This is a genomic window from Mycobacterium sp. GA-1199 (assembly GCF_001500045.1).
In the GTDB taxonomy this organism is placed as follows: Bacteria; Actinomycetota; Actinomycetes; order Mycobacteriales; family Mycobacteriaceae; genus Mycobacterium.
The window spans coordinates 56,372-114,042 of the sequence record NZ_LQIX01000012.1; the positions used below are offsets into that span (position 1 = coordinate 56,372).

At 68.5% G+C, this 57,671-nt stretch carries 51 protein-coding genes, 1 tRNA gene and 1 pseudogene (2 of these 53 running past the window's edge); 31 read left to right on the forward strand and 22 right to left on the reverse strand.

Annotated elements, in window-relative coordinates; all coding sequences use genetic code 11:
* The 3 genes in view from sp36 to AU198_RS09275 are tightly spaced (each overlapping or abutting the next) and all read left to right on the forward strand, a layout consistent with a single transcriptional unit that may run on beyond the window.
* Positions 1 to 149: the 3' portion of a Sp36 family protein gene (sp36, locus tag AU198_RS26135; protein ID WP_109747120.1), read on the forward strand. The gene continues 13 nt to the left of window position 1, outside the view; only the last 149 of its 162 coding nucleotides appear in the window; its start codon lies beyond the left edge, outside the window; the stop codon is at positions 147 to 149.
* The gene (locus AU198_RS09270; RefSeq protein WP_064347810.1) at positions 146 to 601 is read left to right on the forward strand and encodes a RidA family protein; all 456 of its coding nucleotides are present in this window, start codon (positions 146 to 148) and stop codon (positions 599 to 601) included. The genes sp36 and AU198_RS09270 overlap by 4 nt, the downstream gene beginning before the upstream one ends.
* Positions 598 to 1,374 carry an MBL fold metallo-hydrolase gene (locus AU198_RS09275; protein WP_064347811.1) on the forward strand — a complete coding sequence of 259 codons (777 nt, stop codon included), beginning with the start codon at positions 598 to 600 and terminating at the stop codon, positions 1,372 to 1,374. Before AU198_RS09270 ends, AU198_RS09275 begins: the two co-directional genes overlap by 4 nt.
* 91 nt (positions 1,375 to 1,465) lie before the next feature.
* On the opposite strand, the gene crp is transcribed toward AU198_RS09275, so the two are convergent.
* A complete protein-coding gene (gene crp, locus AU198_RS09280; RefSeq protein ID WP_064347819.1) occupies positions 1,466 to 2,140 on the reverse strand; it encodes a cAMP-activated global transcriptional regulator CRP in 675 nt (224 codons plus the stop codon).
* Positions 2,141 to 2,228: 88 nt separating this feature from the next.
* Positions 2,229 to 2,521, reverse strand: a pseudogene (locus tag AU198_RS26995) (hypothetical protein).
* A 258-nt stretch (positions 2,522 to 2,779) separates the two neighbouring features.
* Here AU198_RS26995 and nth point away from each other — a divergent pair.
* Genes nth through marP form a run of 4 tightly spaced genes read left to right on the forward strand, consistent with a single transcriptional unit; the run spans position 2,780 to position 6,099 of the window.
* Entirely contained in the window at positions 2,780 to 3,460 is a 681-nt protein-coding gene (gene nth / locus AU198_RS09290; RefSeq protein ID WP_064347821.1) for an endonuclease III, read from the forward strand.
* Positions 3,461 to 3,482: 22 nt separating this feature from the next.
* On the forward strand, positions 3,483 to 4,142 hold the full coding sequence (locus AU198_RS09295) for a TlpA family protein disulfide reductase (RefSeq protein ID WP_064347822.1): 660 nt from the start codon (positions 3,483 to 3,485) through the stop codon (positions 4,140 to 4,142).
* Positions 4,139 to 4,915, forward strand: coding sequence for an NUDIX hydrolase (locus tag AU198_RS09300; RefSeq protein WP_064347824.1), 777 nt, complete (start codon positions 4,139 to 4,141; stop codon positions 4,913 to 4,915). The genes AU198_RS09295 and AU198_RS09300 overlap by 4 nt, the downstream gene beginning before the upstream one ends.
* Complete coding sequence (marP, locus tag AU198_RS09305) at positions 4,912 to 6,099, forward strand: acid resistance serine protease MarP (protein ID WP_064347825.1); 1,188 nt, start codon at positions 4,912 to 4,914, stop codon at positions 6,097 to 6,099. The genes AU198_RS09300 and marP overlap by 4 nt, the downstream gene beginning before the upstream one ends.
* Here marP and AU198_RS09310 read toward each other — a convergent pair.
* Together AU198_RS09310 and AU198_RS09315 are read right to left on the reverse strand one after the other, a co-directional pair.
* A complete protein-coding gene (locus AU198_RS09310) occupies positions 6,096 to 7,037 on the reverse strand; it encodes an alpha/beta fold hydrolase (protein ID WP_064347827.1) in 942 nt (313 codons plus the stop codon). The genes marP and AU198_RS09310 overlap by 4 nt on opposite strands.
* Positions 7,038 to 7,547 carry a phage holin family protein gene (locus tag AU198_RS09315; protein WP_064347828.1) on the reverse strand — a complete coding sequence of 170 codons (510 nt, stop codon included), beginning with the start codon at positions 7,545 to 7,547 and terminating at the stop codon, positions 7,038 to 7,040.
* Positions 7,548 to 7,779: 232 nt separating this feature from the next.
* Between AU198_RS09315 and AU198_RS09320 the strand changes: the two genes are divergently transcribed.
* Positions 7,780 to 8,445 carry a S1 family peptidase gene (locus AU198_RS09320; RefSeq protein ID WP_064348175.1) on the forward strand — a complete coding sequence of 222 codons (666 nt, stop codon included), beginning with the start codon at positions 7,780 to 7,782 and terminating at the stop codon, positions 8,443 to 8,445.
* A gap of 17 nt (positions 8,446 to 8,462) precedes the next feature.
* On the opposite strand, the gene acs is transcribed toward AU198_RS09320, so the two are convergent.
* Entirely contained in the window at positions 8,463 to 10,430 is a 1,968-nt protein-coding gene (gene acs / locus AU198_RS09325; RefSeq protein ID WP_064347830.1) for an acetate--CoA ligase, read from the reverse strand.
* Positions 10,431 to 10,556: 126 nt separating this feature from the next.
* On the opposite strand from acs, the gene AU198_RS09330 reads away from it, so the two are divergent.
* Positions 10,557 to 11,315 carry a Fic family protein gene (locus AU198_RS09330; protein ID WP_064347833.1) on the forward strand — a complete coding sequence of 253 codons (759 nt, stop codon included), beginning with the start codon at positions 10,557 to 10,559 and terminating at the stop codon, positions 11,313 to 11,315.
* A gap of 446 nt (positions 11,316 to 11,761) precedes the next feature.
* Here AU198_RS09330 and AU198_RS09335 read toward each other — a convergent pair whose 3' ends face one another.
* Positions 11,762 to 12,619: an HAD-IB family hydrolase gene (locus AU198_RS09335; protein WP_064347835.1), complete on the reverse strand. Its 858-nt coding sequence runs from the start codon at positions 12,617 to 12,619 to the stop codon at positions 11,762 to 11,764.
* Positions 12,620 to 13,036: 417 nt separating this feature from the next.
* Here AU198_RS09335 and ssd point away from each other — a divergent pair, with 417 nt between their 5' ends.
* The 7 genes from ssd to AU198_RS26605 are packed head-to-tail and all read left to right on the forward strand — an operon-like array spanning position 13,037 to position 17,496.
* Positions 13,037 to 14,098: a septum site-determining protein Ssd gene (ssd, locus tag AU198_RS09345; RefSeq protein WP_064347840.1), complete on the forward strand. Its 1,062-nt coding sequence runs from the start codon at positions 13,037 to 13,039 to the stop codon at positions 14,096 to 14,098.
* Positions 14,095 to 15,261 carry a TadA family conjugal transfer-associated ATPase gene (locus tag AU198_RS09350; protein WP_064347842.1) on the forward strand — a complete coding sequence of 389 codons (1,167 nt, stop codon included), beginning with the start codon at positions 14,095 to 14,097 and terminating at the stop codon, positions 15,259 to 15,261. Before ssd ends, AU198_RS09350 begins: the two co-directional genes overlap by 4 nt.
* Positions 15,258 to 16,034, forward strand: coding sequence for a type II secretion system F family protein (locus AU198_RS09355; RefSeq protein WP_064347845.1), 777 nt, complete (start codon positions 15,258 to 15,260; stop codon positions 16,032 to 16,034). Before AU198_RS09350 ends, AU198_RS09355 begins: the two co-directional genes overlap by 4 nt.
* Positions 16,031 to 16,600 (forward strand): type II secretion system F family protein, encoded by a 570-nt coding sequence (locus tag AU198_RS09360; RefSeq protein ID WP_064347846.1) that lies wholly within the window; start codon positions 16,031 to 16,033, stop codon positions 16,598 to 16,600. The genes AU198_RS09355 and AU198_RS09360 overlap by 4 nt, the downstream gene beginning before the upstream one ends.
* 23 nt (positions 16,601 to 16,623) lie before the next feature.
* Complete coding sequence (locus tag AU198_RS09365) at positions 16,624 to 16,830, forward strand: DUF4244 domain-containing protein (protein WP_064348176.1); 207 nt, start codon at positions 16,624 to 16,626, stop codon at positions 16,828 to 16,830.
* A 41-nt stretch (positions 16,831 to 16,871) separates the two neighbouring features.
* Positions 16,872 to 17,153, forward strand: a complete 282-nt coding sequence (locus AU198_RS26600; RefSeq protein WP_353612084.1) for a TadE family type IV pilus minor pilin — start codon at positions 16,872 to 16,874, stop codon at positions 17,151 to 17,153.
* A 31-nt stretch (positions 17,154 to 17,184) separates the two neighbouring features.
* A complete protein-coding gene (locus AU198_RS26605) occupies positions 17,185 to 17,496 on the forward strand; it encodes an Rv3654c family TadE-like protein (protein WP_064347847.1) in 312 nt (103 codons plus the stop codon).
* Here AU198_RS26605 and AU198_RS09380 read toward each other — a convergent pair.
* Together AU198_RS09380 and AU198_RS09385 are read right to left on the reverse strand one after the other, a co-directional pair.
* Complete coding sequence (locus AU198_RS09380) at positions 17,493 to 18,518, reverse strand: PAS domain-containing protein (RefSeq protein ID WP_064347848.1); 1,026 nt, start codon at positions 18,516 to 18,518, stop codon at positions 17,493 to 17,495. The two genes, AU198_RS26605 and AU198_RS09380, sit on opposite strands and share 4 nt — an antisense overlap.
* Positions 18,519 to 18,592: 74 nt before the next feature.
* Positions 18,593 to 20,920 (reverse strand): DEAD/DEAH box helicase, encoded by a 2,328-nt coding sequence (locus tag AU198_RS09385; protein WP_064347849.1) that lies wholly within the window; start codon positions 20,918 to 20,920, stop codon positions 18,593 to 18,595.
* A gap of 277 nt (positions 20,921 to 21,197) precedes the next feature.
* On the opposite strand from AU198_RS09385, the gene AU198_RS09390 reads away from it, so the two are divergent.
* From AU198_RS09390 to topA, 3 genes are all read left to right on the forward strand, one after another.
* Entirely contained in the window at positions 21,198 to 21,401 is a 204-nt protein-coding gene (locus AU198_RS09390) for a cold-shock protein (protein ID WP_006243848.1), read from the forward strand.
* A 130-nt stretch (positions 21,402 to 21,531) separates the two neighbouring features.
* Complete coding sequence (locus AU198_RS09395; RefSeq protein WP_064347850.1) at positions 21,532 to 22,122, forward strand: hypothetical protein; 591 nt, start codon at positions 21,532 to 21,534, stop codon at positions 22,120 to 22,122.
* Positions 22,123 to 22,257: 135 nt separating this feature from the next.
* The gene (gene topA, locus AU198_RS09400; RefSeq protein ID WP_064347851.1) at positions 22,258 to 25,065 is read left to right on the forward strand and encodes a type I DNA topoisomerase; all 2,808 of its coding nucleotides are present in this window, start codon (positions 22,258 to 22,260) and stop codon (positions 25,063 to 25,065) included.
* Positions 25,066 to 25,156: 91 nt separating this feature from the next.
* Here topA and AU198_RS09405 read toward each other — a convergent pair whose 3' ends face one another.
* Positions 25,157 to 26,761, reverse strand: a complete 1,605-nt coding sequence (locus tag AU198_RS09405) for an adenylate/guanylate cyclase domain-containing protein (RefSeq protein ID WP_064347852.1) — start codon at positions 26,759 to 26,761, stop codon at positions 25,157 to 25,159.
* Positions 26,762 to 26,849: 88 nt separating this feature from the next.
* Here AU198_RS09405 and AU198_RS09410 point away from each other — a divergent pair, with 88 nt between their 5' ends.
* Positions 26,850 to 28,058, forward strand: coding sequence for a DNA polymerase III subunit delta' (locus AU198_RS09410; protein ID WP_064347853.1), 1,209 nt, complete (start codon positions 26,850 to 26,852; stop codon positions 28,056 to 28,058).
* Positions 28,059 to 28,140: 82 nt separating this feature from the next.
* Positions 28,141 to 28,216 (forward strand) — tRNA-Thr (locus AU198_RS09415).
* Positions 28,217 to 28,235: 19 nt separating this feature from the next.
* On the opposite strand, the gene AU198_RS09420 is transcribed toward AU198_RS09415, so the two are convergent.
* The 6 genes from AU198_RS09420 to AU198_RS09445 form a co-directional block, all read right to left on the reverse strand.
* The gene (locus tag AU198_RS09420; protein ID WP_064347854.1) at positions 28,236 to 28,607 is read right to left on the reverse strand and encodes a carboxymuconolactone decarboxylase family protein; all 372 of its coding nucleotides are present in this window, start codon (positions 28,605 to 28,607) and stop codon (positions 28,236 to 28,238) included.
* Positions 28,608 to 28,631: 24 nt separating this feature from the next.
* Entirely contained in the window at positions 28,632 to 30,422 is a 1,791-nt protein-coding gene (locus AU198_RS09425) for a hypothetical protein (protein WP_197416072.1), read from the reverse strand.
* Positions 30,406 to 31,383, reverse strand: a complete 978-nt coding sequence (galE, locus tag AU198_RS09430) for a UDP-glucose 4-epimerase GalE (protein ID WP_064348179.1) — start codon at positions 31,381 to 31,383, stop codon at positions 30,406 to 30,408. Before galE ends, AU198_RS09425 begins: the two co-directional genes overlap by 17 nt.
* Before the next feature lie 64 nt (positions 31,384 to 31,447).
* Complete coding sequence (locus tag AU198_RS09435; RefSeq protein ID WP_064347855.1) at positions 31,448 to 32,743, reverse strand: MATE family efflux transporter; 1,296 nt, start codon at positions 32,741 to 32,743, stop codon at positions 31,448 to 31,450.
* Positions 32,740 to 34,071 carry a M1 family metallopeptidase gene (locus AU198_RS09440; RefSeq protein WP_064348180.1) on the reverse strand — a complete coding sequence of 444 codons (1,332 nt, stop codon included), beginning with the start codon at positions 34,069 to 34,071 and terminating at the stop codon, positions 32,740 to 32,742. Before AU198_RS09440 ends, AU198_RS09435 begins: the two co-directional genes overlap by 4 nt.
* Complete coding sequence (locus tag AU198_RS09445) at positions 34,068 to 37,973, reverse strand: Pls/PosA family non-ribosomal peptide synthetase (RefSeq protein ID WP_064347856.1); 3,906 nt, start codon at positions 37,971 to 37,973, stop codon at positions 34,068 to 34,070. Before AU198_RS09445 ends, AU198_RS09440 begins: the two co-directional genes overlap by 4 nt.
* Positions 37,974 to 38,263: 290 nt before the next feature.
* On the opposite strand from AU198_RS09445, the gene AU198_RS09450 reads away from it, so the two are divergent.
* Positions 38,264 to 39,271: a TerC family protein gene (locus tag AU198_RS09450; protein ID WP_064347857.1), complete on the forward strand. Its 1,008-nt coding sequence runs from the start codon at positions 38,264 to 38,266 to the stop codon at positions 39,269 to 39,271.
* Positions 39,272 to 39,316: 45 nt separating this feature from the next.
* Positions 39,317 to 39,709 (forward strand): hypothetical protein, encoded by a 393-nt coding sequence (locus AU198_RS09455; protein ID WP_064347858.1) that lies wholly within the window; start codon positions 39,317 to 39,319, stop codon positions 39,707 to 39,709.
* Here AU198_RS09455 and AU198_RS09460 read toward each other — a convergent pair.
* Positions 39,691 to 40,842 (reverse strand): serine hydrolase domain-containing protein, encoded by a 1,152-nt coding sequence (locus AU198_RS09460; protein WP_064347859.1) that lies wholly within the window; start codon positions 40,840 to 40,842, stop codon positions 39,691 to 39,693. The genes AU198_RS09455 and AU198_RS09460 overlap by 19 nt on opposite strands.
* 336 nt (positions 40,843 to 41,178) lie before the next feature.
* Between AU198_RS09460 and AU198_RS26610 the strand changes: the two genes are divergently transcribed.
* Together AU198_RS26610 and AU198_RS26615 are read left to right on the forward strand one after the other, a co-directional pair.
* Entirely contained in the window at positions 41,179 to 41,385 is a 207-nt protein-coding gene (locus AU198_RS26610; RefSeq protein WP_231744619.1) for a hypothetical protein, read from the forward strand.
* Positions 41,386 to 41,430: 45 nt separating this feature from the next.
* On the forward strand, positions 41,431 to 41,712 hold the full coding sequence (locus tag AU198_RS26615) for a hypothetical protein (RefSeq protein ID WP_231744620.1): 282 nt from the start codon (positions 41,431 to 41,433) through the stop codon (positions 41,710 to 41,712).
* Between the two features lie 70 nt (positions 41,713 to 41,782).
* On the opposite strand, the gene AU198_RS09475 is transcribed toward AU198_RS26615, so the two are convergent.
* The 3 genes from AU198_RS09475 to AU198_RS09485 all read right to left on the reverse strand — a co-directional run bounded on the left by AU198_RS09475 (position 41,783) and on the right by AU198_RS09485 (position 46,270).
* Entirely contained in the window at positions 41,783 to 45,067 is a 3,285-nt protein-coding gene (locus AU198_RS09475; RefSeq protein WP_231744621.1) for a LuxR family transcriptional regulator, read from the reverse strand.
* A 113-nt stretch (positions 45,068 to 45,180) separates the two neighbouring features.
* Positions 45,181 to 45,702: a 2-oxo-4-hydroxy-4-carboxy-5-ureidoimidazoline decarboxylase gene (locus AU198_RS09480; protein ID WP_231744622.1), complete on the reverse strand. Its 522-nt coding sequence runs from the start codon at positions 45,700 to 45,702 to the stop codon at positions 45,181 to 45,183.
* An 82-nt stretch (positions 45,703 to 45,784) separates the two neighbouring features.
* Positions 45,785 to 46,270 carry an inorganic diphosphatase gene (locus AU198_RS09485; protein WP_064347861.1) on the reverse strand — a complete coding sequence of 162 codons (486 nt, stop codon included), beginning with the start codon at positions 46,268 to 46,270 and terminating at the stop codon, positions 45,785 to 45,787.
* Positions 46,271 to 46,384: 114 nt separating this feature from the next.
* Here AU198_RS09485 and dacB point away from each other — a divergent pair, with 114 nt between their 5' ends.
* From dacB to AU198_RS09510, 5 genes are all read left to right on the forward strand, one after another.
* A complete protein-coding gene (dacB, locus tag AU198_RS09490) occupies positions 46,385 to 47,764 on the forward strand; it encodes a D-alanyl-D-alanine carboxypeptidase/D-alanyl-D-alanine endopeptidase (protein WP_064347862.1) in 1,380 nt (459 codons plus the stop codon).
* Positions 47,752 to 48,822, forward strand: a complete 1,071-nt coding sequence (locus tag AU198_RS09495; protein WP_064348183.1) for an Rv3626c family coenzyme F420 biosynthesis-associated protein — start codon at positions 47,752 to 47,754, stop codon at positions 48,820 to 48,822. Before dacB ends, AU198_RS09495 begins: the two co-directional genes overlap by 13 nt.
* Positions 48,801 to 49,787, forward strand: a complete 987-nt coding sequence (tilS, locus tag AU198_RS09500; RefSeq protein ID WP_064347863.1) for a tRNA lysidine(34) synthetase TilS — start codon at positions 48,801 to 48,803, stop codon at positions 49,785 to 49,787. Before AU198_RS09495 ends, tilS begins: the two co-directional genes overlap by 22 nt.
* Positions 49,774 to 50,364, forward strand: a complete 591-nt coding sequence (gene hpt, locus AU198_RS09505; RefSeq protein ID WP_064347864.1) for a hypoxanthine phosphoribosyltransferase — start codon at positions 49,774 to 49,776, stop codon at positions 50,362 to 50,364. Before tilS ends, hpt begins: the two co-directional genes overlap by 14 nt.
* Before the next feature lie 81 nt (positions 50,365 to 50,445).
* Positions 50,446 to 52,665 carry a molybdopterin-dependent oxidoreductase gene (locus tag AU198_RS09510; protein WP_064347865.1) on the forward strand — a complete coding sequence of 740 codons (2,220 nt, stop codon included), beginning with the start codon at positions 50,446 to 50,448 and terminating at the stop codon, positions 52,663 to 52,665.
* Here the strand turns inward: AU198_RS09510 and AU198_RS09515 are convergent.
* From AU198_RS09515 to AU198_RS09525, 3 genes are read right to left on the reverse strand one after another with little or no spacing between them, the layout of a single operon-like run.
* Positions 52,662 to 53,408, reverse strand: a complete 747-nt coding sequence (locus AU198_RS09515; protein WP_064347866.1) for an SIMPL domain-containing protein — start codon at positions 53,406 to 53,408, stop codon at positions 52,662 to 52,664. The genes AU198_RS09510 and AU198_RS09515 overlap by 4 nt on opposite strands.
* A gap of 10 nt (positions 53,409 to 53,418) precedes the next feature.
* Positions 53,419 to 54,444, reverse strand: a complete 1,026-nt coding sequence (locus AU198_RS09520) for a zinc-binding dehydrogenase (RefSeq protein ID WP_064347867.1) — start codon at positions 54,442 to 54,444, stop codon at positions 53,419 to 53,421.
* Positions 54,445 to 55,410: an alpha/beta fold hydrolase gene (locus tag AU198_RS09525; RefSeq protein ID WP_502689279.1), complete on the reverse strand. Its 966-nt coding sequence runs from the start codon at positions 55,408 to 55,410 to the stop codon at positions 54,445 to 54,447. It abuts the gene before it with no gap.
* Between the two features lie 197 nt (positions 55,411 to 55,607).
* Here AU198_RS09525 and ftsH point away from each other — a divergent pair, with 197 nt between their 5' ends.
* Positions 55,608 to 57,671, forward strand: the 5' portion of a protein-coding gene (gene ftsH / locus AU198_RS09530; protein ID WP_064347868.1) for an ATP-dependent zinc metalloprotease FtsH. 276 nt of this gene lie beyond the right edge of the window; only the first 2,064 of its 2,340 coding nucleotides appear in the window; the start codon lies at positions 55,608 to 55,610; its stop codon lies off the right edge, out of view.

Below are 57,671 nucleotides of genomic sequence, written 5' to 3' on the forward strand. Positions count from 1 at the left end.
CCCGGTGGGAATACTCCACCGTTCCGCTGCTGACCCACGCCACCAAGCAGATCCTCGATCAGTGGGGCGAGGACGGCTGGGAGTTGGTGTCTGTGCTGCCGGGACCTACGGGTGAGCAGCACGTCGCCTACCTCAAACGTCCCAAGTGACATGGTCCGCGCGGCTGGCGGAGCTGGGCATCGAACTGCCTCCGCTGGTCGCGCCGTTGGCGGCTTACGTGCCCGCGGTACGCACCGGCAACCTCGTCTACACCGCGGGCCAGCTGCCGATCCGTGACGGTGAGCTGGTGCTCACCGGGAAGGTCGGCGGCGGGGTGGCACCCGAGCAGGGCCATGAGCTGGCCCGGGTGTGCGCGCTCAACGCGCTGGCCGCGGTGCACTCGCTGGTCGGCATCGACGCGGTGACCCGGGTGGTCAAGGTGGTCGGGTTCGTCGCCTCCGCTCCTGGATTTCACGGTCAGCCGGGTGTGATCAACGGCGCGTCGGAACTGTTCGGTGAGGTGTTCGGGGAGGCCGGCGCGCATGCCCGGTCCGCGGTCGGGGTGTCCGAGCTGCCCAGGGACGCCCCGGTCGAGGTGGAAATGGTCGTGGAGGTCGCGTGACGGCGGAGCATCCGACGTACGGACGTCTGCGTCCGGTCACCGACACTGCCTCAGTGCTGCTGTGCGACAACCCCGGTTTGTTGACGCTGGAAGGCACCAACACGTGGGTGTTGCGCGGCCCCGGCAGCGACGAGATGGTCGTCGTCGACCCCGGACCCGATGACGACGAGCATATCGGGCGGCTCGCGGAACTCGGCACCATTGCGCTGGTGCTGATCAGCCACAAACACGAGGACCACACCGGCGCCATCGACAAGATCGTCGACCGCACGGGTGCGGTGGTGCGCTCCGTGGGCAGCGGATTCCTGCGAGGCCTCGGCGGCCCGCTCACCGACGGCGAGGTCATCGAGGCCGCCGGGCTGCGGATCACCGTGATGGCGACCCCGGGGCACACCGTGGACTCGGTGTCGTTCCTGCTCGACGATGCGGTGCTGACGGCCGACACCGTGCTGGGCCGCGGGACGACCGTCATCGACAAAGAGGACGGCAGTCTCGCCGACTACCTCGAGTCACTGCAGCGGCTGCGGGGCCTCGGGCCGCGCACCGTGCTGCCCGGACACGGGCCCGATCTCACGGACCTCGAAGCCGTCACCGACATGTACCTGGCACACCGCGAAGAGCGGCTCGACCAGGTGCGCGCGGCGTTGCGAGAGCTCGGCGACGACGCCACCGTGCGACAGGTCGTCGAGCACGTCTATACCGACGTCGACGAGAAGCTGTGGGACGTAGCCGAATGGAGCGTCCAAGCGCAGCTCGACTATCTGCGCGCCTGAGTTACCTCGCTCGGTGCCAGATGCTCGCTCGTTACCTCGCTCGGTGCCAGATGCTCGCTCGTTACCTCGCTCGGTGCCAGATGCTCGCTCGTTACCTCGCTCGGCGGGCCAGCCGTTCCGAGTCGGAGATCAGAACGCTCTTGCCCTCCAAGCGAATCCAGCCGCGATGGGCGAAATCGGCGAGCGCCTTGTTGACGGTCTCCCTCGACGCGCCGACGAGCTGGGCGATCTCCTCCTGGGTGAGGTCGTGGGTCACCCGCAGCGCGCCGCCCTCCTGGGTGCCGAACCGCTGCGCCAGTTGAAGCAGCTGCTTGGCCACCCGGCCGGGAACGTCGGTGAAGATCAGGTCGGCAAGGTTGTTGTTGGTGCGACGCAGCCGGCGGGCGAGTACCCGCAGGAGCTGCTCGGCGATCTCGGGCCGGTCGGCGATCCACGCCCGCAGCGCGTCGCGGTCCATCGACACCGCGCGAACCTCGGTGATGGTGGTCGCGCTCGACGTCCGCGGACCGGGGTCGAAGATCGAGAGTTCACCGAACATGTCCGACGGACCCATGATCGTGAGCAGGTTCTCGCGGCCGTCCGGCGAGCGGCGCCCGATCTTGACCTTGCCGGAAATGATGATGTAGAGCCGGTCGCCGGGCTCACCCTCGGCGAACACGGTGTGTCCACGGGGGAAGTCGACTGGCTGCAGTTGCTTGGTCAGCGCGGTGACGGCGCTGGGTTCGACCCCCTGGAAGATTCCGGCCCGCGCCAGGATCTCGTCCACGTTGCCCCTCTTAAGCTGTTAGGTGAAGCCGACCTCTATCGGTAAGCGAGATAAGTCTAGAGGTACCCGGTTTCGTGACCAGCCCACGCTACACACGATCGGCATGTCGGGTCTGCTGAAATTCGGGATTCATCCCGTGCTGGGGATGTGGCGTACCGGCAGATCCGCGTCCCGGAGAACTGGCATTGACCCGCTGGTGACCGCGTGCGCGACGTGGTGGCGATGGCGCAGACCGTTCAGTGCTCGGCTCATTCCGTCGCGCGCAAGGGTGTCGACGTCCAGCGGCTCTGCCTGCTCGAAGAACTGCGCCACATCGGTGGCCGAGACCGTGTCGCGGTGCAGGCCGGCCTCCAGGCGCTGCAGCCCGAGCGTCGCAGCCATCAGCAACCCCGGAATGAGGCCAACGAGCAACCACGACACAAGGCAGAAGTAAACACGCCGAAAGTCTCAGCGGGATCACGAATCGTCACCGGTCCGCAGTAGGCCGCAGCCCGATCCGCGGTGGCTTTGTCTGCGGGTCTCAGTACGCTGGCATTCGTGACCGTGAGCGAGTCCTCGGCAAAGAAGGCGGGTACGCGTAAGCGCGCCCGGAATCGGGACGGCGAGACGAGGATTGGTCTCGTCCGTCGTGCGCGGCGCATGAATCGCACGCTGGCGCAGGCGTTTCCACACGTGTACTGCGAGCTGGACTTCACCAATCCGCTCGAGCTCACCGTCGCAACGATCCTGTCGGCCCAGAGCACCGACAAGCGGGTCAACCTCACGACGCCGGCGCTGTTCAAGAAATACCGCACCGCCCTGGACTACGCGCAGGCCGACCGCACCGAACTGGAAGAGCTCATCCGGCCCACCGGGTTCTTTCGCAACAAGGCGAACTCGCTCATCAGGCTGGGCCAGGAACTCGTCGAACGGTTCGACGGCGAGGTGCCGGCGACCATGGAGGAGCTGGTCAGCCTGCCCGGGGTGGGGCGCAAGACCGCCAACGTCATCCTCGGCAACGCGTTCGGCGTCCCCGGCATCACGGTCGACACCCATTTCGGCAGGCTCGTCCGTCGCTGGGGGTGGACCACCGAAGAGGATCCGGTCAAGGTCGAGCACGCGGTCGGCGAGCTGATCGAGCGCAGTGAGTGGACCGATCTGAGTCACCGGGTGATCTTTCACGGCCGCCGCGTCTGCCACGCGCGCAAGCCGGCGTGCGGCGTCTGCGTGCTGGCCGACGACTGCCCCTCGTTCGGCACCGGGCCCACCGATCCCCTGATCGCCGCGCCGCTGGTCAAGGGACCCGAAACCGAGCATCTGCTGGCCATGGCCGGCCTGTAGCCGACAACCACCCCGATCGACTGTGCGTACCTCGACCCGTTGGACCGTCGTGGTGCTGGTTGTCCTCGTGACGCTCGGGTGGGCGCTGTGGTCGCAGCTGGACCGCGACACCGATTCCACCGGGGCGCCGACGCAGCACAGTGCGCGCGACCGCCGTGCCGCCGACACGGCCGAAGCGCTGGCGGGCCCGCGGGCCGAGGCCGACCTGCCGCCGTGCCCCGCGCCGGGAGCCGGACCGGGACCCGAGGCATTGCGCGGCATCACGCTGGAGTGCGCGGGCGACGGGGCGATGGTCGACGTGGCCAAGGCGCTGGCCGGCCGGGTCGTGGTGCTCAACCTGTGGGCGTACTGGTGTGCGCCGTGCGCCGCGGAACTCCCCGCGATGGCCGAATACCAGCGGCGCATGGGTTCGGCCGTGACCGTGCTGACGGTGCACCAGGACGAGAACGAGACCGCGGCGCTGCTGCGGCTGGCCGAACTCGGGGTGCGGCTGCCCACTTTGCAGGACGGCAGGCGGCTGATCGCCGCCGCGCTGCGGGTACCCAACGTCATGCCCGCAACCGTGGTGTTGCGCGCGGACGGTAGCGTTGCTGACGTCCTGCCGCGCTCTTTCACCAGCGCCGATGAGATCGCCGCAGCGGTGGGGCCGCAGGTCGGCGCGAGGACGGGAGAGCCGGGGTGAGCTGGGTCAGTGAGGGCAGCGGTCTGACGCCTGATGCCGCTCCGGCCTGGCTCAAACCGTTGCTGGACAACGCCGGCGACATCAAACGGGCATACCGCAGGCGGGTGCCGCCCGAGCTGCTCGCGATGGTCACCAGCGAAGGGAAACCTGCGCAGGCCGACGCCCGCGAGGCTGCGGTGCTGGTGTTGTTCTCCGGACCGCCCGACTCCCCGACCGGCGGTGTGCCCGACGACGCCGACCTGTTGGTCACGGTGCGCGCGGGCACTCTGCGACACCACGCAGGTCAGGCCGCGTTTCCCGGTGGTGCCGTCGAGCCCGGCGACCACAGCCCGGTGCAGACGGCGCTGCGCGAGGCCAACGAGGAAACCGGGATCGACGCCGAGCGGTTGCATCCGCTCACCACGATGGAACGGTTGTTCATACCCCCGTCGGGGTTTCACGTCGTGCCGGTGCTCGCCTACTCGCCGGACCCCGGACCGGTGGGCGTCGTCGACGAGGCCGAGACCGCGCACGTCGCCCGGGTCCCGGTGCGCGCGTTCATCAACCCCGAGAACCGAATCATGGTGTACCGCAAGGCCAACACCCGGCGGTACGCGGGTCCGGCGTTCCTGCTCAACGAGATGCTGGTGTGGGGTTTCACCGGTCAGGTGATCTCGGCGATGCTCGACGTCGCCGGATGGGCCCAGCCGTGGAATACCGGCGACGTGCGCGAACTGGAGGACGCAATGGCGCTCGTCGGCCGCGGGGCCGGTTACGGTGATGCACAACCATGACATCGTCAGACTGGGTGGACCTCGTCGTCCTCGGCATCGCCTTCGTGGCGGGTATTTCGGGCTGGCGCTCGGGCGCGCTGGGCTCGATGCTGTCGTTTCTCGGGGTGGTGCTCGGCGCCGTCGCCGGGGTGCTGTTGGCGCCCCATCTGGTCGCCAACATCGAGGGACCCCGCACCAAGCTGTTCGTGACGCTGTTCTTGATCCTGGCGCTGGTCGTCGTGGGCGAGATCGCCGGCGTCGTGCTCGGCCGGGCGGTGCGCAGCGCCATCCGCAACCGCTCGCTGCGGGCGGTCGACTCGCTGATCGGTGTGGCTATCCAGATCGTGGCCGTCCTGGTGGCCGCGTGGATGCTGACGTATCCGCTGCAGTCGTCGGACCAACCGAACCTCGCCGCGGCCGTGCGCGGTTCGCAGGTCCTCAAGGAGGTCAACGACCTGGCGCCGGGCTGGCTGCGCGAGGTGCCGAAGCGGCTCTCGGCGTTGTTGGACACCTCCGGCTTGCCCGACGTACTGCAACCTTTCGGTCGCACCCCGATCGTGGCCGTCGATGCGCCCGACGCCGCACTCGCCGCAGACCCGGTCGTGGCGTCGGCGCGGCCCAGCGTCGTCAAGATCCGCGGGGTCGCCCCGGGTTGCCAGAAGGTCCTCGAAGGAACCGGTTTCGTCGCAGCCAGCAATCGCGTGATCTCGAACGCGCACGTGGTCGCCGGATCGGAGAGCGTCACCGTCGAGGCCGACGGGCAGACCTACGACGCCTTCGTCGTGTCCTACGACCCGCAAGCCGATATCTCGATCCTCGACGTGCCGGATCTGCCGTCGGCCCCCCTGTCGTTCGCCGACACACCGGCCACCACAGGTACCGACGCAGTCGTGATGGGCTATCCCGGCGGCGGGAACTTCGTCGCCACACCGGCGCGTGTCCGCGAGATCATCGAGCTGAGCGGTCCCGACATCTATCGCACCACCACCGTCGAGCGCGAGGTCTATACCATCAGAGGAACTGTGCGCCAAGGTAATTCGGGTGGCCCGATGATCGACCGTGATGGGCGGGTACTGGGCGTGGTGTTCGGTGCCGCGGTCGACGACGCCGATACCGGTTTCGTGCTGACCGCCAACGAGGTGTCGGCGCAACTGGCCCAGTTGGGCAACAGCGAACGCGTGCCCACCGGCGCCTGCATCGCCTAGCCGTACACCTGCCCCACGAAGCGGGACAATTGGTCGTTGACCGTGTCCGGCGCCTCCTCATGACCGAAATGCCCTGCGCCGTCGATGGATACGTACCTACCGTGCGGTGCGTAACGCTGTGTCCGGTACACCGGATCGGCCAGTACGTAAGGGTCGGTAACCCCCCGCATGTGCAACACCGGCACGCTGATGGGCCGCTTCATGGTGCGCATGAAACGGCGGCCCTCGCCGCGGAGCTGGCTGCGCACCGCCCACCGCTGATACTCGAGCGCCGAGTGTGCGGCCCCGGGGATCTGAATGGCGCGGCGCATGTGCGCGATGGTCTCGGAGAAGTCCTCGGAGCCAAGCCATCTGTCACCCGCACGGCTGCGCACAAGGCGTTCGAGTTCGGCCCCGTCGTTGCGGGTCAACGCCCGCTCGGGCCACATCGGCACCTGGTAGCGCAGCATCCACGGCAGCAGCGCGCGACCCTGGTCGCGGCGGCGCAGCGCCGAGGCACGCAGTGCCGCCGGATGCGGTGAGCTGACCACCGCGATGGCCCGGACCGCACGCGGATGCAGCACCGCGGTGGCCCAGCACACCAGGCCGCCGTCGGCATGCCCGACCAGCGTTGCGCTCTTGTGTCCCAGCGCGCGCACCAGGCCCGCGGTGTCGCCGGCCAGCGTCCAGCCGTCATAGCCCCGCGGGGGTTTGTCACTGCCGCCGTAGCCGCGCAGGTCGACGGCGACCACACGGGCACCGGTCAACTCGCGCAGTTGATGGCGCCAGGACCACCAGAACGACCCGAACCCGTGCAGCAGGATCACCAGCGGCCGGTCGGCGCCCGCGGCCACCTCGGTCTGCGCTTCGACCACATGGAAGCGAATACCGTTGGCGTGCACCTTCAGATGGCGCCATGGCCCGTCGATGCGGACGACCGACGGAGCGGGTGGGGGCACTTACCAGCCCGACGGGTCGGCCGTCGATGCCGGCTTTCCGTCGCCCGAGGCGATCTCCTTGGTCCTGTCATGGCCCGGCGTCAGCGCCTCCGGGATTTCCTTGACCGATTCGATCGTCTTCTGCGGGCCGCGGATTCGTCGCACCTTGAGATAGCCGAGGAAGGCGAATATGGCGGTGACGACGACCATCAGGCCGAACACGATGAGGTACGCCGCCCACTTCACCAGCCACAGGTCGAGCAGCTCACCGAGGAAGAAGAAGAAAAAGAACGTCGAATAGAACAGCACGACCAGCGCGAGGATGAAGAAGACGCTGCCGGTCAGGCCCTTCTTGACGTCGCGGGTGATCTCGGCCTTGGCCAGCTCGACCTCGGCGCGCACCAGCGTGGACACCTGTGCGGTCGCGTCCTTGACGAGGTCACCGATCGACGGGTCGGCCTTGGGTGCATGCGGATCGACCAGCGGTATCGACGTGACGGTGGTCGGCGCGCCATTCCTGCGATCGCTCACGACGGTTCCTCCCGCATAGGCCGGATCGCCGGATCTCCCGGCGATGGTGCCACCGCCGGCGCCGCCGGCGATGGTGTCGGTCGCGACTCATGTTGCCATGTGGCGTGCGCTCAAACGATCCCGGCCGACGATAGACTGGCCGCATCAGTGGCAGGGCAGGTCGGGGCGCGTCGATAGGGGAAACGTTCACGTGAAGACCAGCGGCCTGCGGCTGTGCCGTCTCGCCACGACCATCGTCGTCGCAGCGGCAGCACTTCTCTCGATCTCCGCCGCCGTGCACGCCCAGGGGCTGGTCGCCCTCGGTGGCGGCTCGGGTCTGGTCGTCAACGGTGAGACGCTGTGCACGCTCACCGCGATCGGCACCGACAACCGGGGGCGACTGGTGGGCTTCACCTCCGCACACTGCGGCGGGCCCGGCGCCAACGTCAGCGCCGAAGGCGTCGATTCCGCCGGTGTGGTGGGCACGATGGTCGCGGGCAACGACGCCCTGGACTACGCCGTCATCGAGTTCGATCCGCAGAAGGTGCGCCCGGTCAACAACGTCGACGGGTTCCAGATCGACGGCCTGGGCCCCGACCCGGTCGCCGGTGACATCGCCTGCAAACTCGGGCGCACGACCGGTTACTCCTGCGGCGTGACGTGGGGCCCGGGTGAGGAGCCGGGCACCATCGTCAACCAGGTGTGCGGCCAGCCAGGGGATTCGGGCGCGCCGGTCACCGTCAACAACCGGCTGGTCGGCATGATCCACGGCGCCTTCTCCGAAGCCCTGCCGACGTGCGTCATCAAATACATTCCGCTGCACACTCCCGCGGTCACCATGTCGTTCAACACACAGTTGGCCGACATCACCGCCAAGAACCGGCCGGGAACGGGTTTCGTCCCCGTCGGCGCCGCCTGATCCCGCGGGACGCTGCGCTAGCCTTCAGCCTTGCTGGCGCGGATCGCCTCGAACACGTCCGGATCCACCAGCGTCGACGTGTCGCCGAGTTCGCGGCCTTCGGCCACGTCCCGCAGAAGCCGGCGCATGATCTTGCCGCTGCGCGTCTTGGGCAGTTCGGGCACGACGTGAATCTCCCTGGGCCGGGCGATCTTTCCGATCTCCTTGGCGACCTGTGCGGAAAGTTCCTGCACCATGTCGTCGCTGTCTTCGGCGTGCGACTCGAGGATGACGAAGGCGCAGATGCCCTGGCCCGTGGTCTCGTCGCTGGCGCCGACGACCGCGGCCTCGGCGACATGGGAGTGCCCGACCAACGCCGACTCGACCTCCGCGGTCGAAATGCGGTGTCCCGACACGTTCATCACGTCATCGATGCGGCCGAGCACCCAGATGTCGCCGTCGGCGTCGACCCTGGCCCCGTCGCCGGCGAAGTACCAACCCTGCTTCTCGAACCGCTTCCAGTAGGTCTCCTTGTACCGCTCCGGGTCCTTCCAGATACCGCGCAGCATCGCCGGCCACGGTTGATCGAGGACAAGGTAGCCGGTGACATGTTCGGCGCCTTCGGCCTCGGGCGCCAGATCCTTGCCCTCGTCGTCGACGATCTTGGCCGTGATGCCCGGCAGTGGTGTCATCGCCGCACCCGGCTTGGCCGCCGTCACACCGGGCAGCGGGGAGATCATGATCGCCCCGGTCTCGGTCTGCCACCAGGTGTCGACCACCGGAGTCCGGTCGCCGCCGATGACCTTGCGGTACCACCGCCAGGCCTCCGGGTTGATCGGCTCGCCGACCGACCCCAACAGGCGCAAGCTGGACAGGTCGTGGGCGTCGGGAATCTCACGGCCCCACTTCATGAACGTGCGGATCAGGGTGGGGGCGGTGTAATAGATTGTCACACCGTACTTTTCGATGATCTCGAAGTGGCGGTGCTGGCTCGGGGAGTTGGGGGTGCCCTCGTAGACCACTTGTGTGCACCCGTTCGACAGTGGGCCGAACACGATGTAGCTGTGCCCGGTGACCCAGCCGATGTCGGCGGTGCACCAGTACACGTCGGTTTCCGGCTTGGCGTCGAACACGTAGTAGTGGGTGTAGGACGACTGGGTGAGAAAGCCGCCGGAGGTGTGCACGATGCCCTTGGGTTTTCCTGTGGTGCCCGAGGTGTACAGCAAGAACAGCGGATGTTCGGAGTCGAACGCCTCGGGGGTGTGTTCGGTGGAGGCGGCGTCGACGATGTCGTGCCACCAGACATCGCGACCCTCAGTCCACGGCACGTCGATGCCGGTGCGCTCGACCACCAGCACGTGCTCGACGGATGCCTGCCCCTGCACCGCTTCGTCGGCGCCGGTTTTCAGCGGCACCGCCTGGCCGCGGCGGTACTGCCCGTCGGTGGTGATGACCAACTTGGCCTCGGCGTCCTCGATGCGGGCCGCCAGCGCCGAGGAGGAGAATCCGGCGAAGACCACGCTGTGCAGCACCCCCAGACGCGCGCACGCCAGCATCGCGATGATCGCCTCGGGGATCATCGGCATGTAGATGGCGGCCCGGTCCCCCGCGCGGAGTCCGAGTTGGGTCAGCGCGTTGGCGGCCTTGCAGACCTCGTCCTTGAGTTGGGCGTAGGTCAGCGCGTGCGAGTCACCGACCGGTTCGCCCTCCCAGTACAGGGCCACCCGGTCGCCGTGGCCGGCTTCGACGTGCCGGTCCACGCAGTTGTAGGCCACGTTGAGTTTTCCGCCGACGAACCATTTGGCGAACGGGGCCTCCGACCAATCGAGCACCTCGCCGAACGGTGTCTCCCAGTCGAGCCGATTGGCCTGCTCGGCCCAGAACGCCAACCGGTCCTTCTCGGCCTGACGGTAAAGGTCCTCGGTCGCATTCGCCTGCTCGGCGAATTCCGGAGACGGGGGGTAGACGGACGGACCGTGAGCGTGCTGCGCCGATGACTCTGCCATATCTGTGAGGGTAGTCACCTTGCCGCGCTCACACATTGGCATGCCACAGTCCGGTGCGCTGACGGTGAGTCCGGCGCGGACAGCGTCGTGGCTTGCGGGGGCAGCGGTCGGCTAGCGTGTGCTGCCGTGACCGGTGGCTTCGCGAAGGACCCGTTGGTGCCGCTGGCCGAACTGCCCGGCGTGGCCGAGGCCGCCGAGGAGGCCCGTGAAGCGCTCGGCCGCGCACACCGCCACCGAACGAACCTGCGGGGCTGGCCGAAGAGTGCCGCCGAAGCCGCGCTGCGGGCCGCCCGAGCGTCGTCGGTGCTCGACGGCGGTGCGCTTCAACTGTCCGACGACGGCACCCCGGATCCGGTGCTGGCCGGGGCGCTGCGGGTGTCCGAAGCGGTGGAAGGCGGGGCGACGACACTGGTCGGTGTGTGGCAGCGCGCCCCGCTGCAGGCCATCGCCAGGCTGCACGCGCTGGCGGCCGCCGACATCGCCGACGACGAACGGTTGGGCCGCCCGCGCCAGGACGCCGATGTCAGCACCCGGCTGACCCTGCTGGCCGACATCCTCACGGGCGGTACCCGGGTCCCGGCGCCCGTGCTCGCCGCCGTCGTGCACGGTGAGCTGCTCACGCTCGCCCCGTTCGGCGCCGCCGACGGTGTGGTGGCGCGGGCGGCGTCGCGGTTGGTGACGATCACCACCGGACTGGATCCACACGGGCTCGGCGTGCCGGAGGTTCACTGGATGCGTCGGTCCGGCGACTACGACGCCGCGGCCCGGGGCTTCTCATCCGGGACCCCCGACGGCCTGACCGCGTGGATCCTGTTGAGCTGTCACGCATTGCACGCGGGAGCCCGCGAGGCGCTGTCGATCGCGCAGGCGGCCTCGTCGTCCTAGGGGTTGGTGGACGGGCGGCCATCACGGGCCCTCACTCGGCCCGCCAACGCGAAGCGGGCGACGTTCCGAACGTGGTTCGGCTCGTCGCCCGCCAACACGGGAACCGGTTACCAAGCGTGCTCTTGTGGGCTGCGTGGGTGGCCTCGGCGTCTTGTCGATGCGCTTCGACTGCAACCCCACCCAAAGGGTCGATATAGCCGTCCGCTCTTCGCAAATACGCAGGCCCGCAACACTTTTGCCTATTCCGCGGCATGTGCTCCGCGTGGGTGCCGGGTTCCGTGCTGGGGAGCCTGAAGCGGGAGATTCGAGCCTTCTCTTCCGACTCGATCTTGGCCTCTCCAAGCTTCCGTGACTCCTTTGTACCCCGTGACCGCGATCACATCAAGGGCCAAATAGGCGCTAGTCCGGATCGTTACGTGGGAGCCTGCCGGCGGGCGAAGAGTTGGCTAGAACGCGAAGCGCCGCAACAGCGAATAGGTCAGCGCGCCGGCGGCCAGAGCGCTGATGCCCACCGCCGCAGTAGTGGCCACGGCCGCACCCGACGGGGCCGGGATCCGGTCCCGCAGCGACACCGGTTTGGAGAAGTCGAGCACGGGCCAGCCGCGAGCCGCGGCTTCTTTACGCAACGCGCGGTCGGGATTCACCACGTTCGGATGCCCGACGGTCTCGAGCATCGGTAGGTCGGTGATCGAGTCGGAATAGGCGTAACAATGCTCGAGCGCATAGCCCTCGCGCGCGGCCAGTTCCCGGATCGCGGCGACCTTCCCCTCGCCGTAGCAGTAGAACGCGATCTCCCCTGTGTATTTGCCGTCCTCGACGACCATACGAGTGGCCATCGCGTGTGTGGCGCCCAGCGCCCTGGCGATCGGCGCGACGATCTCCTCGCCGGAAGCCGACACCATGACCACGTCGCGGCCGCACAGTTTGTGGTCGGCGATCAGCTCGGCCGCCTCCGCGAAAACCAACGGGGTTACGACGTCATGCAGGGTTTCTCCCACGATCGACTTCACCTGCTCGACGTCCCACCCCGCGCACATGTTCGTGACGTAGGCGCGCATGCGGTCCATCTGGTCGTGGTCGGCGCCGGACATGAGAAAGACGAATTGCGCGTATGTGGACTTGAGTACCGCCCGCCGATTCATCAGTCCTTGCTCAAAGAAAGGTTTGCTGAAAGCCAGAGTGCTGCTTTTCGCGATGACCGTCTTATCGAGATCGAAGAAGGCGGCGGTACGGACCGGACCGCCCGTCGGGGCGGCCGCCGCCGAAGCGTTCGGCGCCTCGGCCGTCGGACCAGATGCGCTCACAGCGCCAGCATAGGGGTTCGCGCGTGACAATGGCCGCCAGAGTGTACAAAGTGGCAGGTTATGACAGGTGTCGGAGAACCGACACTTCCGTAAATTGGGTGGCTCTACAGAGCGCGCAGGACTTGCGCCCAAGCCGACTGGCGTGTGTATAGTGAGCGTTACCCGGCTTATGTCGGGTGTGCATCAGCCCGACCCCCCGGGGCTGATACACGACGACCTCCGCCTCCTCCCCCCCTGGCGGGGGTCGTCCCTTTTTCAGGACTTTTCGCATTCCGGATATGTGCTGCCATTCACTGTGGTTGCGGAACGCCGTTTTCGTTTGCGGACTTTCACCTGGTCCATTCACAAGATCGAGTTGATCCACAGATCAGGCGTCCTCGGTAGCGTTACTGCGAGGCCCGGCCACAGGGTGTAGGGGTGGCTTCGTCTAGCGGATATCTCGCGCTGATCGCCGACGCTTCGCTTCGGGAGGATGTGGACCGCGTGTGTGCGGCCGCCGGTGTACCGGTCGTCCACGCGTCGGAGCCCTCCAGTCGCAAGGTCTGGACCGAGGCGGCCGCCGTCGTGCTCGACGTCACAGGCGCCCGCCGATGCGTGGCCCGCGCGTTGCCGCGACGTACCCGTGTCGTCCTGGTGGGTCGCGCCGAACCCTGCGGAGCCGACTGGCAGGCGGCCATCGCGGTCGGGGCCCAGCGAGTTCTCACACTGCCCGAACAGGACGACGAGCTGATGGCGGAGCTGACCGAGGCCGGTGAGGGGCTGCACGAGCAGGGAAGTCGCGGTGCGGTGGCGGCCGTCATCGCGGGAAGGGGCGGCGCAGGCGCATCGGTCTTCGCGACCGCGCTGGCGCTGAGTGCACCCGAGGCATTGTTGATCGATGTCGACCCTTGGAGCGGCGGGATAGATCTGCTGGTCGGCGGGGAAGCCGAATCCGGGCTGCGCTGGCCGGATCTGCGGCTGCAGGGCGGACGGTTGAGCTACGGGGCATTGCGCGATGCGTTGCCACGCGTACGGGGCGTCACCGTCCTGTCCGGCAGCCGCACCGGTTGCGACGTCGACCCCGTACCGCTCGGCGCCGTGATCGACGCCGGCAGTCGCGGTGGTGCGACCGTCGTATGTGACGTCCCGAGGCGGTCGACCGCGGCGGCCGAGACCGCCCTGGCCTCTGCCGATCTCGCCGTCGTCCTGACACCCGCCGACCTGCGGTCCTGCGCGGCGGCCGACCCGGTCGCCCGGTGGGTGTCGACGCTCAACCCGAATTCGGGTGTGGTGGTGCGCGGTCCCGCACCGGGCGGGCTGCGGTCGGCGGAGGTGGCCGAGATCGTCGGCCTGCCGCTGCTTGCGGGGATGCGTCCGCAACCCGGTGTGGCGGTCACCCTCGAGCGGGGCGGATTGCGGATCGGCCGTCGGTCACCGCTCGGCCGCGCGGCGCGCAAGGTGTTGACGATTCTGCAGCAGCATCCGGCGGTCGCCGCATGAGCGACTCGTTGATCGACCGGGTCCGCGAGCGGCTCGCCGCCGAATCGGCACCGCTGCGGCCGACGGTGGTGGCCGCGGCCATCCGCGCCGAGTCCGGCGGTGTGCTCGGCGACAGCGAAGTGCTCAGCGGTCTGCGCCTGTTGGAGACCGAGTTGACCGGCGCGGGTGTCCTCGAACCGCTGCTGTCCGCCGACGACACCACCGATGTCCTGGTCACGGCGCCCGACGCGGTCTGGGTGGATGACGGGAACGGGTTGCGCCGCACCGAGATCCACTTCCCCGACGAGGGCTCCGTACGCAGGCTCGCACAGCGGTTGGCACTCGCCGCCGGACGTCGCCTCGATGAGGCGCAACCATGGGTCGATGGCCAGTTGACCGGGCTCGGCACCGGCCAGTTCACTGTGCGCCTGCATGCGGTGCTGCCACCGATCGCTTCCGCGGGAACATGTCTGTCGCTGCGCGTACTGCGCCCCGCATCTCAGGACCTGGCGTCGCTGGCCGCCGCCGGGGCGATCGATCCGTCCGCCCTCACCCTCCTCGACGGCATCGTTCGCGCGCGGCTGGCTTTTCTGGTCTCGGGAGGCACCGGAGCGGGCAAGACAACACTGTTGGCCGCCCTGCTCGGCGCGGTTCCGGCAACCGAACGCATCGTTTGCGTCGAGGACGCCTCGGAACTCGCTCCGCCCCATCCGCATCTGGTGAAGCTGGTGGCGCGGTGCGCCAACGTCGAAGGCGCCGGCGAAGTGACGGTGCGCGACCTGGTCAGGCAGGCGCTACGGATGAGGCCCGACCGCATCGTCGTCGGTGAGGTTCGCGGCGCCGAGGTGGTCGATCTGCTCGGCGCGCTCAACACCGGTCACGATGGCGGCGCCGGAACCGTGCACGCCAACAGCCCGGGAGAGGTGCCCGCGCGCTTCGAGGCGCTGGCCGCGCTCGGCGGACTCGACCGGGCCGCCTTGCACAGCCAACTCGCGGCCGCCGTGAAAGTGGTGATTCACGTCGACCGCGACCGGGCGGGCATGCGCCGACTCAGTGAGATCGCGGTGTTGACGGCCGGGTCCGACGGCCGGGTCCGGGCCTCCACAGCCTGGCGTCTGGGGCGCGGTTTCGACTGCGGCGCACAGCGGCTCAACGATCTGGTCGGTGAGCGGGGGAGCGCGTGAGCCTCGCCGCGCTCGCTCTGGCACTGGCGCTTCTGATCGCACCCGGCCCGCGGCGGCGGTGCAGGCCGGCGCGACGCGGACGCCGCCTCGCCTTTCGGATCCCGCTGGCGTTATGGCTGGCCGTCATCCTCGTCGCCCTCCTGGTCGTCGCGCCCGTCGGGGTCGTGGTGGCGGCGGTGATCGCTGCTGCCACCGTCCAAGCCCGCAGCAGGCGTCGGCGCGCAGATCGGCAGCGGGCGAAGGAAGCCGCAGCCCTGGAGGGTGCGCTCGACGTCCTCGTCGGAGAACTGCGCATCGGCGCCCATCCGGTAACCGCGTTCGACACGGCGGCCGACGAGGCCGGCGGTGCGGTCTCGGCAGCACTGCGCACGGTGTCGGCCAGGGCACGGATGGGGGGCGACGTGGCGGCCGGGATGGCCAGCGTGGCAAGACGGTCGGCGCTGCCGGCGTATTGGCAACGGATCGCGGTCTGCTGGGATCTGGCCCAGTCACACGGCCTCGCCATCGCAACGTTGATGCACACCGCGCACCGGGACGTCGTTGCGCGGGAGCGCTTCTCGACTCAGGTCAGCGCGGGGATGGCCGGTGCGCGGACCACCGCCACCGTCCTTGCCGCACTGCCGTTGCTGGGCGTCGCGCTCGGCGAGTTGATCGGTGCCCAACCGCTGCGCTTTCTGTTCTCGACCGGCCAATGGCTACTGGCCATCGGTGCGGCGCTGACGTGTCTGGGATTGGCCTGGTCGGACCGGATCACCGGCAGGGTGGCCGGATGATCCTCGCCGCCCTGCTTCTCGCGATCGCTGCGCTGATCGGAGGCGCCGACGGGCGCGCCCGTGTCCGGGGTACTCACAACCCGAATCCGAAGGAGCACCACAAAGTCCGGGCCGATGATCCGTTGGCGTTGGCCTCGGCGCTCGACGTGCTGGCCGCCTGCCTTCATTCGGGTATGGCGGTAGCCGCGGCTGCCGCAGCCGCTGCGCCCTGCGCACCGCCGACGGTGGCTCGGGTACTGGTCCGCGCGGCGGATCTGCTTGCGCTGGGCGCCGACCCCGCGACCGCATGGGCCGATGCACCCGACGGCGACCGCAGCGTCGACGCATTGTTGCGCCTGGCGCGACGGTCGGCCGCCTCGGGAACCGCGCTCGCGCAAGGGGTCAGCACGCTGGCAACCCGGTCGCGCGACGACGCGGCCGACACCGCGCGCGCCGCCGCCGAACGTGCCTCCGTCTTGATCGCGGCCCCGCTGGGGGTGTGCTACCTGCCGGCGTTCTTCTGCCTGGGCATCGTCCCGGTCGTCGCGGGGTTGGCCGGAGACGTGCTGCAGTCGGGGATTCCGTGAAGGACAACCAGTGGGGAGAAAAGGTGAAGGTGGGCAACAGGATTCGAGCGCTCCATACGCGGCTGACGATACTGGTCGTCGCCGACGACGGAATGTCGACGGTCGAATATGCGATCGGCACGATCGCGGCCGCGGCGTTCGGCGCGATCCTCTACACGGTCGTCACCGGCGACTCGATCGTCAGCGCGTTGACCAACATCATCAGTCGCGCGCTCAACACGAACGTCTGACCGATGAGCGCGGCGGCGCCACGGTCGAAGCGGCGTTCGCGGTGGCAGCGCTGGTCGCGGTCCTCGTTCTGTGTCTGGGCGGGCTCACGGCGGTGTCGATGCACATCCGGTGCGTCGACGCCGCGCGCGAGGCTGCGCGCCTTGCCGCTCGCGGCCACGACGGTGGTGCGACGGCACGCGACCTGGCGCCCGAGGGAGCCACCGTCGTCACCCGTCGCGACGGACAGTTCGTCACCTCCACCGTCAGCGCGCGGTCGCCGTTCCTGCCGGGGTTCACCGTCGAGGCGCGGGCGGTGGCGGCGGTGGAACCGGGTTCGGGCTGAACACGGTTCGGCCACCCTGATCGGCGCCGCGATGATCGCGATCGTGGTGGCGATCGCCGTCGGCGCCGCTCACCTGGGTGTGGTGGTGACCGCGCGACATCGCGCACAGGCCGCCGCAGATCTGGGCGCGTTGGCCGCCGCCCATCGGGTCGCCGCCGGCGGTGACCAAGCATGCACGTGGGCGGCCGCGGTCGCCGAGGCCATGCGGACCGAGATGGCGGGGTGCGAAGTCGACGATCTGGATATCGTTGTCGCCGTTGAGGTTCCGGTCACGCTGGGCCGCTTCGGTGTGGGCGCTGCGCGTGCGGTGGCCCGCGCGGGCCCGGCAGATGTCAGCACCTAGGGAGTGGGTCGGCCGGCCTCGGCGATCTCGGTGGCGTTGGGGCGGCGCAGTGTTGCGAGCGCGGCATACACGTCGTCGTCGAGTTCGACCCGGTTGACCGTCACATGCACCGGCTCCCACTCCTGGCCGCCGACGCCGGTCATGCGCAGCACACCGGACGCGATGCCGGTGCTGAAATCGACGGCCATCCGCTCCATCTCGGCCCGGTCGTCGGGATGCACCGCGTGTTCGCCGGCCAGGCTCACGCGCCAGTCGAAGAACGGGGCGGGATCATCGAGCCACTTCAACAAGGTCCAGTTCGTCGGGTCCACCAGGGCGCGGTGCACACCAGGTTGGGCCAGCCCGTTGAGGATTCGCTGGGCGAGGCGATCCTGTTGCTGCACCTCTTGCTCCCGTTCGCTGCGCCAGTTCATCGCTCGACACAGCAGGCGATCCGGGCCGTCGTCGTCGGACTCCAGTATCGTCCGCGTCACGAATCCGACGCTGATCGCTTCGCCGCGGTGGTCGGTGACGTCCCAGGTGCTGCAGAAGGCCGTGCCCGGCTCGCGCTTGATCGCCATGGTCAACACCCTGGCTTCGCTGGGGTTGAGCTCGCGCATCGGCAGATCGTCGGCGAACGTGCGGTTCTGGGTCGGTTCCTGAGGCGATTCCCACCCGCTGTTGGCCAGCGATTCCGGGGTCGCCGTGGCGATGCCGGTGTCGAGGTCCCATACCAGCGGTCCGGGCACCGGCCGCTCCGGCGGTTCCATGTCGGGCGGTCCAATCCAGACGTGTACGCCGTGGATCCGGCCGTCGGTCATCTGCACGACCTCCGTGCGGATGACACGATCGTTCTTCGGGGTGATGCTGCTCAAGCCCTGACGCGCGCGCACCGTCTCGCCGATCGCGGTCTGGACCGCCATCAGATGCGGATTGCGCCGCAGGAATGCGCCGATCGGGATCAAATTCTGTGTTTGACGGCCCTGCGCGACCACCGCGGGCTCGCTGCCCAGCGTCTCCACGAGCAGCCAGTCGTGGGTCATGGGGCCACCCTACCGGCGCGCGTAGGCGCGCTTGCGCGTGCTGCGCCACGGTTGCGTCGGCCTCACCACCACCCTCACGCGGAGCGTTCGGAGATCTCGCGCAGCACCAGCCGCAGCACCCGCACCGCCCCCTCCTTGTCCAGCGGGTCGTTCCCGTTGCCGCACTTGGGCGACTGTACGCACGACGGGCAGCCCGCGGGACATTCACACGCCTCGATCGCGTCTGCCGTGGCGTCCCACCATGTGGCCAGACGGTGAAAGCCGCGATCGGCGAAACCCGCCCCGCCCGGGTAACCGTCGTAGACGAAGATCGTCGGCAGCCCCTTTACGGGTCCGACCGCCGTCGACACACCGCCGATGTCGCCACGATCGCAGCTGGCGACCAACGGCAGCAGACCGATTGCCGCGTGTTCTGCGGCGTGGAGCGCACCGGGCACGCGCAGCAAATCGATGCCGTTGTGCTGTAACGCCTCTGGCGTGATCGTGCACATCACAGCCATCGTCTCCAGTGTGCGGGTGGGCATCTCGAGTTCGACGAAGTCGATCACCTCGCCGGTCAGGCGCCTGCGCAGATAACCGGTCACCGTATTGCTCACCGATACCGGGACGAGACCAACGGTGACCGGGCCGAACGTCTTCCGCTCACCGTGCCCGGTGACCGCGATGTCGGTGACCTCCCGCGCGGTGGTGGTGTAACCAGGATCGTCGGCGTGCACGAAAGCCACACCGTCTTCGAAGTCGAGTGAGTCGACGACATAGGTTTCGCCCTGGTGCAGATACACCGCGCCTGGATGGACCGAAGCCGGCGCCTGGCCCGCCCCGGTGCTGCCGAGCATACGTCCCGTGCCGGCCTCCAGGATCGCGATCTGACCGCCGGACGATCCCCGGATGTCCACAGCCGGATGAGGATCCATGCCAGGAGTGGGGAAGTACCCGTTGGCCCGTCGCCGCAGCAGCCCGTCGTCGACGAGCGCACCGGCGACGTCCTCGGCGTTCCACATCCGCACCTCGGCATCGGTGAGCGGAAGCTCGGTGGCCGCGCAAAGCAGTTGTGGACCAAGGACATACGGGTTGGTCGGATCGATGACGACGCGCTCGATCGGTTTGTCCAGCAGCGCCGACGGATGGTGCACCAGGTAGGTGTCGAGCGGATCGTCGCGGGCGATCAGCACGATCAACGCGCCCTGTCCTCGCCGTCCCGACCGGCCCGCCTGTTGCCAGAATGAGGTCACGGTGCCCGGAAACCCGGCGAGGACAACGGCGTCCAGGCCGGCGATGTCGACTCCCAATTCCAACGCGTTCGTCGTCGCCAGCCCCCGCAGGTCGCCGTCGGCCAGCGCGCGTTCGAGCGCGCGGCGGTCTTCGGACAGATAACCGGCGCGGTACGAAGCCACCCGATCGGCGAGATCGGGCGCCTTTTCGGCCAATCGGGCACGCGCCCCCAATGCGGTCAACTCGGCACCGCGCCGTGACCGCACGAACGTCAGCATGCGAGCGCCCTCGGCGACCAGATCGGCCATCACGCTGGCCGCTTCGGCTCCCGCCGAACGCCTTACCGGAGCCCCGTTTTCACCCACCAGGTCGTCGAGCAGCGGAGGTTCCCACAGCGCCACGGTGCGGGCGCCCTGCGGAGACCCGTCCTCGGTGACCTCGGCGACCGTTTGGCCGATCAACTCCGAGGCGGTCTGCGCCGGCGAGGCCGTCGTGGCGCTGGCGAAGATCACGGTGGGCACGCCCCCGCCGGGCGAGTATCGGGCGCACAGCCGCAACAAGCGGCGCAACACCAGGGCCACGTTCGAGCCAAAAATGCCGCGATAGTAATGGCATTCGTCGACGACGATGTAGCGCAGGTTGCGCAGGAAGACCGCCCAGCGGGCGTGGTTGCGCAGCAGTGACAGGTGGATCATGTCGGGGTTGGAGAAGATCCAGCGCGACCGTTCCCGCGCGAACCGTCGCACGTCGCTGTGACTGTCGCCGTCGTAGGCGCACGGTGCGACGTCGGAAAGCCCCACCGCCTCGGTCAACGCCACCGCGGATCGCAATTGGTCATGGCCGAGTGCCTTGGTCGGTGACAGATACAGCGCCCGCGACCGCGGATTCGCTTTCAGGTCTGTCAATATCGGCAACTGGTAGGCAAGCGACTTGCCTGACGCCGTGCCGGTGCACAGCACGACATGGCGTCCACCGTGGGCGAGGTCGGCGGCGGCGAGTTGATGTGACCACGGGGCCTCGATGCCCCGATCAACGAACGCTCGCACCACATCTGGATCGGCCCAGCACGGCCATCTCATCGGGCGACCCCGCCGCGGTGGAATATCGGCCACGTGGCGCAGCGGATTCGGGCCACCGGCGACCGTGCCTTCGACCGCGCACGCGAGCAGCTCGCGGCCGAAATCAGCCATCGATCATCCTTCCCGATACACCCCTTCAGGCGAATTGTTCCCCATTTGAAACGCCGAGACTGTCGCCGCAGCCATGAACGTGATTGACTTATCGCGGTCGCAGCTTCTGTGTTCGTGTATCAGCACTCGCAGGAACGACGTTGCGATCGCGGTTCCTGCGAGGGTTGTAGGTCGGGTTGAGTTCCGAGCTTCCACGAAGGAGAGCGGTCGGAACGGGCCCGGTGTACCGAAACACGGTGGACCGCACCCGGTGAATAAGAGAAGGAAACAACAGGAAATGCCACAGGGAACTGTGAAGTGGTTCAACGCGGAGAAGGGCTTCGGCTTCATCGCCCCGGAGGACGGCTCCGCTGACGTTTTTGTCCACTACACGGAGATTCAGGGCAGCGGCTTCCGCACCCTGGAGGAGAACCAGAAGGTCGAGTTCGAGGTTGGCCAGAGCCCCAAGGGGCCGCAGGCCACCGGTGTTCGGGCCGTCTAGCGCGACCAGCACTATCGACAGGCAACACCCCGCGAGCGTCGAGAACCGGCCGCCGCGGGGTGTTCGCTATTCCGGCGCGCTACGGCACGGCCGCCACGGCTGAGGCCGATATCTGGCCTACTGTCGATTTGTGAGCCAGCTGTCGTTCTTCTCGGCGGAGTCGGTGCCCCCCGCGGTGGCCGACCTCACCGGGCTGCTCGCCGGACCTGGCCAGGTGGTTCTGGTGGGTTCGGGCGCCGAGCAGGGTGCGCGGCTGTCGGTCGTCGTCGACCGCCCGTGGCGGGCCGAGGCGCTCGCCGACATGATCGTCGAAGCCGGTCTGGAACCCGAGATCGCCCGCACCGAGGAGAACACCCCGCTGGTACGCACGGCGGTCGACGCCCGACTGGTCGAGATCGCTGCGGGTTGGACCCGGGGCGCTGTGAAGACCGTCCCGCCGAACTGGCTGCCCGGTCCGCGCGAGCTTCGGGCCTGGACGCTGGCCGCGGGCACACCCGAAGCCGACCGCTATCTGCTCGGGCTGGACCCGCACGCGCCGGACACGCATTCGCCGCTGGCGTCGGCGATGATGCGGGTGGGAATCGCCCCGACGTTGATCGGCACCCGCGGGTCGCGCCCGGCTCTGCGGATCAGCGGCCGACGCCGGCTATCGCGCCTGGTAGAGAACGTGGGGGAACCTCCGGGCAATGTGGAGGCGTTCCAGGAATGGCCACGGGTCTGAGGGCCGCTGCGAGGGGGGTCAGTTTGCGTCGGTTCGCGTGGGGTGCGAAATTGTCAGTTGCCGACAGGGTTGATTCGCCGCCGGATGCGGAATTCTGCGCTGTGGGCGACCGAAGAAGTGGAGCGTAAGTAAAAGGTGGCAGATGGGGACCGCGGCAGCGGCCGTAACGGAAGCGTCCGGCGGCTCGTCATAGTCGAGTCGCCTACCAAGGCGCGCAAGATAGCGGGTTACCTCGGCTCCAATTACATCGTCGAGTCCTCCCGTGGGCACATCCGCGACCTGCCCCGTAACGCCGCAGACGTGCCCGCGAAGTACAAATCCGAGCCGTGGGCCCGCCTCGGGGTGGACGTCGACCACAACTTCGAGCCGCTCTACATCATCAGCCCGGAGAAGAAGAGCACGGTTGCCGAACTGAAAGACCTGCTCAAGAACGTCGACGAGCTGTACCTGGCCACGGACGGCGACCGCGAGGGCGAGGCGATCGCCTGGCATCTGCTCGAGACGCTCAAGCCGCGCATCCCCGTCAAGCGGATGGTGTTCCACGAGATCACCGAACCGGCGATCCGCGCCGCCGCCGAGGACCCTCGCGACCTGGACATCGACCTGGTCGACGCCCAGGAGACCCGCCGCATCCTGGACCGGCTGTACGGCTATGAGGTCAGCCCGGTGCTGTGGAAGAAGGTCGCGCCGAAGCTGTCGGCCGGCCGGGTGCAGTCGGTCGCGACGCGCATCATCGTCCAGCGCGAACGCGAACGGATGGCGTTCCGCAGCGCGGGGTACTGGGACGTCACCGCCGAACTCGACGCCAGTGTCTCCGACCCGCAGGCGTCGCCCCCGACGTTCACCGCCAAGCTGAACACGGTCGACGGGCGCCGCGTGGCCACCGGCCGCGACTTCGACTCGCTGGGCCAGGTCAAAAAGCCCGACGAGGTGCTGGTTCTCGACCAGGCCGCCGCGACCGCGCTGGCGGGCGGTCTGCGCGGAGCGCAGCTGGCGGTCAGCTCGGTCGAGCAGAAGCCCTACACCCGCAGGCCGTACGCGCCGTTCATGACCTCGACGTTGCAGCAGGAAGCGGGCCGCAAACTGCGGTTCTCCTCGGAGCGCACGATGAGCATCGCGCAGCGGCTCTACGAGAACGGCTACATCACCTATATGCGCACGGACTCGACGACGTTGTCGGCGAGCGCCGTGGAAGCCGCCCGCAACCAGGCCCGCCAGCTCTACGGCGAGGAGTATCTACATCCCTCGCCGCGCCAGTACACCCGCAAGGTGAAGAACGCCCAGGAGGCGCACGAGGCGATCCGGCCCGCGGGCGACGTGTTCTCCACGCCGGGCCAGCTGCACGGCCAGCTCGACGCCGACGAGTTCCGGCTCTACGAGCTGATCTGGCAGCGCACCGTGGCCTCCCAGATGGCCGATGCGCGCGGCACGACCCTGAGCCTGCGAATTTCCGGAACCGCGAGCTCGGGTGAGCAGGTCGTGTTCAACGCCAGCGGCCGCACGATCACCTTCGCGGGCTTCTTGAAGGCCTACGTCGAGAGCATCGACGAACAGGCCGGGGGCGAAGCCGACGACGCCGAGAGCCGGCTGCCGAATCTGCAGCAGGGCCAGCGCGTCGACGCCAAGGAGCTCACCGCCGACGGGCACAACACGGCGCCGCCGGCCCGCTACACCGAGGCTTCGCTGATCAAGGCTCTCGAGGACCTCGGCATCGGTAGGCCGTCGACGTATTCGTCGATCATCAAGACCATCCAGGACCGCGGTTACGTCGTGAAGCGGGGCAGCGCGCTGGTCCCGTCATGGGTGGCGTTCGCCGTGATCGGGCTGCTCGAACAACACTTCGGCCGCCTGGTCGACTACGGGTTCACCGCGGCGATGGAAGACGAACTCGACGAGATCGCCGCAGGCAACGAGCGACGGACCAACTGGCTCAACAACTTCTACTTCGGCGGCGATCACGGGGTCGAGGACTCGATCGCCCGGTCGGGTGGGCTGAAGAAGCTCGTCGGGGTGAACCTCGAGGAGATCGACGCCCGACAGATCAACTCCATCAAGCTTTTCGACGACGATCAGGGCCGCCCGATCTATGTGCGGGTGGGCAAGAACGGCGCGTACCTCGAGCGGATGGTTCCCGCAGAAGACGGTGAGCCCGGCGAGCTCAAACCGCAGCGGGCCAACCTGAAGGACGAGCTCACGCCCGACGAGTTGACCCTTGAGCTCGCCGAAAAGCTCTTCGCCACACCGCAAGAGGGCCGGTCGCTCGGCGTCGACCCCGAAACCGGGCACGAGATCGTCGCCAAGGACGGTCGTTACGGTCCCTACGTCACCGAGGTCCTGCCCGAACCGCCCGACGACGGCGAGGCCGGGTCGACGGCGAAGAAGGGCAAGAAGCCGACCGGCCCGAAGCCGCGCACCGGTTCACTGTTGCGGTCGATGGATCTCGAGACGGTGACGCTGGAGGATGCGCTGCGGCTGTTGTCGCTGCCGCGCGTCGTCGGCGTCGACCCGAACACCGGTGAGGAGATCACCGCGCAGAACGGCCGCTACGGCCCATACCTCAAGCGCGGCACGGACTCTCGTTCGTTGGCCACCGAGGAGCAGATGTTCGACATCACGCTCGAGGAGGCCTTGAAGATCTACGCCGAGCCCAAGCGCCGCGGCGGTCAGCGGGCCGCGGCCCCGCCCTTGCGTGAACTCGGCGAGGATCCGGCGACCGGCAAGCCGATGGTGATCAAGGACGGCCGATTCGGCCCGTATGTCACCGACGGGGAGACCAACGCCAGCCTGCGCAAGGGTGACGACGTCCTGTCGATCACCGACGAACGCGCCGCCGAACTGCTCGCCGACCGCCGAGCGCGTGGCCCGGTGAAGCGGACGAAGAAGGCGGGCGCGAAGAAGACCGCGAAGAAGGCCGGCGCCAAGAAAGCCGCCAAGAAGAGCTGAGGCGTGACGGTTGGTGTTCGCCGAAGTTGCATTCCAGCAGGCCGCTACTCGATTTTTCGCTGCTCGATTGCAGTCTCGCGGACGGACCCGCTCAGCGTGATTCTTCGGACATCACCTGAGACTGGCCGTCGGCCCGCTCGGGTGAGGCCAGCAGGTTCAGCGGCCGCGCCAACTGAGTCGGGGCGACGCGGCCACGCAGTTCGACGATCTCGCCGACGTCCCAGCACAGCGCTTCGGCGTCCAGAGCCCCGCTGACCGCGATCGCTGAGGCCAGGACGTGGCCCTCCTCCAGCTTGGCCAGCTCGGTCAGCCGTGCTGCTTCGTTGACCGGGTCGCCGATCACGGTGTACTCGAATCGGGCCTGGGCGCCGATGTGCCCGGCGATCGCGCGACCTGCCGACACCCCGATACCGAACTCCGTCTGGCCCAGCACCTCGATCAGCTCGTCGTGCAGTTCGCGGGAGGCCGCGAGCGCGCCGCCGCACGCGTCGGGGTGCTCGATCGGTGCGCCGAAGATGGCCAGCGCCGCATCGCCCTGGAACTTGTTGACGAAGCCGCCGTGCCGGTTGACCGTGTCGACCACCACGCGGAAGAAGTCGTTGAGCAGGTTGACGACCTCGGCCGCCGGGATGGTCGCGGCCAGTTGTGTCGAACCCACCAGGTCGACGAACAGCACCGCGACGTCGCGTTCCTGGCCGCCGAGTTCGGTGCCCCGCTCCAGCGCGCGCCGGGCCACGTCCTCGCCGACGTAGCGGCCGAACAGGTCGCGCAACCGCTGCCGTTCGGCCAGGTCGCGCACCATGTCGTTGAAGCCGGCCTGCAGCAGGCCCAGCTCGCTGGCGTCGTAGATCTGCATGTGGGCGTTGTAGTTGCCGCGCTGCACCTCGCCGAGCGCCCAGCGCAGCTGGCGCAGGGGGTCGGCGATCGACATCGCCACCAGCACGGTGCCCGCCAGGCCCACCACCAGCGCGGAGATCGACAGGATCAGGATCGGGGTGGTCAGCCGGTCGGCGGGAGCGGTGAGGATCTCGAACTTGCTGGCGACCACGGCCAGCACGATCGCGATGATCGGGACCGCGGTGGACAGCACCCACGTCATCACCTGACGCGCGATGACCCCCGGCGCGCGGAAGTTCTCCGGCACGCCGCCGCGCAGGGCCGCGACCGCGACGGGCCGCAGCACCCGTTCGGACTGCAGGTAGCCGATGATCGCGGTCGCGGTGGCGCCCAGCCCCGTGGCGACGGCCACCACCGGCGCCGACTTGCTGGCCACCGGCCAGCTCGCGACGATGAACACCACCGAGCCCAGGATCCAGTTCGCGACGTTGATCACCGACCGGTAGAACGGCATCTTCAGCGCGCGGGTGCGTGCCACCTCGGTGTCAGCCGGGTTCCGGTCGCCCAGAAGCATGTCGCGGCGCTGCCAGCGCATGACCGGGATCAGCAGCCGCAGGCTCCAGTACGCCGCTACGGTGAACGACACGAACAAGAAGCCGAGGAAGACCGCCAGGTTGAAGGCGGGCAGGTCCTGCAGCTGGATGCGGTCCTCGGGCGGCAGGCCGAATCTCAAAAAGCTCAGGACCAGCAGCGCGCCGATGATGTCGGCCTGCACCATACCCAGCGTGAACACCGGCCACGGAGTGCGCGCGGCCCATCGGACGAATGCGCTGATCCGCCCGATCGGTCGTTCTGCCATGGCCACGCGTCAACCGTATCGGGCATCGGCGACGGGTACGGGTGCTGTGAGACGGACGTGTCGGTTCGCAGCACTACTGTTATCTCCGATGGGCGGTGTTTTCTCGCGTCTGGTGGGCCAGCACGCTGTTGAGGCCGAGTTGGTGGCTGCGGCGCGCGCCGCACGCGGTGAGGCGGCTCACAACGGCGCGGTCATCGGATCCATGACACACGCGTGGCTGATCACGGGCCCTCCCGGCTCCGGCCGGTCGGTGGCGGCGCTGTGCTTCGCCGCGGCGCTGCAGTGCACCTCCGACGGTGTGCCCGGGTGCGGCGAATGCCGGGCCTGCACGACGACGATGGCCGGCACCCACGCCGACGTGCGTCGGATCATCCCCGAGGGGCTGTCGATCGGCGTCGACGATATGCGCGCGATCGTCCAGATCGCGTCGCGGCGGCCGGGTACCGGGCGCTGGCAGGTGGTGTTGATCGAGGATGCCGACCGGCTGACGGAGGGAGCCGCGAACGCCCTGCTCAAGGTGGTCGAGGAGCCGCCGCCATCGACGGTGTTCCTGCTGTGCGCGCCGTCGGTGGATCCCGAGGACATCGCGATCACGCTGCGCTCGCGCTGCCGGCACGTGGCGCTGGTGACCCCGACCGTGGAAGCGATCGCGGGGGTGCTGATCGAGGGCGACGGGCTTGCGGAGGCCGATGCGCGGTGGGCGGCTTCGGTGAGCGGCGGCCATGTCGGGCGGGCCCGGCGGCTGGCCACCGACGAGTCGGCACGGGAGCGTCGCAAGCGGGCGTTGGGTCTGGCCCGGGACGCTGCGACGCCGTCACGCGCCTACGCCGCGGCCGAAGAGTTGGTGAAGACGGCCGAAGACGAAGCCCTGGCGCTGACGGTGGACCGCAACGAGGCCGAGACCGAGGAACTGCGCACCGCGCTCGGCGCGGGTGGCACCGGAAAAGGGACGGCCGGTTCACTGCGTGGAGCGGCGGGGGCGTTGAGTGCCCTTGAGCGACGGCAGAAGTCGCGCAAGACCCGCGCCTCGCGTGATTCCTTGGACCGCGCGTTGATCGATCTGGCGACATACTTCCGCGACGCGCTCTTGGTGGCGTCAGACGCGGGCGACGTCGCGCACAACCACCCCGATATGGCCGAGGAGATCGCCAGGCTGGCCGCGCATGCGCCGCCGGACAAGCTGTTGCGCTGCATCGAAGCCGTGCTGGAGTGTCGAGAGGCGCTGGCCGTCAACGTCAAGCCGAAGTTCGCGGTCGACGCGATGGTGGCGACGGTCGGACAGGCGCTGCGCGACTGAGTTGGGTCGTCGGCGGGCCCTGCCGTAGACTCGTCCCGCCTGTCGCTGTCGTCTGCTCTTCGCGCAAGCGCATCGCGGGCACGCCACCTTAGCTCAGTCGGCAGAGCGGCTCACTCGTAATGAGCAGGTCAGGAGTTCGATTCTCCTAGGTGGCTCCAGCACAGTCCTCGCCGACGCTCACGTCGGCTGCAACACCTCCTTGGCGACCTTCATTGCCGAGTTGGCGGCGGGGAAGCCGGTGTAACCGGTGCAGTGGTAGATGACCTCGGCGATCTCGTCGTCGGTGAGGCCGTTGGTGCGCGCGATCTGGACGTGAATGCGCAACTCGTCTTCGGCGCGCAGCGCGATCAGGATGCCGAGGGTCAGCAGGCTGCGGTCGCGCCGGCTCAGGCCGTCCCGGGTCCACAGACGCCCGAACACGTTGTCCATGGCCAAGCCGAGCATCTCGCCGCCGAAGGAGTCGGTGGGCAGCTCGACGTCCCCGTCGGGAAGGACGCCGGGAAGCAGTTCGCGGAAGACCTGGAGGCCCTGTTCACGGATGTCTGTCATCCCGACAGCCTGGCACGCCGACCGCTACTTCGGTGCCAGGAATCCGACGGGACCCGAGGCGATGCACACCGACAACGCGGCCGTGTTCGCGCGGACGTCGATCGCGTCGCCCGCACCGGGTAGCCGGACGAACACCTGGTTCAGGCCCGGTCGCACCGGCACCTTGACCTCGTGTCCCTCCGACAGCGACATCGTCATCGAGCCGTCGCTGTTGGCCAGGTAGTTGATCTCTGCCGTCCAGTCCGCGGGCAGAAGCGGACCGTCCAACGGCATACGGGCCGGAGCATCCGGCTGCACCAGGTATCCGCAGTCCGGGTGCGGTCCGGGCACGATCGCGCGAACCCAGGTGACCTTCGCGTCGACCACGCGACCGGCGTGGTCGAGCATCCGTAATTCGGTTGTGGTGACGGAGAATTCGGGACGCTCGCGCACCAGCGCGAACATGTGGCTGGCCCGGTTCTCGGGTCCGACCACCCGCTGCAGAACCATCGGGTCGACCTCCTGGTCGAGCATCGGCGCATCCGATTTCCGGCTCGCGTCGGCCAAGCCCGACAACGCGTTCTGCAGATAGGCCCGTGCCGGGTTGTCGCGCCACACCGTCAGGAACGTGGCCGTCGAGTACACGCTGCTCGCCACGAATGCCGCTGTGAGAGAACTGATCACCGCTGTTCGGGGCCACGACGCATCAAGCCACTGCGCTCCCTCGCGCTTCGGGGCGCACAGCCCAACGGCCGCCAACAGCGCCAGCACGATGACGAGGTCGGGCAGGTAACGCAGCGTCTGCGCCAACTCCAGCGCCGTGAACTGTGATGAGCGCATGAGGTAGATCGGGATTTGGCAGGCCATCGCGTATCCCGCGGCCACCAACCAGACCGCGGCGATCCGCCGCTTGCGCAGCACCGTCACCGCGACCACCGCGGTCAGGGTCACCCAGCCCAGCACCATCACCGTGGCGGGCGGGGTGGCCCACGGCGATGCCGGAGCCCACCGTTGCCAGTCCCACGGGCCGCCGACCAACCCCGGCACGATCCCGTGCGTCACCGACCTCGCGAGCAGGTCCCACGTCATCGCCAGGTCGAAGCTCCACCGCTTCTGGTCGACGACGATGAGGTACACACCGACCCAGCCGACCGTGACCACCAGTGACGGCACCCAGAACCGAATGCCACGACCCCACACCGCTTTCAACGATCCCGCGCCGGTCACGTAGAACAGCAGAGCCGTCACTGTGAATGCGACGAACGGAATGACGGCCGCCTTCTCGAAGAACAGCAGACCACCGATGTAGACCAGCAGAGCCGTCGTCGCGTAGCGCCTGTCACCGGTGCGCACCAGATGGATCGCGTCTCCGCAGACCCACGCCAGTGCCGCCAGCATCGGCAACGAGTTCAGCGCCGCCGCCCACCAGGCGAAGCCCGGCACGGCCAGCGGTGTGAACAACGCGAATATCAACGGCAGCAACAGGACTGGCCGCCACCCGAGGATGATGTGTAGCGTCCGCAGCAGCGCAAGCGACACCAGCAGCTGCAATACGACCAGGCTGATCGCCGGCCCGATCCAGTTCAGCGGCGCCAACAACGTGATGCCGCCGGCGACGAGGAACGCGGCCGGCATGACGTGGCCGTCGTGGTCGTCGAACAGGTATGCCGGCGAGAGCAGCGGTTGGGTGCCCGCGCGGCCGATCAGGATCAGGTCGTCCCAGTAGAAGTAGCCGCCGAATGCCAGCACCGCCCGGATCGCCAACTGCACGACGATCAGGACGGCGGCGGTGCGCGAGACCCAGTTGCCCAGCGCGAAGTTACCGCGGATAGGCATCCCCTGCTTGCCGGCGAGCGATCCACGCCGAACGCACCATCTCCTCCAGCGAATGTCGCATTCGCCAGTCGAGGTCGCGCGCGGCCAATTCACCCGATGCGACGATGCGGGCGGGGTCACCGGGCCGGCGGGGACCGACAGCCGGCTCGAAGTCGAAACCGGTCACATCGCGGATTGTCGTCATGATCTCTCGCACCGAGGTGCCGCTACCGCTGCCGAGGTTGTAGACGGGCTCGATCGGTTCATCGGCTTGAAGCCGTCGCGCGGCAGCGACATGCGCCAGCGCGAGGTCCCATACGTGGACGTAGTCGCGCACGCAGGTGCCGTCGGGAGTGGGGTAGTCGGCGCCGTTGATCCGCGGCGTCTCGTTGCGGCACAGCGTGTCGAAGACCAGCGGGAAGAGGTTGTGCGGGCTGACGTCGAACAGATCCGCTGAACCCGATCCGACGACATTGAAGTAGCGCAGGCTCGTATGCCGCAACCCGGATGCGCGTGCGGCATCGCGAATCATCCACTCGCCCACCAATTTACTGACACCGTATGGGGATTCCGGTGAAGTGGGCGTCTGCTCCGTGACGGTGTCGACGTCCGGGGTGCCGTATGTGGCTGCGCTGGAGGAGAACACCATCTTGTCGGCGCCTGCGGCCTCCATCGCCTTGAGCAGCGTGACCATCGCCGAGACGTTCTGCTCGTAGGTGTGAAGCGGCCGTTGCACCGAGACACCGGCGTACTTGAACCCTGCGATGTGGATGACGCCACCGACTCGATGATCCTCGAGCGTGCGGGAGACGAGTTCACCGTCGAGTAGGGTGCCGCGCACCAACGGAACCGTCGACGGGACGAACCGCTCGAGACCGGTCGAGAGGTCGTCGATCACCACCACACGCATGTCGGCGTCCGACAGTGCGCGCACGACATGGGATCCGATGTATCCCGCGCCGCCGGTCACCAGCCAAGTCATTCGCTCTTCCTCACCGTAGGACGGGGTCAGCATACGGATCGGCGGGCCGGGCTCCGAACCGGTGTCATGTCGCATGCACACGCGACAGCGCCAACAGGTGCACGGCAATACCCACCACCGGACCGCACACCAACGCGACCACGGTGCGCGTCTCCAGATCGAGCGGTAACAGCAGCAACAACGTCGACGCGACGGTCGCCGAAACCCAGCCCAGCGAATACGCGCGGTGCAGAGCCGCCGCCACCGCCGCGGCACCGGTGAGCGTGAGCAGTGACACCGCGATCGCACCGGCCGTCAACCAGGCCAGCAGTGCGCCGTCGGCACGGTATTCGCCGCCGAATGCGCTGCGCAGCAGCCACGGTCCGGCCGTCCACGCCGCGAGCACACCGAGCAGGCCCACACCGGTGACGATCACCGCGGGGCCGACGAGGGCACGCAACCGATGCGTGCGCTGGTCGACGAAATGGGCCACCAGGTTGCCCTGCATCGCCGTCAGCGGAACCAGCAGTGGGGCCCGCGTCAGCGTGACGGCCAGGATCACGATGCCGCCCACCGCGCCGAGATCGTCGGAGGTCGCCTGCAGCAGTACCGGAAACCCCATGACCAGGACGGCGGACGCACCCGCCGCGGTGATCGAATGCGATGCGCCCCGCAGGAACTCCGCGGTGCTCACGGGGGTGGACAGCCCCGCGGCCCGCCGGGTGGCGGGCGAGACGATCAGCATGATCAGCCACGCCACCGCACCGGCCACCGTGGCCCACAGATAGCCGGCCAGGCCCCAGCCGACCAGGAATGTCATGGTGGCCACCAGCAGCCGCAGGCCTGCGTCGGTCACCATCTGCGATCCGTACGCCGTCCATCTGTCCAGTCCGGCCGAGATACCGAGCAGCGTTGAGTGCAAGCAGAATCCCGCGAGCCCGGCGGCCAACAGCGTCACCGAAAGCCATCGGTACTCCACGAAGACGTGCTCGGACCACAGCGGAGAACTGAGCGCGATCGCGGCGGCCGATACCACCCCCACGAGAGCGCCCACTAACATCGGACGGCTACGCGGGCCCTCCCGTACTTCGAGGTGCAGCGTCACCTCGAGGTGCGCGGCGGACCGCACCTCCCTGGTGGCCTCCTGCAACAGCCCGCCGGTCGCCCCCGACACGAGGCCGAACGCTCCCCAGAACACCGCGAACAATGAGAACCCGGCGGGTTCGAGATCGCGGGCGGCCAGGTAGAGCACCGCGTAGCCGCACACCGCGATCGCGGCGGTGGCCACACCGACCCGGCCGACGCTGCCGCGCGCGGCAGGACCGGCCGGTGCTGCGGCGCTCGCGGTGACCGGATCGAAGGGTGCGCCCGCATCGGTCACGGTGCGTCCAACTCGGGTAACTGGGGGGAGTACAGCCAGGCGTCCCACAGCGGGCGCAGCGACTCGTCGGCGTAATGCGATGCCAGGCCGGTGAAATCGTCGGTCACGACCGTGCTGTGCCGGTAGCGCGTCGTCCAGTCCCGTAGCAGCGCGAAGAAGTTGTCGTCCCCCAGGCGCCGCCGCAGCACGTGCAACGTCGTCGCCCCGCGCTTGTACACCCGGTCGTCGAACATGTCGCGTGGGCCGGGGTCGGCCAGTACGAGGTCTTGTGGCGAGTTCGCGAGCCGCTGGTAGTAGTGCCGCGCCCACTGTTCGGCGCTGCGGCCGCCGGAGTTCTCCGACCACAGCCACTCGGCGTAGCAGGCGAACCCCTCGTGCAGCCAGATGTGGCGCCACCGCTTGGCGGTCACCGAGTTACCGAACCATTGGTGTGCGAGTTCGTGCGCGACCAACCGCTCGGACCCGCCCTTGCCGTCGCAGTGGTTGGCGCCGAAAATCGAAATGCCCTGTGCCTCAAGCGGTATCTCGAGATCGTCGTCTGTGACCACGACGGTGTACCCCTCGCTGAGCGGATAGTCACCGAACAACCTGACGAACAGCTTCATCATCTGCGGTTGATGAGCGAAGTCGTGTTCGAAGTTCTCCCGCAACCGGTCCGGAAGCACCGCGTGGATCGCCACCCCGTTCTTGGCCAGCCGGTGTCGTTCGTACATTCCGACCTGTAGCGTGACCAGATAGGTCGAGGTCGGCTCGGGCAATTCGTAGGTCCATGTCGTCATCCCGGCCCGTGCTCGCCGGGAGACCAACTCGCCGTTTGCGATCACCCGGTACGGGCTCTCGGCGGCGATCTGCAGACGGAAGCTCGCCTTCGCGCTCGGGTGATCGTCGCAGGGAAACCAGGACTGTGCACCGTTGGGCTGGCCCGCGACCAGAGCGCCGTCACTGAGCTCCTCGAAACCGACATCGCCCCACATCGAGCGGTTGGGCTTGGGGGCGCCGCCGTAGCGTACGACGATCGTCATCGCCGCTCCGGGGGCCAGCGCATCGCGCAACGCGATGTGGAGCTTGCCTCCAGTTGTGCGGAACTGTTGCGGCCGTGCGCCGTTGACGGACACCTTCGTCACCGACAGCGTGTCGGCGAGGTCGAGGGTGAAGGTGCGTAGCGCCGCCAGTGTCACCGCGGTGATGGTCGCCGTACCCGTGAGCCGATTGATCGCGACCTTGTACTCGATGTCGAGTTCGTAGCGCGACACCCGGTAACCGAAGTTGCCGCTCGACGGTAGGTACGGGTCGATGACCGGTGTCGACTTCTTCTTGCTTCTCGTCACGCGGCGGTTTCTCTGGTCGAGGGTGCCGACGTGCCTGCGCGCTTCTTGCGCGGCGTGTGCCACGGCGCGATGGGGTTGCCCTGCCACCGGGTCGATGCGGGCACCTCGTCGCCGCGCATGACCAGCGAGGCCGGGCCGACGGTCGCTCCCGCGCCGATGCGGGCCGCGGGCAGCGCGACGCCGTGCGCGCCCAACGTCGAACCGCGCTCCAGCACAACGGTGTCCATCCGCATGATCCTGTCGTGGAACAGGTGCGTCTGCACCACGCACCCACGGTTGACGGTGGCACCTTCTTCGAGTGTCACCAGGTCGGCCTCGGGCAACCAGTACGTCTCGCACCAGACGCCGCGCCCGATCTCGGCGCCCAACGCCCGCAACCACAGGTTCATCACCGGCGTGCCGCCGGCCGCACGGGCGAACCACGGGGCGGCGACGGTCTCGACGAAGGTGTCGTAGACCTCGTTGCGCCAGACGAACGGTGACCAGAGCGGATGTTCGCCGGGAACGATGCGGCCGACCACAAGCCATTTCGCGATCACGGCGGCTGCACCGGCAACGACTCCGGCAACCAACAGCACTGCTCCGGCGCTCAGCGCGGTCCACCCCCAACCGGCTGCCACGGCCAACCATTGCAGGGTCAGCAGCACCGCCACCCCGATCCCGAAGGTCACGATCAGCGGCACGATCCGGCACGTCTCGACCAGAGCGCGCAGCAGCTTCAACCGCGCAGACGGGTGGAAGGTGCGCAGAGCGTCCGCGGCGGTCGGCTTGCGGCGCAACCGGACCGGTGGGCTGCCCAGCCACGACGAACCGGCCTTGGCCTTGTGCGGCGCCGCCGACAGCACCGCCACCAGGCCGTCGTCGGGAACCTTGCGGCCCGGCTGGGTGATACCGGAGTTGCCGAGGAACGCCCTCTTACCGATCGTCGCCTTCGCGACATGGATCCAGCCGCCGCCCAATTCGTAGGACGCCACCATCGTGTCGTCGGCGAGGAAGGCGCCGTCCTCGACGATGGTGAACTTGGGTGTGAACAGCGCTGTCGAGATCTCGGTTCCGCGACCGACTTTGGCGCCGAGCGCTCGCAGCCACACCGGTGTGAGCAGGCTCGCATACACCGGGAACAGATAGGTGCGCGCGGCGTCCATCAGCCGTTCGGTGGCCCAGATCTGCCATCCCGTACGGCTGCGCACCGGGTGATACCCCTCCCGTAACCCCAGCGAGAGCAGACGCACCCCGACCACCGTCAGCGCCGCGTACATCAGCGCGGCGACCAATGTCGCCGCTGGAGTCCACAACGCCGCGGGCGCGATCGCGGCCGTCACCGAATCCGTATGGCGCACGCCGTAACCGATCACGGCGAGTCCGGCCGCGATCGCGAGCAACGGCAACCCTGCCAGAACGATCGAGGTGACGCCGTAGACCGCGACCCACACCGGAGCCCGGGGCGGGCGGTGCTCGGGCCAGGGGTGACGGGCCTTGCCGGACTTCACCGCGGGCGAGCCCTTCCAGAACTGACCGTTCTTCACCTTGCCGACGACACCGGAACCGGGCGCCACATCGGCGTTCTTGCCGACGACGGCGCCGGGCAGCAGGGTCGTCCGTGCGCCGATCGTGGCGTCGTTGCCGACGGTGATCGGCCCGACGTGGAAGAGGTCGCCGTCGACCCAGTGGCCGGACAGATCGACCTCCGGTTCGACCGAGCTGCGGTGGCCGAGCTTGAGCATGCCGGTCACCGGTGGGGTCGAGTGGAGGTCCACGCCCTTACCGACCTTGTTGCCCAGTGCGCGCGCGTAGTACACCAACCACGGTGCACCCGCGAGGTTTTCAGCGCCGCCAGCCTCGGCGAGACGCTCTGCGAGCCACACCCTCAGGTGCTCCGGCCCACCTCGCCGGTAGGTGCCCGGCGCCAACCCGTCGAGGAGAAGCCGGGCGCACAGCGCCGCGATACCCATCCGGCCCAGCGGGGTGACGAACAGGACGAAGCCCACGCCGACCCACCACCAGTTCAGCGGTGCGGTCCACGGGACGAACCCGGCCACGACATTGTTGGCCAACGCCAGCCAGACCACCCACTGCAGTCCGGTCAGTGTGGCCAGCGGCAGCGACAACGCCACCTGCGCGGCCTGCGCCAGGCGCGACGTCGGCCTCACCGTGCGCGGACGCACCTGCGGCGGCGGATCGAGCTCGTCGAGGAAACCCGCGAGCGACCCGAGCCGTGGGTGGTCGTACAGGTCGGCGACGGTCACCTGCGGGTGGCGCCGCCGCAGGGCGGCGACCAGTTGCGCCGCCGACAACGAGCCGCCGCCGAGTGCGAAGAAGTCGGCTTCGGGTCCGTCCACCGGGGCGGCCAGCACATCGCGCCACAGACCGGCGAGCCAGCCCATCGTCCCGGTAAGCCCGGCTCCGTCGTCGTCACCGACGTCCACTGGCCACGGCAACGCGTCGCGGTCGACCTTGCCGGAGGTGCGGGTCGGGAGTTCGTCGACCAGGACCAGCCGTGGCACCAGCGCCGCGGGCAACGTCTCGGCCAGCGACACCCGCGCCTTGGCAAGATCGAACGTCGGGTCAGCACTCGCGATGTAGCCGACCAGAAGGGGCGTGCCCCCTGCGGTGCGGCGGACCGCGGCCGCGCCGCCGCTCACCCCGGGAAGACTGACCAGCGCGGTGTCGACCTCGCCGAGTTCGATGCGCCGCCCGCCGACCTTGACCTGATCGTCGGCGCGGCCCACGAAGTAGAGTCCGTCGGGCTCCAGCCGCACCAGGTCCCCGCTGCGGTAGGCGCGCTTCCAGCCGAGCGTCGGCATCGCCGCGTACTTCTCGGAATCCTTGTCGGGGTCGAGGTAGCGGGCCAGTCCCACGCCGCCGATCACCAGCTCGCCCACCGCGCCGTACGGCACGGGTTCGCCTTCGGTGTCGACGACGGCCAGGTCCCACCCGGCCAGCGGCAGCCCGATGGTCACCGGGTCACCGCCGGACAACCGGGCTGCGCACGCCACCACTGTCGCCTCGGTGGGCCCGTAGGTGTTCCACACCTCCCGGCCGTCGACGGCGAGCCGGTCGACCAACTCGGGTGGGCACGCTTCGCCGCCGAAGATCAGCAGCCGCACCGCCTCGAGCGCCTCGGCGGGCCACAACGCGGCCAACGTCGGCACGGTCGACACCACCGTGATGTCGCGCGCCACCAGCCACGGCCCCAGGTCCATACCGCTGCGCACCATCGAACGAGGAGCAGGTACCAGGCAGGCGCCGTGGCGCCAGGCCAGCCACATCTCCTCGCACGACGCGTCGAACGCCACCGACAACCCTGCCAGCACCCGGTCACCGGGCCCGATCGGGTTGTCCTGCAGGAACAACCGCGCCTCCGCATCGACGAACGCGGCCGCGCTGCGGTGGGTGACCGCGACGCCCTTGGGCGTGCCGGTGGAGCCGGACGTGAAGATGATCCACGCGTCGTCGCGGCCCAGTGGCGCCGCGGCCCGCCATCCCCGGGAGGACCCCGGCCCGCGCGACAGTCCGGCCCCGGTGATGACCGCTACGACGTTGGCTTCGGTGAACACCAGCTCGGCCCGCTCCTCGGGATCGTCGGCGTCCACGGGCACGTAGGCAGCGCCGGTGGCCAGCACGGCGAGGATCGCGACGTAGAGCGCGTAGCTCCCCGACGGCATCCGGATGCCGATCCGGTCGCCGCGGCCGATGCCCCGGGCGGCCAGCCACTGCACGCTGTCCTCGATATCGGTGATCAGTTCGGCATACGTGAGCTGGACGTCGCCGTCATCGATCGCGGGCGCCTCCGGGTAGCGCCCGGCGGTCTCGTAGAGGATGTCGATGAGCGTGCGCGGCTCCGGCGCGAGCTGGGACAACAGATATTCAGGTGGGACCTCCTGCCGCAACTCCCCAGTCACGGCTACAAAGCTACTCAGCCGGACCCCGGTGCCGCCCAAGCCGCACGCGTCGTCGCGATCACGATTCGGAACACCGGGCGCCCAGCTTCGAAAAGGCCGCAGCGGGAGGTTTGATTTCCCCCGCTTCCGGTCATTCGCCAGTACCTGGCAGAATCGCCTGCGGAGGGGAGTATTCCTTCGCCGCGGTGTCGTCATCACGTCGGCCGTCATCGGACGACCGGTGCTGCGGGCCGACACGAACGATCGTGGCGGTGGAAGAGACCTCCGGCGTTTTGACGACCGGAGGTTCAGTGAACGTTTCCACCCTCGAATGGGTCATCACGCTCAGCGTGACGATCGCCATCCTGCTGTTCGACGTCGTCGTGATCGGCCGGCGGCCGCACGAACCGTCGAAGCGGGAGACCGGGACTGCGCTGACCATCTACGTGAGCCTGGCCATCGCCTTCGGGATCTGGACCTGGTTCTTCCACGGCAGCCAGTACGGCGTCGAGTTCTTCGCAGGCTGGCTGACCGAATACAGCCTGTCGGTGGACAACCTGTTCGTCTTCCTGATCATCATGGCCAGCTTCAACGTGCCCAGGAAGTACCAGCAGCAGGCGCTTCTCGTCGGCATCATCCTGGCGCTGATCTTCCGCGGCATCTTCATCGCGCTCGGCGCCGTGGCCATCAACCAGTTCTCGTGGGTGTTCTACATCTTCGCCGCGTTCCTCATCTATACGGCGATCAACCTCGCCCGCGATACCGACCACGAGGACGATGGCGACAACATCGTGGTCAGATTCGCCCGCAACCACCTGAGCATGACCGACACGTGGGACGGCCTGAAGCTGTGGGTGAAGGAGAACGGCAAGCGGTTGATGACGCCGATGTTCCTCGTCATCGTTGCGCTCGGCACCACGGACCTGATCTTCGCGCTCGACTCCATTCCCGCCATCTACGGGCTCACCCAGGAGCCGTATCTGGTCTTCACCGCGAATGTGTTCGCGTTGATGGGCTTGCGTCAGCTCTACTTCCTGCTGGGCGATCTGCTCAAACGGCTGGTGTACCTGTCGCAGGGCCTAGCGTTCATCCTGGGCTTCATCGGCGTCAAGCTGCTGCTGCACGCGTTGCACGAGAACGAGTTGCCGTTCATCAACGGCGGTGAGCACGTGCCGGTGCCCGAGATCCCGACCCTGTTGTCGTTGGGCGTGATCATCGTGACGCTGCTCATCACCACCGCGGCGAGCCTGTACAAGACTCGCGTGCACGACGTGAAGAACGCGGCCGGCGAGACCTCGAAATCGTTGGATTCGCGCTGAGCGCAACGCTCGATCACCCCGCGAGCCATCTCCTAGCCTTGCCGGGTGCGCCTCTTCGTGACCGATGCCCCCGGCGGTGGCTGGGATGAACTGACCGACGGCGGCCCACCGCCCGTGCGCGTCGCGGCCAAGGACCTGCAGCATGCGCGGCGGGTTCGCGCGCGGGTGCGGGCCGACGGTGAGGTCGCGGTCATCCTGGACGTCGCGGTGGCTGTCGCGGCCGACTTCCGGTCCGTGCGCGACGCGCTGGAACCGGGCGACGGCGTGCGCTACGCAGGCACCGTCGACGGTCTCGCCGGCCTGATCGCCGACATCTCATCGGCCGAGGTGGCGGACGGCGTCACGCTCGTGCCGGTGTCGCCGCGCGACGACGTGCACGCGCTGGGGCGCGCGGTGCTGCATCGCCTGGAGTCACGTGCTCACGACAGGGCCTCGTAGATCAGCCGGGCGTATCGGTTGGTGCGTTCGGTCCCCGTGGTTCCCGGACCCATCCGGTTCATCACGTAGGCGAACGTCGCGCGGCGGTCCAGATCCATCGCGATCGCCGAGCCACCCCAGCCGCCCCACCAGCAGATCCTCCCCTGCGGAATGGCCGGAACGCTTTCCGGACACGGCAGCCCGAATCCGACGCCGAAGCGCAGCGGGACCATGAGCACCTGGTCGACGCCGTAAGACTGTTCGTCGAAGATCAGATCGATGGTCGCCGGACTGAGGAGCTGCACGCCGTTGGCCTTGCCGCCCAGCGCAATCGGCGACAGGGCACGGGCCAGCCCGCGGGCGTTGCCGTGGCCGTTCGCGCCACCGATGTCGGCGCGCCGCCACGCGGTCGTCTCGGCGATCGAGGCGACATCCTGGTCGGGCCGGATGGTGCCGAACGTCTTGATCATCGGATGGTCCTGTGGCAGTAGGTCGAACGGCAGCGCGAGAGGCGGGGGTGCGATGAGCTCGGCGATGCGGTCGTCGTCTTCGGGTCGCGCACCGATCTGGACGTCGGCGCCGAGGGGAGCGGCGATCTCGTCACGGACGAACTCCTTGAGCGACTTGCCGGTGACGCGGCGGATCACCTCGCCGATGAGGTGGCCGTAGTTGAGCGCGTGGTACCCCGACGCCGTGCCGGGGGGCCACCACGGCGCCTGACCCGCCAGGTGGCCGGTCGAACGCTCCCAGTCGAACATGACCTCGAGATCGAACGGCGCCTCCCAGCCGGAGACCCCGGACGTGTGGGCCAGCAGATGCCGAATCTCGATGTGCTGCTTGCCATTCGCTGCGAACTCCGGCCAATAGTCGGCGACCGCAGCGGAGGGGTCGAGCATTCCGCGGTCGATGAGCATCAAGGCCGCCAGCGCGGTGAGGGTCTTGGTGCACGACCAGAAGTTCACGATGGTGTCCTCGCGCCACGGCGTCGTCTTGGCGCGGTCCGCATGGCCGCCCCAGATGTCGACGACGCATTCGCCGTCGACGTCGACGGCGATGGAGGCACCCAGCTCTTCGCCCTTTGCGATCTCGTCGGCCAACGCGTCGGCGAGTTCGTCGAATCGACTGTCCCAACGTCCGTGAACGGTCTCCTGCATGGGCTCATCATGCCGCTGCCCAGCGGTTTTATGGACAAAACAGGCCTGATCGGCGCGCTTGTCCCGGTAGCTTGATCGACAGAATTGCCGAAGCAGGAGGCATGCGATGCACAGGTTCGCGACGGCCGTCGCCGTAGGCACGTTGATCCTGGGTCCGCTCGTGACGGCACAGTCCGCCGGTGCCGCCCAGGTGACCCCCGACCCGGTTGCCCCTGTCCCGGCGGTGCACGTCGAACCGAGGGTCCAAGCGTTCGACTGCCAGGGTACGACCGGGAACATGGGATGCGGTCCGGGCTGGTTCTGGCGTGACGGCTGGCGGGGTTGGGGGTGCTACCCATGCTGACATCGACGGCGGTCAAGGCCGCCTGCGCGGTCGCTGTGATGACGTTCGCCGTCGCGCTCGGAATGGGTTCGGCCGCAGCCCAATCCACCGACTACAGCACGCTGCCGGTCGATCCGAACTCGATCACCGACTCGTTGGCTTACACCGCCGCGCCGCTCGCCATCGATCCCGACGGGCAGCCCGATGTGAGGGCCGAGTAGACCCACCGCGAGGGCGGCACACGCCAGATCACGACCACCATCCTGGTGCTTGCCGATCCCGAAGCCGCTACGGCTGCACTGAACGGCGCGGCCGCCGACGTCGCCAACCAGCACTCACAACCCGTCGACGTGGGAACCGGCGGAACGATGGTCACCGGTACCTCGCTCGACGGCAGCGAGTCCGTGGCCGTGTTGACCTTCACCGAGGGCAACACCGCGACGACGATCGAATTCGAAGGTCCCGCAAACGATCCCGCACCGGCCGACCTCGTGACAGAGCTGGGTCAGAAGCAGGCCGCGGCGATCACGAACTGGCAGACGGCATAGCGCGTTGGCGACGAGCCGTTTGCACTAGCCAGCGGTCGCCACCGGCACCAGACTTGCGCACGAGCAAACCTCAGCCGTGTTTGGCTGCCTCCTGGGCAAGCTGCACTCGCGAGGTCAGGCCCAGTTTGGTGTAGACGTGGGTGAGATGGGCTTGCACCGTGCGCGGTGACACGAACAACCGCGCCGCGACGTCTTTGTTGCCGAGGCCTTCGCTGACGAGCCTGACGACCTCGAGTTCGGCTCGAGTGAGCGAGGCCCACCCGCTGCCGGGGCGCTTGCGTTCACCTCGACCGCGTTGTGCATAGCCGATCGCCTCCTCGATCGAAAGGGCGGCGCCCTCGGCATATGCGGAGTCGAAGTCGTTGTCGCCCACTATATTACGTACAACCGCGATGCGGACTGCGTCGTCGGCTTGCAGGGCCTTGAAGCGCACGACTCCCATGCGCTGGCGAGCCGCCTCCGCGGCCCCGAGGAGACGTGCTGACCGGTTGCCGTCGGCCTCGGCCGCCGCGAACGCGAGGCAATCGAGGGCGAACGGAACGACGAACCCAACCCCGAGGCTGGTAGCCAAGTCGAGCGCGTCGTAGGCATCGCGTTCGGCGGCGACGAGTTCACCCTGCGCGATCTCCACCCGTGAGCGCGAGGTCAGCGCAACCGAGCGACCGCAACCCTTGGTCGCCGCCACGACGTCGTCGGCCCAGCGACGGGCCGCGGGCAGATCGCCGGATGCCAACGGCGCTAGGGGCGCCCAAACGTAGGTAGAGGCGATCTGGAGATCCATGCCGCTGCATCGCAGCGCCTCCTCGTACGCGGTGCAGGCCGCGGCCGCGTCACCCTCGGCGAGATGGCTGATGCCGAACGCGGTGTGGACGGGGCCCTCGTAGAACTCGAAGAGAGCGGACGCGCTGTGCAGCGCGGCCTCCGCCATGGCCGCGGCGCCGCCCGAATCCCCGATGTATGCGAGCGCGTATGCCTGCAGCACCCGTGCGTACATCGCGTCGTGGGCGGCAGCGGACGCCTCGGCTACCTGACCCATGCTGTCGGCGCCCCCGGCGGGGTCCACGCCGAAGATCTGCACCCAGGCCAGCGTTAATCGGCACTGACGCGAGACGAAACCGTCACCTATGGTCTCGGCAATCCGAAGGCCTTCTTCGGCGGCGGCCTGAGCGCGCGGGATCGAACCGCCACCGAGCAGACAGGAGGTGGCCTCGTGGGCCCTGATCTGCGCCAAGGTTGCCGAGTCGCCGAGGTCGCGGGCGATTCCGGCCGCGTCGGTGAAGTAGCGCTGCGCGGTCTCTGCGTCGATGGCCGCCCCGATGATCCCGCACGCGCCCAGCGCCTGCACCACCAGCAAAGGGTCACCGAAACCGCGCGCTGTCGCCAGGATTCGCTCGGCCTCGTCGAAGACGTCGGCCCTGCCCAGCTGGGCGAGCAACTGTGCCTTGCGGACCGACGCTCGAGCGAATACCGCCGAGAGGTCCGCTGTCTCGGGGCCGTGATCGGCCAGGGCGGCGCCGAGCCAGTTCAGTCCTTCCTGGATGCGACCTCGCGTCAGCCACAGCGGCTGCAGCGACGACGCCAATCTCAAGGCTTCCTCGGTGTCGGAGCTCTCCCGGCTCCATGCGAAAGCCGCTCGCAGATTGCCCATTTCGCCTTCCGCCCACTCCAGCCGCCGTTCGTGTTCGGCGTCCGTTGGTCCGTCGAGCAGAGCGGCCATCGCGGTGTAGTGATCGCGGTGGCGGGCTCGCACGTCGGTGCTTTCACGGGACTCGACGAGTTTCTCCTGCGCGTACTGGCGCACGGTCTCGAGCAGCCGGTAGCGGGTGCCCATGGGGCTTTCCTCGGCCACCATCAGCGACTTGTCGACCAGCAGCGTGAGCTGGTCGAGCACCTGATAACGCTCGCCACCGGCCACGGCCTGCGCTGCGTCGAGGTCGAACCCGCCGTAGAAGACCGCCAACCGGCGAAACAGCATCTGTTCGGGCTCGCTGAGCAACGCGTGCGACCAGTCCACTGAGGCACGCAGCGTCTGCTGGCGGCGCACCGCGGTACGCGCTCCGCCGGTCAGCAGCCGGAACGTGTCGTGCAGGCTAGTGAGGAGCTCAGTCGGCGACAACGCGCGGACCCGCGCCGCGGCGAGCTCGATGGCCAGCGGCAGCCCGTCGAGCCGGCGGCAGATCTCGGTCACGATGCGGGCGTTCTCGGCGGTGACACGGAAGTCCGGCTTGGTCCGGCGGGCGCGGTCGCCGAACAACTCGATCGCTTCGTCGTCCAGCGACAGCGACGGTACCCGCCAGCTCACCTCGCCGGTCACGCCGATCGGTTCGCGGCTGGTCGTCAACAGTGTCAGGGCCGGGCATGCGCTCAACAAGTCGGCGAGCAACTCGGCGCTCGCGTCGAGCAGGTGCTCGCAGTTGTCCACCAGGACTAACATGTGGCGGTCGCGAATGAACCGCCGCAGCACCTCGACCGTCGGCTGGCCAGGTTGGTCTGGTAGGCCGAGCGCGCGGGCGACGGCCACGGCAACCATGTCGGGGTCGGTGATCGGAGCCAGGTCGACGTACCAGACGTCGTCGGCGAAGTCGGTCGCAATGGTGGCGGCCACCTGCACCGCCAGCCGGGTCTTGCCCGCGCCCCCCGCGCCGGTCAGCGTGACGAGCCGGTTGCCGACGAGCGCCTCGCCGATCCCCGTGATCTCGGTTCGACGACCGACGAAACTGGTCAGCTGCACCGGAAGGCGCTCGGCGGCAACGGTCTTGGCGGTACGCAGCGGCGGGAATTCGTTGCGCAGGTCAGGATGGCACAGCTGCACGACGCGTTCCGGGCGCGGCAGGTCGCGCAGCGGGTGAGTGCCGAGGTCCAGCAACGTGACGCCGGCCGGAAGCTGGTCTACGACAAGTGCTTCCGTCGTTCCGGAAAGCACGGTCTGGCCGCCGTGGGCCAGCTCGCGCAACCGCGCGGTGCGGTTGATCGTCGGGCCGATGTAGTTGCCCTCGCCCTCCTTGTGGCTGCGCAGTTGGATGTCGCCGGTGTGTACGCCGATCCGCAGCTTGATCGGGGCCAGCGGGGCGCGCTGAAGCTCGAGCGCGCAGGCGACCGCGTCGGCGGTCCGGGCGAACGCAATCACGAAGCTGTCGCCCTCACCCTGTTCGACGGGCCGCACCCCGCCGTGAGTGGCGACGGCCTCGGCCAGGCACCGGTCGAGCCATTCGACGGCGATAGTCATCGCGTCGGGCTGGGTTTCCCACAGCCGCGTCGATCCCTCGACGTCTGCCAGCAGCAACGTCACCGTGCCGGTGGGAAGCTCGCTCATGTCCGGGCCGATTTCTGAGTTCGTGCAGCTCGTGTCGATCATGCTAGCCAGCATGCGGCGCCGTCGATCACTGAAACATCAGCGAAAATGCCGATTGTTTCGGCGCCGCCATGCGTATGGACGCCCCTTTTATCGCTGACGTACGGCCTGGTTCGTCACCAATTGTCGTAGCCGCCTTCGGGTCCCAGCATGCGTTCGAGCCGGGTCCGATTGATGCGGGCCAACTCGTTGCGGACGATCTTGCGCTCGGTCTCGATGTCGTTGTGCATCCGGTCGAGCATCGATGCCAGCACCCGCTCGGTGTCGTAGCCGTTGACGAACATCACGAACCCGAAGCCGAAATGTTCGAGGTATTGCTTCGACGCCTGACTCAGACGCTCCATCATCTCGGGCTGGTCACACCAGATCGCGCATTGCTCAGCGGCCGACTTCTCGCTGCCCGGCCGCCGCCCGATGTCCGGGTAGGCCTGCAGGATGGTGTCGATGGAGTCCTCGCCGAGGCTGAACAGCAGCGCATCGGCTTCACGGAACAGCGAGTCGTGGTCGGGGTACGGTCGCCCGCGCGCCAGATCCGCGGCCAAGGGCACGCTGTAGCAGCATTCGTAGACGGCGTGGACGGCCCTGCGCATCGGCATCGCGTTGAACGCTTCGAGACCGATTCCCTGATGCATCAACACGACAGCAATGATCAGTCGCGGGAAGAACGCCCGGGTTACGTCACGTTACGGGGAGGAAAAATCAGCGCCCGCGTAAATCCGTTCAGTGGGCCTTATTGAACCGCTCGATCGACGCTTGAACCTCAGCCTCGGCCTCCGAGCGGCCGACCCAGTCGGCGGCCTTCACGTACTTGCCCGGCTCGAGATCTTTGTAGTGCACGAAGAAGTGCTTGATCGCCTCGAGTTCGTAGGTAGGCACGTCGCCGAGGTCTGCGATGTGCTCCCAGCGCGGATCGTCGGCAGGCACGCACAGGACCTTGTCGTCGCCGCCGGCCTCGTCGGTCATCCGGAACATGGCCACCGGGCGGACCTCCACGATGCAACCGGGGAACACGGATTCGGGCAGCAGTACCAGGGCGTCGAGTGGGTCGCCGTCCTCACCGAGGGTGTTCTCGAAGAACCCGTAATCGGTTGGATAGGCCATCGACGTGTACAGGTAGCGGTCCAGCTTCACCCGGCCGCTCTCGTGGTCCACCTCGTACTTGTTGCGGGAACCCTTGGGGATCTCGATCACTACCTCGAACTGCACGGCCGCGGCTCCTTGCCCTGTGCTCTTGTCTGGGTCGTCCGGTGATAACGCGGGTCAACCTTAATCGAGGGATACGCTGCTGTACGGGGGCGGTCTGGTTTGAGCAGGAGGATTATGCGGCCCAGTCAGTGGCGCCGATCCACGCACGTGGCGATCGGCGCGGCGGTATTGCTGCTGGTTGCCGTGGTCGTGCTGGTCGCTGCGCTGGTGACGGCGGGGCCGTCGACCGAAGCTTCTGCGGGTAAGCCGACGCCCCCGGCCGCGACCGCGAACCCCGGCGTCGTACCGGTGGCCGACTCGGCACCCAGGCCCGTCCCGGACCTGCTGGCGGCCAAGCTGGCCCCCGTGCTGGCCGACCCGAACCTCGGTGACCTCACCGGCCGCGTCACCGATGCGCTGACCGACACGGTGCTGTGGGAGCAGCGCGCCGACGTGCCGATGCAGCCCGCGTCGACGAACAAGTCGCTCACCGCCGCAGCGGCTCTGCTGACGCTGGACCGTGATGCCCGGCTCACGACGCGGGTGTTCAGTGGTTCCAGGCCCGGGGTGGTGGTGCTCAAGGGGGGCGGCGACCCGACGCTTTCGGCGGCGCCGGCCGGCGAGGACACCTGGTATCGGGACGCCGCGCGCATCAACGACCTGGCCGAACAGGTCCGGGGTAGCGGCATCGAGGTGACCTCCGTGCAGGTGGACACCAGCGCCTACAGCGGGCCGACGATGGCGCCGGGGTGGGATCCGCTCGACATCGACGGCGGCGACATCGCGCCGATGGAGTCGGTCATGCTCGACGGCGGCCGCACCCAACCGGTCAGCGTCGACTCGGCACGGTCCCGCACACCCGCGTTGGACGCCGGCCGGGCGCTCGCAGCGGCGCTGAAGATCGACCCGGCGAAGGTCACCGTGGCACCGGGCAGCGCGAGCGGCGGCAGGGAACTCGGCGCGGTCCAGTCGCCGCCGCTGATGTCGCGTCTGCGCGACATGATGAACGCTTCGGACAACGTGATGGCCGAGGCGATGGGGCGCGAGGTCGCCGCGGCACAAAACCGTCCGCAGAGCTTCGACGGCGCCGCGCGCGCGGTCCTCGGCGCACTCGGCGACGCCGGTATCGACATCACCGGCGCGAGGATCTTCGACTCCAGCGGCTTGTCCGTCGACGACCGGCTCACCGCCGAGACGCTGGACGAGGTGGTGCAGGCGGCGGCCGGAGACGAGCACCCCAAGCTGCGGCCCCTGGTCGACCTGCTGCCCATCGCCGGGGGCAGCGGCACGCTGTCGAACCGCTATCTGGACACCCCCGTCGTCAAGCCCGCCGCCGGGTTCCTGCGCGCCAAGACCGGCTCGCTGACCGGAACCAACTCCCTGGCGGGCATCGTCACCGACTCGAGCGGGCGGGTGCTCACGTTCGCGCTGATCTCCAACAACGCGGGCCCGACCGGACGCATCGCGCTCGACAACCTGGCCGCCACACTGCGAGCGTGCGGATGCAGCGCGTGAGCCCCTCGGCCAAATCCTCGCTGTCGGTCGGTCGCGCCGTCGACTGGGACTTCGCCGCCACCGTCGGTGAGAAGCTGGCTCGACCCGGTCCGGCGGCCACCGACTACACGCGCAGGCAGGTGATCGAACAGCTGGCCGAGGCGTCGCGCTCGGCCGAGCTTCCGGTGCGCGAGGTCACCGGGATGACCGAAGGTGGCGAGATCCCCGAGGCGCGAATTGTGGACCGCCCGCAGTGGATTCGCGCGGCCACCCGGTCGATGCGCGTGATGACGGGGGGCTCGGACAAGCCGGCGGGTGCGATCAGCGGGCGCATCACGGGGGCGCAGACCGGAGCGGTGCTCGCGTTCATCTCCTCGGGCATCCTCGGCCAGTACGATCCGTTCGGTCCCGGAGGCGGCGAATTGCTGCTGATCTACCCGAACGTGATCGCCGTGGAGCGTCAGCTGCAGGTGCAGCCCTACGACTTCCGGCTGTGGGTGTGCCTGCACGAGGTGACCCACCGGGTGCAGTTCCGCGCCAACCCGTGGCTCGCCGAGCACATGTCCGGTGCGCTGGCAGTGCTCACCGAAGAAGGCGCCGAGGACATCGCCGAGATGGCCTCCCGGCTGGCCTCGTTCGTGCGCAGCCGCCGCAGCGAATCGAACGGCGCTGTGCCAAATGCCAATTCGAGCGGCATGATCGGACTGTTGCGGGCGGTGCAGTCCGAACCTCAGCGTGAGGCCCTGGACAAACTGCTCGTGCTCGGCACACTGCTGGAAGGCCACGCGGACCACGTGATGGACGCCGTCGGCCCCGCGGTGGTGCCCTCGGTCGCCACGATTCGCAAGCGGTTCGACGAGCGGCGCCAGCGCAAACAGTCGCCGCTGCAGCGGGTGGTGCGGATGCTTCTCGGCATCGACGCCAAGCTCAGCCAGTACACCCGCGGCAAGGCGTTCGTCGACCATGTGGTGTCCGCTGTCGGCATGGACCGATTCAACGCCGTGTGGACGGGACCCGAAACATTGCCTCTGCCAACCGAAATCGACGAGCCGCACCGATGGATCGACAGGGTGCTGTAGCCGGGCTTCGCGCGGCGGTCGCGGCGTTCGACCGCGACTTCGGCGTCGGTGACAGCTGGTGCGTCGCGCTCTCCGGAGGCCCGGACTCGTTGGCGTTGACCGCGGTCGCGGCCGGCCTCAAACCGACCACCGCGCTGATCGTCGACCACCAACTGCAGCCGGACTCCGCCGCGGTGGCCGAGAACGCACGCAAGCAGGCTCTGTCTGTGGGATGCCCTGCGGCGCAGGTGATCACCGTCGACGTCGGCACGGCGGGTGGCCCCGAGGCCGCCGCGCGCACCGCGCGGTACCGCGCGCTGGACGCGGCACGCGGCGAACTGCCCGTGCTGCTGGGCCACACCCTGGACGACCAGGCCGAGACGGTGCTGCTGGGGTTGAGCCGCGGCTCCGGGCCGCGGTCCATCGCCGGTATGCGGCCGTGGGATCCGCCGTGGGGCCGGCCCCTGCTCGGCGTGCGGCGGGCGGTGACGGAGGCGGCGTGCGCCGAGCTCGGCCTCATCCCGTGGCAGGACCCGCACAACTCGGACCGCAGGTTCACCAGGGTTCGCCTGCGTGAGGAGGTGCTGCCGCTTCTCGAAGTCGTTCTCGGTGGTGGGGTCGCCGAGGCCTTGGCCCGCACCGCGGACGCTTTGCGCACCGACACCGACACCCTCGACGAGCTGGCCGACCGCGCCTTGACGAGGCTGCGTCACGACGAAGCGCTCGACGGGGCGGAACTCGCCCTTTTGCCAGAGGCGCTGCGGCGCAGGGTGATTCGCCGGTGGTTGCTCGATGGAGGCGCCGCCGGGCTGACCGACAAGCAGATCCGCGCCGTCGACGCCCTCGTCATGGCGTGGCGGGGCCAGGGCGGGGTGGCGGTCGGCTCGCCCCTGCGTGAACGACGGCTGATCGCGGGCCGCCGGGGCGGCATGCTGACCCTGCACACGGAGCCGGTCCGAACCATGAAAAACTGTGCCCGTGCCTGAGCGATCCGCCGATTTGTACACCGGTGACATCAAGTCGGTACTGCTGTCGTCCGACGAGATCCAGGCGAAGATCGCCGAGCTCGGCGCCCTGATCGGCGAGGAGTACCGCGACACCGTCGCCGCCAACGGCCAAGATCTCCTGCTGGTGACCGTGCTCAAGGGCGCGGTCTTCTTCGTCACGGACCTGGCGCGCGCGATTCCGTTACCGACCCAGCTGGAGTTCATGGCGGTCAGCTCCTACGGGTCGTCGACGTCGTCGTCCGGCGTGGTGCGCATCCTCAAGGACCTCGACCGCGACATCAACGGCCGCGACGTGCTCATCGTCGAGGACATCGTCGACTCCGGGCTGACGCTGTCGTGGTTGCTGCGCAACCTCGCGACGCGCCATCCCCGATCGCTTCGGGTGTGCGCGCTGCTGCGCAAGCCCGACGCGGTGCGCGCCGACGTCGACATCGCGCATGTCGGTTTCGACATCCCCAACGAGTTCGTCGTCGGCTACGGCCTGGACTACGCCGAGCGCTACCGCGACCTCGACTACATCGGCACGCTGGACCCGAAGGTGTACGAGCAGCACTGACCGCTCCGCGAAGTTGCGGTCCAGCAGCGAAAGTGCGAGTAGAGACCTGCCGGAATTCAATTTCGGCGCAAGATAGGGGACATGCGCGAAACAGCCCTTCGCATCTGCCCGCTGTGCGAGGCCACCTGCGGCCTGGTCCTCACCATTGACGACGGTCGCGTCACCGGTGCCCGCGGCGACCGCGACGACGTGTTCAGCCACGGCTTCATCTGCCCGAAGGGTGCCAGCTTCGGTGAACTCGACAACGATCCCGACCGGCTGGCCCGGCCGATGGTCCGTCGTGACGGCGTGCTGACCGAGACGACCTGGGCACAGGCGTTCGCTGCGGCCGCCGACGGGCTCGGCGGTGTCATCGCCGAGCACGGCGGTGCGGCCGTCGGCGTCTACCTGGGCAACCCGAACGCCCACACCATCGCGGGCGGGCTGTACACCCCGCTGGTCGTGAAGGCCTTGGGCACCCGGCAGGTGTACTCGGCGAGCACGCTCGATCAGATGCCCAAGCACGTCGCGCTGGGCCTGATGTTCGGCAGCCCCGTCGCGTTCACCGTGCCCGACCTCGACCGCACCGACTATCTGGTGGTCATCGGCGCGAACCCCCTTGTCTCCAACGGCAGCCTCGCGACCGCCGCCGACTTCCCGGGCAAGCTGCGCGCGCTGCGCAAGCGTGGCGGACGCCTCGTGGTTATCGACCCCGCCCGCACCCGCACCGCCGAACTCGCCGACCGCCACCTCGCGCCGCGGCCCGGCACCGACGCGGCGCTGCTCCTCGGGATCGTCCACGTGCTGTTCGACGAGGACCTCGCCGACCTGAAGGACCTCGAAGGCCACGTCGACGGTGTCGACGAGGTCCGTGCGCTCGCCGCCGACTTCTCACCGGACACGGTCGAGGCGTACTGCGGGGTGCCCGCGCACGACATACGCACGCTCGCACGCGAGCTCGCGGCGGCGCCGTCGGCCGCCGTCTACGGGCGGATCGGCACGTCCACCGTGGAATTCGGCACCTTGGGCAGCTGGCTCGTCGACGTTGTGAACATCCTCACCGGCAACCTGGACCGCCCCGGCGGCGCGATGTTCCCGCAATCGCCGATCGCGCCCGCGGCGCGGCCGCCGAGGCCGGGTCGCGGCTTTCTCACCGGGCGCTGGCAGAGCCGCGTGTCGGGCTATCCCGAAGCCCTCTCGGAGTTTCCGGCCGCGGGGCTGGCCGAGGAGATCGACACCCCCGGTGACGGGCAGATCAAGGCCATCATCACCATCGCGGGCAATCCGGTGCTGTCGGCGCCCGACGGAGACCGCCTCGCCAAGGCGCTGGACGGTGTCGAGTTCATGCTCAGCGTCGATCCGTACCTGAACGAGACCACCCGGCACGCCGACGTCATCCTGCCGCCACCTCCGCCGTCGCGCAGCGCGCACTTCGACATCGCGCTCAACGCCCTGGCGGTGCGCAACAACGCGCGATACTCACCGCCGGCCCTCCCGCTGACCGACCGGCCGGACGAAGCCGAGATCCTCGCGCGCATCGCCCTGATCCTCTACGGCCTGGGCCCCGACGCCGATCCGATGCTGGTCGACAATCAGGTGATCGCCGCGACGCTGGCCAAGGAGACCGCCGACCCGGATTCGCCGGTCGCCGGGCGTTCCGTCGACGAGATGACCGCGATGCTGCCGACGGCTCCCGGCTACGAACGGCGCCTCGACATGATGCTGCGCCTGGGCGCCTACGGCGATGCGTTCGGCGCCAACCCCGACGGCCTCACGCTGGCCGAGCTCAAGGCCGCACCGCACGGTATCGACCTGGGGCCGTTGCGACCGCGCCTGGCCGAGGTGCTGCGCACGCCGTCCGGCCGGATCGAACTCGCGCCGCCTGAGTTGACCGCCGACGTCGCGCGGCTGCGGGACGCGCTCGGCGTGCGCCCCGACGGGTTTGTGCTCATCGGACGACGGCACCTGCGTTCCAACAACAGCTGGATGCACAACCTGCCCGCGTTGTCGGGCGGGTCCAACCGGTGCACGCTGCGGATCCACCCCGACGACGCCGCGGAGCTCGGCCTGACCGACACCGCCGTCGTCAAAGGACCGGGAGGTGAGCTGCTGGCCCCGGTCGAGATCACGCCGGAGATGCGCCGGGGCGTGGTGTCGTTACCGCACGGCTGGGGTCACGACCGCGACGGCACGGGTCAACGGGTCGCGGCCGCCGCGCCGGGCGTGAACGTCAACCAGCTCAACGACGGCAACAATCTGGATCCGTTGTCGGGCACCGCGGTGCTCAACGGTATCCCGGTGGACATCGCGCCCGCGGGTTAGGTCAGCTCGTAGATCACGGTGACGTTGAAGCCGACGGCCTGCTGACCGGGCTCGATGGGGACCGCCGCCATTTCGGCGGCCGGGCCGCGCGGAGTCGGATACGGCGTCGGCGGCGACGAGGCGGGCACCTCCGATATCGAGATGACCTTGCCGAGGTCCAACTCGGCCAGGAGCGCGTACTGTTCGGCGCGGCTCTTGGCGTCGTTGAAGGCGCGGGCGCGCGCTTCGCGCACCAGTTGGGAATCGTCCTCGATCGCGAGCGTGACGTTGTTGATCCTCGTCGCGTTACCGCCCCGGCCCGCGATGATCCCGAACACCTGGGGCGCCGTGTTGAGCGCGCGGACCTTGATGTCGATCGTGTTCGTCGCCCGGTAGCCGTCGATGGTGTTGTCGCCGCCGCCGTACTGCGGCTGCACGCTCACCTCGGAGGTGTTGATGTCCTTGCGGTCGATGCCCGAGTCGACCAGTGCGTCTATGACGCCGCGCTGCAGTTGGCTGGTCTGGTTGAGCGCGGCGGCTGCGTCGGCGGCCACGACCTCCATCCCCGCGTTGATCGTCAGCGTGTCGGGCGCGCCGAGCACCTCACCGCTGCCCACGACCGTCACCTGGCGCTGTGTGTTGTCGTCGTCGTTGGTGAGGACGGGGGCGGCCGTCGCGTCACAGCCCGAGAGCAGGGCGACGAACCCCACCGCCGCGGCCGCGAGGATTCGGGTGGGCGTCTTCGCCCGGGCAGCGATTGGCATGGCTGGCACCCTACCGGCAGGGGGTCACCATGATCTTGCAGTGCATGTCGGGGTCGGCGAGTTCGTCGAATGCGGCGCCGACGCCTTCGAGTCCCACCTCGCCGGTGATCAGCGGCGAGACGTCGATGCGCCCGTCGGCGATGGCGCGCAACGTCTCCGCGAACTCGTTGTAGTCGTAGGAGTTGACGAACTGGACGTTGATCTCCTTGGCGATGCCGAACAACGGCGTGACGGTGTCGGGCTGCATGCACACCCCGGCCACCACCAGGCGGCTGCCCAACGGAGCCCTGCGCATCACGTCGTCGATGATCCCGGGAACACCGACGGCTTCGAAGATCACCGCCGGTGTCGCGCTGTCAAACGGAGAACCCTGCGCAGGATCGAGCGTGACCTGCGCGCCCATCGTCGCTGCGAGTTCCCGCCGGCGCACCGAGAAGTCAGCCGCCGCAATGCATTCGACACCCTTGAGTCGCAACGCGGCGATGATCGCGATCCCGATCGGACCGCACCCGATCACCAGCGCGGCCTCGCCGGGACCGATGTCGGACTTGTTGACGGCGTGCAGGCCCACGGCCATCGGTTCGGTCAGCGCGGCGTGCCGCGGATCGACGCCGTCGGGCACGCTCAGCAGCAGCGGCACGGACAGCAGCATCCTCTCCGCGTACCCGCCGAGCACCGTGTTGCTGGACATGATCGGTTCGAATCCCTTGGGCGACAACAACACCGGCAGTGACGTGACAAGAGTTCCCGGAGCGGGCGCCTCGGTGCCGGGACCGGCCTCGAGGACTTCGCCGCTGAATTCGTGGCCCATGAACACATCGCTGCCCAGGTCGACGGGCAGCCCGCCCTGTACCGGCATACCGGTGATCTCGCGGGTGAGCCGCACCATCTCGGCGCCGTGCTTGGCGAAGTGCAGATCGGAGCCGCAGATACCGCAGGCGCTGACCGCGACCAGAACCTGACCCTCCTGCGGAACCGGCTCGGGCACATCGTCGCGGACCATCATCTGTCCGTCTCGCAGCACGGCAGCGCGCATTCACCAATCCAATCGGTTCAAGAACTCCAGCAGCGCGGCGTTGACCGCGGCGGGCCGCTCCTGGGGCAGCCAGTGTCCGCCGTCGATCATCACCTCGCGATAGTCGCCCGCGACCAGTTCACGGGCGCGGTGGCGGGGGGTGTAGGCCATCGTGGGATCCTCGGTGCCGCCGATGAACAACGCGGGCACGTCGATCGTCGCGGACGGCGGGCTCTCGGTCTGTTCCCAGTTGCGATCGAAGCAGCGGTACCAGTTGAGCGCGGGGGTGAAGCCCGTGCGGCTGAACTCTTCGATGTAGTAGTCGATTTCCTCTTGGCTGATCCAATCGGGTAGATCGCCGGGCTCCGGTATGCGGGCCAGGAAACCCTCCGGTCCCGGCGCGGTCATCCGCTCAGCCATGAGCCCGTCCCTGGAAGCGGTGGTCGAGCCGATGAGCTTGCGGATGGTGATGGCGGGGTCGCGGTTCAACTCCGCGTCGGCCGGGCCGGGCTCCTGGTAGTAGAGGACGTAGAAGAACTTCTCGCCGAAGATGCGGCGGAACGCCTGCGTCGTGGGCACCCGCGAGCGCGGTACCGGCGGCGCGCATATGCCCACCGCGCCGGCGAAGCGGTCCGGGTGAAGCAGCGGTGCGCCCCACGCCACGGCGCCGCCGAAGTCGTGGCCGACGATGACCGCCCGGTCGGCGCCGACGTCGTCGAGCAGGCCGACGATGTCGGCGCTCAGATCAACGACGGTGTAGGCATCGACGGCCTCGGGTTTGGACGACCGCCCGTAGCCGCGCTGATCGGGCGCCAGCACGTGATAGCCGGCCTCGGCCAAAGCGGGCAGCTGATGGCGCCAGGAGAACCCCAGTTCGGGAAAGCCGTGGGCCAGCACCACCAGCGGGGCGCCCGGCTCGCCGGCCTCGAGCACCCGCAGGCGGACGCCGTTGGTGTCGACGAACCGCTCGGTAAAGGTCAGCACGATCAACACCCAAGCACTTCCGCGGCGCGAGTGTGGGCATAAAGCACGTCGCCATGGCCGGCAGCGTGCGGGTAACCCACGTTCGGCGGGATGGCGTGGAGAACCGTCGGGAACCTTGGTTCGTTGGTCTAGCGGTAGCCTGAACTATTCCAACTGCGCACCTGTTGGAGAGGTTTCGAAGTTTCGACGACGGATAGTTGATGAATCGGAAAAATGTCATCCGCACGCTGACCGTGATAGCGGTCGTGCTGTTGCTGGGCTGGTCCTTCTACTACTTCAGCGATGACACGCGGGGTTACAAGCCCATCGACACGTCGGTGGCGATCGCGCAGATCGACGGCGACAACGTCAAGACCGCGCAGATCGATGACCGCGAACAGCAGCTACGGCTCGACCTCAAGAGCGGCAACGGCGACACCGAGAACAGCGACAAGATCATCACCAAGTACCCGACGGGGTACGGGGTCACGCTGTTCGAGGCTCTTCAGGACAAGAACGTCAAGACCAACACCGTGGTCAACCAGGGCAGCATGCTCGGCTCGCTGCTGATCTACCTGCTGCCGCTGTTGCTGCTGGTCGGGCTGTTCATCATGTTCTCCCGCATGCAGACCGGCGGCCGGATGGGCTTCGGGTTCGGCAAGTCCAAGGCCAAGATGCTCAACAAGGACATGCCGAAGACCACGTTCGCCGACGTCGCAGGCGTCGACGAGGCCGTCGAAGAGCTCTACGAGATCAAGGACTTTTTGCAGAACCCGTCGCGGTATCAGGCGCTGGGCGCCAAGATCCCCAAGGGCGTGTTGCTGTTCGGCCCGCCCGGCACAGGTAAGACGCTGCTGGCGCGCGCCGTCGCCGGCGAGGCCGGGGTGCCGTTCTTCACGATCTCGGGCTCCGACTTCGTCGAGATGTTCGTCGGCGTGGGCGCCTCGCGCGTGCGCGACCTGTTCGAGCAGGCCAAGCAGAACAGCCCGTGCATCATCTTCGTCGACGAGATCGACGCCGTCGGCCGTCAGCGCGGCGCCGGGCTGGGCGGCGGGCACGACGAACGCGAGCAGACGCTCAACCAGCTGCTCGTCGAGATGGACGGCTTCGGCGACCGCCAGGGCGTCATCCTGATCGCCGCCACGAACCGGCCCGACATCCTCGACCCTGCGCTGCTGCGGCCCGGTCGCTTCGACCGCCAGATACCGGTTTCCAACCCCGACTTGGCCGGCCGCCGCGCGGTGCTCAAGGTGCATTCGGCGGGCAAGCCGATCGCTCCCGACGCCGACCTCGACGGGCTGGCCAAGCGCACCGTCGGCATGTCCGGCGCCGACCTGGCCAACGTCATCAACGAGGCGGCGCTGCTGACCGCCCGCGAGAACGGCACGGTGATCACCGGCCCGGCGCTGGAGGAGGCCGTCGACCGTGTCGTCGGCGGGCCGCGCCGCAAGAGCCGCATCATCAGCGAGCAGGAGAAGAAGATCACCGCCTATCACGAGGGCGGGCACACGCTCGCCGCGTGGGCGATGCCGGACATCGATCCGATCTACAAGGTGACGATCCTGGCCCGCGGCCGCACCGGCGGGCACGCGATGGCCGTCCCCGAGGACGACAAGGGCCTAATGACCCGCTCGGAGATGATCGCGCGGCTGGTGTTCGCGATGGGCGGACGCGCCGCCGAGGAACTGGTGTTCCGGGAGCCGACCACCGGTGCGGTGTCCGACATCGAGCAGGCCACCAAGATCGCCCGCGCGATGGTGACCGAGTACGGCATGAGCTCCAAGCTCGGTGCGGTGCGCTACGGCACCGAGCACGGCGATCCGTTCCTGGGTCGCACCATGGGCACCCAGCCCGACTACAGCCACGAGGTCGCCCAGATCATCGACGACGAGATCCGCAAGCTCATCGAGGCCGCCCACACCGAGGCCTGGGAGATTCTCACCGAATACCGCGACGTGCTCGACACCCTCGCCGGCGAGCTGCTCGAGAAGGAGACGCTGCACCGGCGTGAGCTCGAGGAGATCTTCGGCGACGTGAAGAAGCGTCCGCGGCTGACCATGTTCGACGACTTCGGCGGGCGGGTACCGTCCGACAAGCCGCCGATCAAAACCCCCGGTGAGCTGGCGATCGAGCGCGGCGAGGAATGGCCCAAACCGGTGCCCGAACCCGCCTTCAAGGCTGCGATCGCCGCGGCCACCAAGGCCGCCGAGGCCACCAAGGTGGCCGAGGGCGGCCCGAACGGCGCCAACGGCAGCGGGAACGGTTCCTCGGGTCCGACGCAGCCC

What these genes read in the sequence shown, in the direction of transcription:
- nth (WP_064347821.1), top strand. Translation starts at nt 2,780, where the DNA reads ATGAATCGCACGCTGGCGCAGGCGTTTCCACACGTGTACTGCGAGCTG.
- marP (WP_064347825.1), top strand. Translation starts at nt 4,912, where the DNA reads ATGACATCGTCAGACTGGGTGGACCTCGTCGTCCTCGGCATCGCCTTC.
- acs (WP_064347830.1), bottom strand. Translation starts at nt 10,430, where the DNA reads ATGGCAGAGTCATCGGCGCAGCACGCTCACGGTCCGTCCGTCTACCCC.
- AU198_RS09350 (WP_064347842.1), top strand. Translation starts at nt 14,095, where the DNA reads ATGAGCGACTCGTTGATCGACCGGGTCCGCGAGCGGCTCGCCGCCGAA.
- AU198_RS09360 (WP_064347846.1), top strand. Translation starts at nt 16,031, where the DNA reads ATGATCCTCGCCGCCCTGCTTCTCGCGATCGCTGCGCTGATCGGAGGC.
- AU198_RS26605 (WP_064347847.1), top strand. Translation starts at nt 17,185, where the DNA reads ATGATCGCGATCGTGGTGGCGATCGCCGTCGGCGCCGCTCACCTGGGT.
- AU198_RS09380 (WP_064347848.1), bottom strand. Translation starts at nt 18,518, where the DNA reads ATGACCCACGACTGGCTGCTCGTGGAGACGCTGGGCAGCGAGCCCGCG.
- AU198_RS09385 (WP_064347849.1), bottom strand. Translation starts at nt 20,920, where the DNA reads ATGGCTGATTTCGGCCGCGAGCTGCTCGCGTGCGCGGTCGAAGGCACG.
- AU198_RS09390 (WP_006243848.1), top strand. Translation starts at nt 21,198, where the DNA reads ATGCCACAGGGAACTGTGAAGTGGTTCAACGCGGAGAAGGGCTTCGGC.
- AU198_RS09405 (WP_064347852.1), bottom strand. Translation starts at nt 26,761, where the DNA reads ATGGCAGAACGACCGATCGGGCGGATCAGCGCATTCGTCCGATGGGCC.
- AU198_RS09410 (WP_064347853.1), top strand. Translation starts at nt 26,850, where the DNA reads ATGGGCGGTGTTTTCTCGCGTCTGGTGGGCCAGCACGCTGTTGAGGCC.
- AU198_RS09420 (WP_064347854.1), bottom strand. Translation starts at nt 28,607, where the DNA reads ATGACAGACATCCGTGAACAGGGCCTCCAGGTCTTCCGCGAACTGCTT.
- AU198_RS09425 (WP_197416072.1), bottom strand. Translation starts at nt 30,422, where the DNA reads ATGCCTATCCGCGGTAACTTCGCGCTGGGCAACTGGGTCTCGCGCACC.
- galE (WP_064348179.1), bottom strand. Translation starts at nt 31,383, where the DNA reads ATGACTTGGCTGGTGACCGGCGGCGCGGGATACATCGGATCCCATGTC.
- AU198_RS09460 (WP_064347859.1), bottom strand. Translation starts at nt 40,842, where the DNA reads ATGCAGGAGACCGTTCACGGACGTTGGGACAGTCGATTCGACGAACTC.
- AU198_RS26610 (WP_231744619.1), top strand. Translation starts at nt 41,179, where the DNA reads ATGCTGACATCGACGGCGGTCAAGGCCGCCTGCGCGGTCGCTGTGATG.
- AU198_RS09475 (WP_231744621.1), bottom strand. Translation starts at nt 45,067, where the DNA reads ATGATCGACACGAGCTGCACGAACTCAGAAATCGGCCCGGACATGAGC.
- dacB (WP_064347862.1), top strand. Translation starts at nt 46,385, where the DNA reads ATGCGGCCCAGTCAGTGGCGCCGATCCACGCACGTGGCGATCGGCGCG.
- AU198_RS09495 (WP_064348183.1), top strand. Translation starts at nt 47,752, where the DNA reads ATGCAGCGCGTGAGCCCCTCGGCCAAATCCTCGCTGTCGGTCGGTCGC.
- tilS (WP_064347863.1), top strand. Translation starts at nt 48,801, where the DNA reads ATGGATCGACAGGGTGCTGTAGCCGGGCTTCGCGCGGCGGTCGCGGCG.
- AU198_RS09510 (WP_064347865.1), top strand. Translation starts at nt 50,446, where the DNA reads ATGCGCGAAACAGCCCTTCGCATCTGCCCGCTGTGCGAGGCCACCTGC.
- AU198_RS09515 (WP_064347866.1), bottom strand. Translation starts at nt 53,408, where the DNA reads ATGCCAATCGCTGCCCGGGCGAAGACGCCCACCCGAATCCTCGCGGCC.
- AU198_RS09520 (WP_064347867.1), bottom strand. Translation starts at nt 54,444, where the DNA reads ATGCGCGCTGCCGTGCTGCGAGACGGACAGATGATGGTCCGCGACGAT.